The organism is Streptomyces sp. AC558_RSS880 (assembly GCF_019049255.1).
Classification (GTDB): Bacteria; Actinomycetota; Actinomycetes; order Streptomycetales; family Streptomycetaceae; genus Streptomyces.
In genome coordinates this window covers 55,962-111,603 of record NZ_JAGMUJ010000031.1, presented here as the reverse complement: position 1 = coordinate 111,603, position 55,642 = coordinate 55,962, and the positions used below count along the sequence as shown (strand labels likewise).

Sequence of the window (55,642 nt, the reverse complement as noted above, 5' to 3'; positions counted from 1 at the left end):
CGCTCGGCGTGAACATCACCACCATGGCGATCACCACGACGATCGTCGCCTACGCGCTCTTCCGCGGCCTGGTGAAGGTGCTGCCGCGCACCCGCCGCTCGGCGACCGCCGCGTCCTTCGTCGCCGCGCTGGTCTCCGTCCCGGCCTCCGCGATCGTCTTCACGCTGCTCTACGCCATCGGCGGCACCACCGAGGTCTCCCTCGGCAAGGTCGTCACCGCCATGGTGGGCGTGCACGTCCTCATCGGCATCGGCGAGGCCGTGATCACCGCCCTGACCGTCGGCGCGGTCATCGCCGTCCGCCCGGACCTGGTGCACGGGGCGCGCGGGCTGCGGCAGCAGCTCAAGCTGCGGGTGAACGGCGAGCTGGTCGACGCCCCGGACACCCCGGCGGCGGAGCCGGAGCCCGTCGCCGCCCGCTCCCCGCGCAAGGTCTGGATCACCGGCCTGGTCACCTCGCTGGTCCTCGCCGGGTTCGTCAGCTTCTACGCCTCCGCGAACCCCGACGGCCTGGAGAAGGTCGCCACCGACCACGGAATGGACGAGAAGGCCGAGGAGCACGCCATCGCCGACTCCCCGCTCGCCGACTACGGCGTCGAGGACGTCGACGACGCCCGCCTCTCCGGCGGTCTGGCCGGCGTGATCGGCGTGGGCGTGACGGTCGTCGCCGGCACCGGCGTGTTCTGGGCGGTCCGCAGGCGCCGTACGGACGAGCCGGCCGACGCCGCGTCCCCCACCGGCACGAGCGTCTGACATGGGAGCGGGCCACGCGCACAAGCTCTACCGGCACGGCCACTCCCCCGTGCACGCCCTGCCGCCGCACACCAAGCTCGCCGCGGTCTTCGCCTTCGTCCTGGTCGTGGTGTCCACCCCGCGCGAGGCGATGTGGGCGTTCGCGGTGTACGCCGGGCTGCTCGCCCTCGTCGCGTACACCGCCCGCGTCCCGGCCGGCTTCCTGCTCAAGCGGCTGCTGATCGAGGTCCCGTTCGTCGCCTTCGCCGTCCTGCTGCCGTTCGTGGCGGAGGGCGAGCGGACCGACGTCCTCGGGCTGTCGCTGAGCGTCAACGGACTGTGGGGCGCCTGGAACGTGCTGGCCAAGGGAACCCTGGGCGTGGCCGCCTCGGTCCTCCTCGCCTCCACCACCGAGCTGCGCGAACTGCTGCTCGGCCTCCAGCGGCTGAGGCTCCCGCCGCTGCTGGTGCAGATCGCCTCCTTCATGGTCCGCTACGGCGACGTCATCACCGACGAGATGCGGCGCATGCGGATCGCCCGCGAGTCCCGCGGCTTCGAGGCACGCGGGGTGAAGCACTGGGGCGTCCTCGCCAAGTCGGCGGGCGCGCTGTTCATCCGCTCCTACGAACGCGGCGAGCGGGTGCACCTGGCCATGGTGAGCCGGGGGTACGCCGGTTCCATGCCGGTGATCGACGAGGTGACCGCGGACCGGGCGCAGTGGTCGTACGCCCTCGCCCTCCCCTCGGCCGCCCTCGTCGTCTGTCTGCTGGGATGGACCTTGTGAGTACTGCTTCCCTCGAGGTCTCCGGCCTCGCCTTCGCCTACCCCGACGGCCACCAGGCCCTGTTCGGCGTCGACTTCTCGATCGCGCGCGGCGAGCGGGTCGCGCTGCTCGGCCCGAACGGCGCCGGCAAGACCACCCTCGTCCTCCACCTCAACGGCATCCTGACCGGCGGCACCGGCACGGTGACGGTGGCCGGGCTGCCCGTGGGCAAGCGGCACATGGCGGAGATCCGGCGCCGGGTCGGCATCGTCTTCCAGGACCCGGACGACCAGCTCTTCATGCCGACGGTGCGCGAGGACGTGGCGTTCGGTCCGGCGGCGGCCGGGCTCAGGGGGCCCGAGCTGGAGGAGCGGGTGGACCGGGCGCTGGACCGGGTCGGCATGGCGGAGTTCAAGGACCGCCCGCCGCACCACCTCTCCTTCGGCCAGCGGCGCCGGGTGGCCGTGGCGACCGTCCTCGCGATGGAGCCGGAGATCCTGGTCCTGGACGAGCCGTCCTCCAACCTGGACCCCGCCTCCCGCCGCGAACTCGCCGACATCCTGCGCTCCCTGGACGTCACCGTCCTGATGGTCACGCACGACCTGCCCTACGCCCTCGAACTGTGCCCGCGCTCGCTGGTCCTCAGCGACGGCGTGATCGCGGCGGACGGTGCCACCGCGGAACTGCTCGCCGACGACGCCCTGATGCGCGCGCACCGTCTGGAGCTGCCGTACGGTTTCGATCCGCGCTCGGTACCGGCCGCGCCGGGCCGTTCGTAACGATCGCGCTCGGTCGCCGCCGCCCAGGAATCGCAGGCGGAGCGGCGCTGTTGCACGCACTGTCACAGGCGAGTGTCACAGGCGAGTGGAAGGACCGACAGGAACGTGGACGTCGACGTGCACGGCACAGTGGCCGAGGGCTTCGAGCCGGTCGGGGAGGCGTTCGCGCGGAACTTCGAGGCGCTCGGGGACCGGGGCGCGGCCGTCGCCGTGTACCGGGACGGGCGCAAGGTCGTCGACCTGTGGGCCGGGGTGAAGGACGTCGACGGCACCGAGCCCTGGCGGCGGGACACCGCGCAGGTCGTGCGCTCGGCGACCAAGGGTGTCGCCGCCGCCGTGCTCCTGCTGCTGCACCAGCGCGGCGAGCTGGACCTGGACGCGCCGGTCGGCCGGTACTGGCCGGAGTTCAAGGCGCACGGCAAGGAGCGGCTGCTGGTCCGGCACGTGCTCAACCACCGCGCCGGGCTCCCGGTCCTCGACCGTCCGCTCACCCCGGACGAGGCGGCCGACCCCGTGCGGGCCGCCGGGGCGGTCGCCGCGCAGGCTCCCGTGTGGGAGCCGGGCACCGACCACGGCTACCACGCGCTGACCTACGGCTGGCTGGTCGACGAGCTGGTGCGCCGGGTGACCGGCCGGGGTTCCGGCGAGTGGATCGCGTCGGAGATCGCCGGGCCGCTGGGCCTGGATCTGTGGGTGGGGCTGCCGGACGCGCAGGCCCACCGCGTCGGCACGGTCGGCAGGATCGAGGCGCCCGCGCCGTCCGGGACGCTCCACGCCCGCCCCAAGCGCTCGGTCACCGACGCCTACGCCGACCCGTCCTCCCTCACCCGCCGCGCCTTCGCGGCGATCACGCCCTTCCCGGACCAGAACGACCCGGTGTTCCGCGCGGCGGCCCTGCCCGCCGCCAACGGGATCGCGACGGCGGACGGGCTGGCACGCTTCTACGCCTCACTCATCGGCCCGGTCGACGGCATACGCCTCCTCGCACCGGCCACCGTCGAACTCGCCCGCGCCGAGGAGTCGGCGGGCCCCGACCGGGTGCTGGTCGTCAACACCCGCTTCGGGCTCGGCTACATGCTGCACGGCGGCGCCTCCCCCTTCCTGGCCCCGGGCTCCTTCGGTCACCCCGGCCGCGGCGGCTCCCTCGGCTTCGCCGACCCGGAGGCGGGCGTCGCCTTCGGCTATGTCACCAACGGCTTCCGCAAGACGGTGACGGCGGACCCCAGGGCCCAGGCGCTGATACGGGCGGTACGGCAGTCCCTGACGCCCTGACTGCCCGTCTAGACGTGGATCGGGTGCGAGATGCGGCCCGACGCGTCGTCGATCTCGCCGTGCGCCTTGGTCAGCATCTGCATGGCGAGTTCGTTCAGCGCGCGTGCGCCGGCGATCTCCTCCCCGACGCGTGGCTGATTCGCGTCGGTGTGGTGCCGGCTCGCGTGGCCGTGGGCCCGTACCTCGGTCCCGTCGGGCAGCCGGACCATCGCGGCGGCGCGCGTCTGCCGGTCGTCCTCCTCGAACTCCAGGTCCACGTGCCATCCCACTGCGGTGTGCATCATGACGATCACCTCCGGAATCTCTCATTCCAGGGTGCGCCTCACACCGCGCCCGTGCACCCTCCCGTGCCTGACGGAAACGCGGCGGCCGGCTCAGGCCACGGTGTACTCCGCGTCCCCGAAGTCCGCCGTCCCGATCGAGGACGTCATGAGGGAGACGCTGGAGCGCAGTGAGGAGTAAGTACCGCGCCGTCTTCCGGCCGGAGGCTCAGGCAGAGCTCCGGGAGATCCCCCGGGACATGGCGCTCCGGATCCTGGTCACACCGACGGAACCGGAAACCGACCCGCTCGGCTTCCACACCACGGCGCTCGTCTCCCAGCCGGACCGGCGCCGGCTCCGTGTCGGCGATCACCGCGTCATCTACACGATCGACAACGGGGGTTGATGGTCTGGGTCGTTCCCCTCGGACACCGCTCCACGGTCCACGACACCTGACACGGGGTCCCGAAACCCCCGCGGCCCCGGCCGCAGAAGGAAAGCCGGTGAGGGCGCCCCGTCCCCACGGAGCCCTCACCGGCTGGTTCTGTCTGCTCGTTCAGGCCGTCAGGCCCGTACGAGCTCCCGGTCCTCCTCCTTCGGACCGCCCTCCGTGCGCAGGCCCTCGCCCTCGACGTCCACGTTGGGCAGGACGCGGTCCAGCCACTTCGGCAGCCACCAGGCCTTCTCGCCGAGCAGGGCCAGTACCGCCGGGACGATCGCCATGCGGACGACGAACGCGTCGAAGAGGACGGCGACCGCGAGGCCGAAGCCGATCATCTTGACCATCGAGTCGCTGGAGCCGATGAAGCCGGAGAAGACCGCCATCATGATGACCGCCGCCGCGGTCACCACCCGCGCGCTGTACTTGAATCCGGTCACCACGGCCTGGGCGGGCTTCTCGCCGTGGACGTAGGCCTCCCGCATCCGGGTCACGAGGAACACCTCGTAGTCCATGGCCAGTCCGAAGACCACGCCGACCATGAAGATCGGCATCATCGACATGATCGGACCGGTCTCCTCGACGCCCATCAGGCCGGACAGCCAGCCCCACTGGAAGACCGCGACGACCGCGCCGAGGGCCGCCATGACGGACAGCAGGAAGCCGAGGGCCGCCTTCAGCGGGACCAGGATCGAGCGGAACACCACGATCAGCAGCAGGAAGGCCAGGCCGACCACCAGGACCAGGTACGGCACCAGCGCGTCGTTGAGCTTCTGCGAGACGTCGATGTTCATCGCCGTGGCGCCGGTGACCAGGACGTCGGCGCCGGTGTCGGCCTGGATGTCCGCGCCCGTGTCACGGATGTCGTGCACCAGGTCCTCGGTGGTCACCGAGGAGGGCTTGGCGTCGGGGACGACGGTGATCGTCGCCGTGTCGCCGGCCTTGTTGGGCTGTGCCGGGCTGACGTTCACGACGTTGTCGAGGCCCTTGATGTCGTCGCCGGCCTGCTGGAAGACGGCCTGCGGGTCGTCGCTGCCCTTCGCGTCGACCACGACCACCAGCGGGCCGTTGAAGCCGGGGCCGAAGCCCTCGGAGAGCAGGTCGTAGGCGCGGCGCTGGGTCGTGGACGTCGGCTGCGAGCCGTCGTCGGGCAGGCCCAGTTCCAGTGAGGCCGCCGGGACGGCCGCGGCGCCCAGACCGATGATGCCGAGCAGCAGGACGGCCACCGGGCGGCGGACGACGAAGCTCGCCCAGCGGGTGCCCATGTTGGGGCGCTGCGGCTTCTTCGCGGCGCGGCCACCGCCGAGCAGCTTGCTCTTCTCGCCGGCCGGACGGATCCGGCGGCCCGCGTAGCCGAGCAGGGCGGGGATCAGGGTGAGGGCGATCAGGACCGCGAGGGCGACCGTGCCGGCGGCGGCGATGCCCATCTTGGTCAGCATCGGGATGTTGACGACCGACAGGCCCACCAGGGCGATCACGACGGTCAGTCCGGCGAAGACCACCGCGGAGCCCGCCGTGCCGACGGCCCGGCCGACCGCTTCCTCGCGTTCGCGGCCCTCGGCCAGTTCGGCCCGGTAGCGGGAGACGACGAACAACGCGTAGTCGATGCCCACCGCGAGGCCGATCATGCTGGCCAGGATGGAGGTGGTGGAGCCGAGGTCCAGCGTGCTGGCCAGCGCGGTGATGCTGGAGACCCCGATGCCCACGCCGATGACGGCGGTGAGCAGCGGCAGTCCGGCCGCGAGCAGCGAGCCGAAGGTGATGACGAGGACGACCGCGGCGACGCCGATACCGATGATCTCGGCGGTTCCGGTGTGCGGGACGGCCTGGAGGGCGTCACCGCCGATCTCCACGGTCAGCCCGGCGTCGCGGGCGTCCTCGGCGGCGCCCTCCAGGGCGTCGCGGGAGGCGTCCTCCAGCTCCATGCCGGAGACCTTGTAGGTCACCGAGGCGTAGGCGATGGTGCCGTCCTCGCTGACGCCGCCGCCCTGGTACGGGTCGGTGACGCCGGCGACCTCGGAGCCGCCGCCGAGGGTGTCGACGGTGTCCTGGACGGTCTTCTTGTGGTCGGCGTCGGTCATCTTCTCGCCGGCCGGTGCCTTGAAGACGACGCGTGCGGTCGCCCCGTCGGCGCTGGAGCCGGGGAAGCGTTCCTCCAGCAGGTCGAAGGCCTTCTGGGCCTCGGTGCCGGGGATGGAGAAGGACGAGTTGCCGGCCGCCGGGGCACTGGCGGCGCCGGCGCCCGCGAGCGCCAGCAGCGCCACCCAGAACAGGGCTACGAGATGCCGTCGCCTGAAGGCGAACCGGCCGAGTCGATAGAGGAAAGTGGCCACGAGGGCGTACTCCCGGTCAGGTCGTGGTTGCTTCGGGGCAGGTGGAATCAGCCCGACGACGTGAGCGGTGACGTCAGGTGGTGGCTGACCGTGGGGACGGTCAGGGAGTGGGCACGCCGAGGGCGGGGAGCACCACGGCGTCGATGTAAGAGGTGAGGAACTCCCGCGTGGGCGGCAGGTCGTCGATCAGCGTCCGCGTGGCGAACGCGCCGACGAGCATGTGCACCATGTAGTCCAGCGCCGGGTTGCCGGGGCTGATCTCGCCCCGGTCGACCGCGCGCCGGATCATCCGCCGGAACTCCTCCATCTCCGGTTCGACCAGGAGTTCCTTGAACGCCTGGCGGAGATCGTCGTTCATGTGGACGGCCATGGCGAGCGCGCGCATCAGGGCGGCGTTCCGTTCCATGGCGCAGTCGTCCTCACGGCCGACGATGGTGTGCAGGTCGCCGCGCAGGGTCCCGGTGTCGATGTCGGCGATGCCGCCGGGCTTCTGGCTGCGCATCGCTCTCACCACCAGCTCGGCCTTGCCGCCCCACTGGCGGTAGAGGGTGGCCTTGCTGGACCGGGTGCGGGTGGCCACGGCGTCCATGGTGAGGGCGTCGTAGCCGACCTCGCGGAGCAGGTCGAGCACGGCCCCGTACAGCTCGGCCTCGCGCTCGGGGGTGATCCGGCTTCGACGCGTCGTCGCTACTTCGCTCATACCGTTCACCTTCCCGCTCCGGTGTCCGCCGCGTCAAAGGAACGACACGGTTTCGTACAGGACGAAGGTACCCCACCTCGCTAACGAAACGAAACGGTTTCGTTCGTGGTCTGCGTCACGGTTGTCGGTTACTCATAAGTTGCCGGGGTCCTGGCCCCGGCAAAGCATGGGAAGGGTGAGCTATCTGCGTCTGCCCCACCTCAAGGACGACCTGCTGTGCTTCGTGGCCGAGGACGACCTCTGGCTCGCCCCGCTCGACGGCCCCGGCCGCGCCTGGCGGCTCACCGTCGACCGCACCAAGCTCGGCCACCCCCGCTTCTCCCCCGACGGTCGCCACATCGCGTACACGAGCTGGCGCAGCCTCGACCCCGAGGTGCACCTCGTCCCGGTGGACGGCGGACCGGGCCGGCGCCTCACCTACTGGGGCAGCTCCGACACCCGGGTCTGCGGCTGGGCGCCCCCCGACGAGGGCGGCCACGCCGAGATCCTCGCCGTCGCCTCGCACGGCGAGCCCTTCTCGTACTTCACCTGGGCCTACAAGCTCGCCTGTGACGGCAGCCCCGGCCGCAAACTGCCCTGGGGCCCGGTCTCCGACATCCAGGTCGCCGACATCGCCGGGGAACGCAGGTCGCTGCTGCTCACCGGCACCCCGCCGCACGAACCGGCCTCCTGGAAGCGCTACCGGGGCGGCGCCACGGGCAGGCTCTGGCTGCACGGACACCGGCTCCTCGACGGCCTCGACGGCCATCTGCACTCCCCCATGTTCGTCGCCGGCCGGATCGCCTTCCTCTCCGACCACGAGGGCGTCGGCAACCTGTACTCGTGCGCGTACGACGGCTCCGACCTGCGCCGCCACACCGACCACGACTCCTTCTACGCCCGGCACGCCGCCAGCGACGGCACCCGGGTCGTCTACCAGTGCGCCGGCGACCTGTGGCTCGTGGAGGACCTGTCCCCCGGCGCCGCCCCGCGCCGCCTCGACGTGACGCTGAGCGGGCCGCGCTCCGGGCGGCGTCCCTACCAGGTGCCCGCCGCCCGCCACCTCGACGGCATCTCGGTCGACGAGACCGGCCGCGCGAGCGCCGTCGTCGTACGCGGCAGCCTGTACTGGCTCACCCACCGCGACGGTCCCGCGCGCACCCTCACCGACACCCCGGGCGTACGGGTCCGGCTGCCGGAGATGCTCGGCGCGGGCGACCAGGTGGCGTACGTGACGGACGCCGAGGGCGAGGACGCGATCGAGATCGCCTCCCTGCCCCGGGCGACCGGCCAGCGCGCCCCCCGGCGGCTGGCCGCCGGGAAGCTGGGCCGGGTGCTGGAGACGGCGGCCGACCCGGAGGGGCAGCGGCTGGCCGTCGCCGCGCACGACGGACGGCTGCTGCTGGTCGACACCGGCGAAGAGGGCCAGGGAGAGGTCACCGAGCTGATCCACTCCGGCAACGGGCCGGTGCGCGACCTGGCCTTCTCCCCCGACGGGGCCTGGCTGGCCTGGTCCCATCCGGTGATCGGGCGGTCGCTGCGGCAGATCAAGCTCGCCCGGATCAAGGACCGGCTGGTCCTCGACGTCACCAACGGCCGTTTCGAGGACGAGAACCCGGTCTTCACCCGTGACGGCCGCTACCTCGCCTTCCTGTCCTGGCGCGGCTTCGACCCGGTGTACGACGTGCACACCGGCGACCTCTCCTTCCCGCTGGGCTGCCGCCCGTACCTGGTGCCGCTGTCCTCGGCGACCCCCTCCCCGTTCGCGCTGAACCCCGAGGGCCGCCCTGCCGCCGGAGGGCTGGACCCGGTCGAGCGCGAGGAGGCCGAGGAGGGCAGCGAGGGCGGCACGGTGACCGTCGAGGCGGAGGGCCTGGAGAGCAGGGTCACCCCCTTCCCGGTGGCCGCCTCCAAGTACTCGGGGCTGTACCCGGTCGCGGGCTGCGGTCTGGTGTGGCTGCGCTGGCCGATCTCCGGCGCGCTCGGCGAGACCTTCGCCAACCCGAACGACGTCAGCGGCCGCCCGACCCTGGAGCACTTCGGCATCGGCAAGGCGAAGAAGTCCGAACTCGTCGCGGACCTGGACTTCTTCGCGGTCAGCGGTGACGGCACCCGGCTGGTCGTGGTCGACGAGGGCGAGCTGCGCGCGGTGCCCGCCACCGAGCCCGGCGACAGCGACTCCACGGTGTGGATCGACTCCCGCCGCATCCTGCACGAGGCCGACCCGGCCGCCGAGTGGCGCCAGGCGTACGCGGAGGCCGGGCGGCTGATCCGCGCCTACTTCTGGGAACCGGACATGTGCGGCATCGACTGGGACGCGGTCCTGGAGCAGTACCGCCCGCTGGTCGAACGGGTCGCCTCCCCCGACGAGTTCGCGGACCTGCTGCGCGAGGTGCTCGGCGAACTCGGCACCTCCCACGCCTATGTCACCGCCGCCCGCCGCAACGAGGGCCCCCCGCACTACCAGCGCCGCCAGGGCCTGCTCGGCGCCAACCTCGCCCCCCGCGAGAAAGGCTGGACCGTCAAGCGGATCCTGCCCGGCGACTCCTCCGACTCCCGCGCCCGCTCCCCGCTGGCCGGCGCCGGCATCCGCGAGGGCGCGGTCCTCACCCACGTCGACGGCCGCCCGGTGGACCCGGTCACGGGCCCTTATCCGCTGCTCGCCGGCGCGGGCGGTACGACGGTGGAGCTGACGTTCCTCCCCGCCGGGAGCGACGGCCCGCCCCGCCGGATCGCCGTCGTGCCCCTCATCGACGAGACACCGCTGCGCTACCAGGACTGGGTCGCCAAACGCCGCGCGGTGGTACGGGAGTTGAGCGGCGGCCGGTGCGGCTATCTGCACATCCCCGACATGGGCGGCTCCGGCTGGGCCCAGTTCAACCGCGACGTGCGCATGGAGATGTCACGCCCCGCGCTGATCGTGGACGTGCGCGGCAACGCCGGCGGCCACATCAGCGAACTCGTCGTCGAGAAGCTGACCCGCACCATCATCGGCTGGGACCTCACCCGCGACGCCCAGCCCGTCTCGTACGCCTCCAACGCCCCCCGCGGACCGATCGTGGCCCTCGCGGACGAGGCGACCAGCTCCGACGGCGACATGATCACCGCCGCGTTCAAACTGCTCGGGCTGGGCCCCGTGGTGGGCCAGCGCACCTGGGGCGGGGTGGTCGGCATGACCGGCCGGCACCGGCTCGGCGACGGCACGGTGATCACGGTGCCGATGAACGCGGCCTGGTTCGACGCGTACGGCTGGTCCGTGGAGAACAAGGGCGTCACCCCCGACCTGGAGGCGCTGCGCACCCCGCTGGACTGGGCCGAGGGCCGCTACGCGGTGCTCGACGACGCGGTACGGCTCGCCCTGGACCTGCTGGAGTCCAACCCCCCGGCGACGCCTCCGACTTACCGCGACGTGCCCGACCGCTCCCGGCCGAAGCTGCCGCCCCGGACGTGAGAAGGGGTGCCCCTTCGCCATAGGGCACCCCTTCCACTGCAGCGCACGACGCGTTCAGACGCGTTCAGACGTCCTCAGCGCTCGACGTCAGACGTCGTAGTCCTGGTCGAAGCGCTCCTCGGACTCCCGTCGACGCCGCTGCTCGTCCGTGTCCTCGTCCCGCCGGCGGCCGCGGTTCTGCAGCTGCTCCTTGCCCTGCTGGGCACGCTGCCTGGCCTGCTGCTGGAACTGCTCGGACTTCTCCTGGAACTGGTCCTTCATACCCATGTGGGTTCACTCCCGTTGTGGGGTGGGGGAACTTGCCCGACCAGATTCACACGGCCCGTCACCCCCCGCATGTCGATCAGTCACGGACCGTGTTCCGGTGCTGTTCATCGGCGTTGCCGCCCGCCCCGACCAACCCCGTGCGGACACCCGCGAGCCGGTCTCCGAACCGCCGCATCTCCCGTTGCCCCACGGTCCCGATGACCGCGGGCAGATACCCGCGCACGCCCTGCATCCCGCGCAGCCACCACTGCCCGTACACATGGCTCGCCCGCCGCTCGATGCCGGCCACCAGCCGGTCCACCGCGGGCCCCAGCGGATAGGTCTTGTCGGCCGGCCACGGCAGCCGCTGCCGCAACTCCCGCATCACGTCGTCCTGATCGGCCCCGCGCACCATGTCGGTGTCGGTCCACGACAGATACCCGACGCCCACCTTCACGCCCCGGTACCCGACTTCCGCCCGCAGCGCGTGCGCGTACGCCTCCACACCGGACTTGGAGGCGCAGTACGCCGTCATCATCGGCGCCGGGGTGATCGCCGCGAGGGAGGCGATCTGGAGCAGGTAGCCCCGGCTCTCGACGAGCAGCGGCAGGAACGCCCGCGCGGTGACCGCCGATCCGATCAGGTTCACCTCTATCACCCGCCGCCAGGACTCCGGATCGGAGTCGGCGAACGGACCGCCCGTCGCCACACCGGCGTTGGCGACCACGATGTCGACCCGGCCGAACCGCTCCCGGACCTCCCCGGCGACCCGGGCCATCGCCTCGTGGTCGGTGACGTCCGCGCACCAGTGGTCGCTGTCGCCGTGCAGCCGCGCGGAAACGTCCTTCAGCGCGTCCGGCTCCAGCCCGACCAGCGCCACCCGCACCCCGCGCGCGGAGAGCTTGCGCGCCAGCAACTCCCCCACCCCGCGCGCCGCTCCGGTGACGACGGCGACCTTTCCTTCGAGACTGACCCTGCTCATGCGCTCTCCTCGACGGCGGGTACGGCGGGTATGTGGGCGGCGGCCAGGGCCCGGATCTTCCCGGTGACCAGATCGGGCGCCTCGACCGGTGTCATGTGGCCGATCCCGGGGAGCTCGGTGACGCCGAGGCAGTCAGGCAGCGCGGCGGCGATCGACCGGGCGTGCACGGGCGGGGTGAGCCGGTCCGCGCCGCCGGCGACGATCTCGACCGGTACGCGCAACTCCGCGAGGGAGTGGTCGAGATCGAGCCCGTCGAGCACGTGCGACCAGGCGTGGCGCGCCGCGCGCGGGCAGGCGTGCACGATGCGGGCGCACGCCTCCACCATGTCCGGGGCGGAAGCGGGGCCCATCGTCGCGTACTTGAGGATCCGGCGGGCGAGCGGCGTGACCGGTCCGAGCGGGGCCCGGGAGCCGAGGATGCGCCCGGTCAGCCGGGCCCGCACCCGCCCCGGCCGCAGCGGCAGCACCGTCGACTCGGTGACCAGCCGCGAACTGCCCGTGCTGCACAGCAGGACGGCGGCCACGTGCTCGCGGAACGCGGGCCTGGTGGCGGCGGCCATCACCGTCATCCCGCCCATGGAGTGCCCGGCGACCACGGCCCGTTCCCCCGGCGCGAGGGTGGCGGCGAGGACGGCCTCGAGATCGTCGGCGAGCGCGTCGGTGCTGCACACCGGGCTCGCGGGGGTGCGTCCGTGGCCGCGCTGGTCGTAGGCGATGACCCGGTGGTCGGCGGCCAGTTGGCGTATCTGCGCCGCCCAGAAGGCGGTCGAGCAGGTCCAGCCGTGGGCGAGGACGACCGCGGGCGCCCGTTCGGGGCCGTGCACCTCGACGTGCAGCCGGGCGCCGTCGGCGGAGCGGGCGGTCAGCTCACGGGCGGCGGCGGGCGGGGCGTACGGCCCGGAGACGACGTGGGCGATGCGGCTCACGCGGTCACCTCGGCGTTCTCCCGGGTGCCCTCCGCCGCGGTCGGGACGCTGCGGAGCACGGCGTACTCGGCGAGGTCGACCCGCCGGGTCTCCCGCCGGAACTCACTCGTCGTACCGGGCCAGATGGTGGTGTTGCGCCCGCTCTCGTCGAGGTACCAGCTGGTGCAGCCGCCGGTGTTCCACACCGTGCGCTTCATCCGCTCCTGCACCCGGTGGTTCCAGGCCCGTACGGCACTCGGGCGGGCGTCGAGGGCGACCCGGCCACCGAGGACGTCCAGCTGGCGCAGGTAGTCGGCCAGGTAGTTCAGCTGGGACTCGATCATGAGGATCATGGAGGAGTTCCCGAGGCCGGTGTTGGGCCCGATGATCGTCATCCAGTTGGGGAACCCGGCGGCGGCCGCCCCGCGCAGCGCCTGCATGCCGCCCGCCCAGCTCTCGGCGAGGGTCTTGCCCTCCGCGCCGACGACCCGCTCGGCGATGGGCATGTCGGTGACGTGGAACCCGGTCCCGAAGACGATCGCGTCGACCTCGGCCTCGGTCCCGTCGGCGCCGACGACGGTCGACCCGCGCACCTCGCTCAGCCCGCTCGCGACGACGTCGACGTTGGGCTGCGCGAGCGCCGGATAGTACGTGCTCGACAGCAGGATCCGCTTGCAGCCGATGCGGTAGTCGGGGGTGAGCCTGGCACGCAGGGCCGGGTCCTTGATGGCGCGGCCCATGTTGCGCTTGGCCAGCTGCTCGACGAAGCCGAGCTCGCCGGGGTGCTTGGTGAACGCCTGGACCTGCAGCTCCCTGATGCCCCAGAGCAGTCCGCGGCGCAGCTTGGTGGTGACGGGCAGCGCCCGGTGCAGGGCGCGCTCGGCGCCGCTGATGGGCCGGTCGACGCGGGGCAGGACCCAGGCGGGGGTGCGCTGGAAGAGGGTGAGCCGCGAGACGAGCGGCTGGACGGCCGGCACGATCTGGATCGCCGAGGCGCCGGTGCCGACCACGGCGACCCGCTTGCCGCGCAGGTCGTAGTCGTGGTCCCACCGGGCGGAGTGGAACACCTTGCCGGGGAAGGTGTCGAGTCCGGGGATGTCCGGGAGCTTGGGCTCGGACAACGGCCCGGTGGCGGAGACGACCACGTCCGCGCTGAGGTGACCGCTGCTCGTCTCGATCTCCCACCGCATCCGCTCGCCGTCCCACACCATCCGCTTCACCTCCGAGTCGAAGCGGATGTGGGGCCGCAGGCCGAAGACGTCGGTGACGTGCTCCAGGTAGGCGCGGATGTGCCGCTGCCCGGAGAAGGAGCGGGGCCAGTCGGGATTGGGCGCGAAGGAGAACGAGTACAGGTGCGACGGCACGTCGCACGCGCACCCGGGATAGCTGTTGTCGCGCCAGGTGCCGCCGACACTGCTCGCCCGCTCCAGGACGACGAAGTCGGTGATCCCCTCGCGCCGCAGCCGCACGGCGGCCCCGAGCCCGCCGAATCCGGACCCGACCACCGCCACTCGTACATGTTCGTGCTCGTGCTCGTGCTCGGCCATCCCGAAGCCTCCACGCATCGCTCAGAACTCCGCCAGTGAACACTGGCGCAATGGGGAGCGTAGAGCAGCTCCCTACTGATGGGTAGGGGGCGCGCGAGGAAAGTTACCGCCGGTACGTCCTAGGCTTCAGACGTGGCAGAAGACAGCGAAGTACCCGGTGAGCGGCGCGAGTACCGCATGGACGAGCTGGCCCGGCTGGCCGGCATCACGGTGCGCACGCTGCGCTTCTACCGCGAGCGCAAGCTGATCCCGCCACCGCGTCGCGAGGGCCGCATCGCCTGGTACGACGACCACCACCTGGCCCGGCTGCGCACGATCACGGCGCTCCTGGAACGCGGCCACACCCTGAACGGCATAGCGGAACTCGCCGAGGCCTTCGACCACGGCCGCGACGTCGGCGAACTCCTCGGCATGGACACCCCCACCGAGGAGACCCCGGTCCGCCTCACCCCCGAGGAACTCGCCGACCACTTCTCCGGGGAGGTCACCCCGGAGAACCTGGCCGCCGCACTGGACCTCGGCTACCTCGGCGTCGACGGCGAGGAGATCGTCCACATCAGCCGGCGCCTGCTGGACGTGTCGTCGGCCCTGGTCCGCGAGGGCATCCCGCTCGGGGAGGTGCTCCGCACCGGCGCGGAGGCCCGCGTCCACGCCGACGCGCTGGCCGACCTCTTCGCCGGCCTGATCCTCCGCCACGCCCCGGAGGAGGCCCTCCACCGCCTGCGCCCGCTGGCCCGCAGCGTGGTGGACGCGGAACTGTCCCTGGCGCTGGACCGCAGGCTGCGCAAACGGGACTGACCGCCGCCGGCGGTCGGGGAGTCGTGCCCGCACCGCTCGTCGACGCGTCCTGCCGGCGACGCGTCCTGTCGGCGACGCGTCCCGCCGGCGGCGCAGGCGGGCCCGGCTCCGCGACCGGTCAGTCGTCGGCGAGCTCCGCCTGCCAGAGAGGGCTGGCGTAGTAGTGGTTGTCGTACCGCTCGGAACTGGCCTTGATGTCCTCGACGGTGGCCTCCCCCCGGTACACGCGCTCCAGCAGACGGTAGTAGTCGAAGCGGTCCATACCGGGGGTGAAGGCGACCAGGACGTCGGCCTCCTCACCCCGGGCCGGGGCGAAGGCGTGCGGCAGGCGCGGCGGCACCGTCACGAAGTCGCCCTGCTCCAGGGTGACGATCCGGTCACCGAGCAGCACCCGCAGGCTGCCGCCGAGCACGAAGAACATCTCGGTCGCCCTGGTGTGGAAGTGGGCGGGGGCGCCCGGGGAACCCTTGTGCAGGGTGGCCCGGTTGGCCGTCAGCGCCCCCTGGGTCCGATCGGAGTCGGCGAGCAGGGTGATGAGGCTGGTGGCCCCGTCCTGCAACGTCTCGGCGGAATCGGCACGGACGAGAACGGGGTGGGTGGACGCGTTCACGGGGTTCTCCTCGGGCGTGGTCGGGTCGGGTCGGTACGACTGCGAGGAGCGGACCCGCACGGGTTGCCCCGGGCCGTCTTCGGCCCCCGGTCTCGCGCCGGGCCCCGTTCCTCGTGACCACCACGCTATGTACGCGAAAGACCCCGCGTAGGGTGCATTCCCATGGCTGATTCATGGGTCAATCCGGCCGAGCGCATCGGCAGTGACCTCCACCTGGACCTGGACACGGCCAAAGGCGGCAGCCGTCGCGCCGTACTCGGTCGCGCGCTGCGCGAGGCGATAGCGGAGGGCCGGCTGGCACCGGGCACCCGGCTCCCTCCTTACCGGTCGCTCGCCGCCGACCTCGGGCTGGCCCGCAACACCGTCGCCGAGACCTACGCCGAACTCGTCGCCGAGGGCTGGCTGATCGCCCGCCAGGGGTCGGGGACCCGGGTGGCGCCCAGGGCGAGACCGGCCGCTTCCCCGCGCGTCCCCAAGCCGGTGCCGGCCCGCCCGGAGCCGCCCGCCCACAACCTGCGGCAAGGCCTGCCGGATGCCGCCTCCTTCCCCCGTACGGCCTGGCTGGCCGCCGCACGGCGGGCACTGAACGCGGCGCCCAGCGAGGCGTTCGGGCCCGGTGATCCCCGCGGACGGCCCGAGCTGCGGCGTGCCCTCGCCGCGTACCTCTCCCGCGTGCGGGGCGTGCGCACCAGCCCCGAGACGATCGTCGTGTGCTCCGGTGTCGCGCACGCCCTGAGGCTGCTCTTCGGCGGGAAGGTACTGCGCGGCCCCCTGGCCGTGGAGTCCTACGGGCTGCCGTTCCACCGGTCGGTCCTGGAGGCCGCGCAGGTGCGGACCGTGCCCCTGACACTGGACGAGCAGGGGGCGCGCACCACGGAGCTGTTCGCGCTGAAGGGCGTACGGGCGGCGCTGCTCACCCCCGCCCACCAGTTCCCCACCGGAGGACCGCTCCACCCCGAGCGGCGGGCCGCAGCGGTGGACTGGGCGCGCGGGAGCGGGGGCGTGCTGCTGGAGGACGACTACGACGGGGAGTTCCGCTACGACCGGGAACCGGTGGGTGCCGTCCAGGGACTCGATCCGCAGCGCGTCGTGTACCTCGGCTCGCTCAGCAAGAGCCTCTCCCCCGCGCTGCGGCTGGGGTGGATGGTGCTGCCGGACCACCTGGTGGAGCCCGTGCTGCGCGCCAAGGGCGAGCGCGAGGCGTGGGCCGGTGTCATGGACCAGCTGACATTCGCCGACCTCATCGAGTCGGGCCACTACGACCGGCACATCCGCCGGACCCGGCAACGCTACCGGGACCGCAGGGACCGTCTGGTCGCCCTTCTCGCCCGCCGGGCGCCGCACGTCGTGCCCACCGGCATCGCCGCCGGACTGCACGCGGTGCTGAGCCTTCCGCCCGGCAGCGAACGGTCGGTGACCAAGGCCGCGGCCTGGCAGCGCGTCGCCGTGGACGGGCTCGCCGACTTCCGGCACCCGGCCGCCACCATGCCCGCGCACGACGGCCTGGTCGTCGGCTACGCCGCACCCCCCGACCACGGTTTCGGGGCGGCGCTCGACGCCCTCTGCCGCATCCTGCCCCCACCGCCCGACGAGGACTGACGGCCGCGGGGGCGGGCAGGACGGGCGGACCCGCGACAAGGGGCCAGGCCGAGGGCGATCATGCGGCGGGCCCCGCCGAAGACCACCGCGTACGCGCTCACCACCCGCTCCAGGCCCTGAGCGGTGAAGCCGGGGGCTGAGCCGATCCGCGGGCCGGCCTCCGCGGCCCGCCGGCGGCACCCGGTCGCGTACCGGTGCTCACCGACGGGCTCCCCGCTGGTCGGTGCCCGGCGCCTTGGCCGTGCTCAGGGCGATGCGGTTCCAGGTGTTGATGGTGAGGATCAGGGCGAGCAGGCGGGCCAGTTCGTCATCGGCGAACTGGGCGGCCGCACGGCGGTAGACCGCGTCGGGCACCCCGCCGTCGGAGACGAGGGTGACCGCTTCGGCGAGTTCGAGCGCGGCCTGCTCGGGCTCCGTGAAGAAGTTCCTCGCCTCCCGCCACACGGAGATCATGTGCAGCCGCTCCTCGCTCTCCCCCGCCTTGCGGGCGTCGGAGGTGTGCATGTGCAGGCAGTACGCGCAGCCGTTGAGCTGTGAGGAGCGGATCTGGACCAGTTCGACGAGCGCCGGGTCCAGGCCCTCGCGGGCCGCCGCGTCGAAGGAGATGAGCGCCTTGAACGCCTTGGGCGCCGCCTTGGCGAAGTCGACGCGGGTGCTGTCGGTGGTGGTGCTCTCGTTCGTCATGAACACGACGCTACGGTCGTGAAGGACCCCCGACAGAGTTCATTCCGGTGCCCGATCCATGGGTCAATCCGGCCGTGCTCCCGCCGCACGCACCGGCGCCCCCGGCACGCCGGCATCAGCCCGCCCCGGCGGGAACCCCCTCGTAGACCACCGTCACCGGCGCGTGGTCCGACCACCGCTCGGCGTGTGTGGCGGCGCGCTCGACGCGAGCGGTGACCGCCCGTCCCGCGAGCCCCGGGGTCGCCATGTGGTAGTCGATCCTCCATCCGGTGTCGTTGTCGAAGGCCCGCCCCCGGTACGACCACCAGGTGTACGGCCCGTCCACGTCCGGGTGCAACGCCCGCACGACGTCGACGTACCCGCCGTCCGCCGGATCGAGCACCCGGGACAGCCACTCCCGCTCCTCCGGCAGGAACCCGGAACTCTTGGTGTTCCCGCGCCAGTTCTTCAGGTCGGCCTTCTCGTGGGCGATGTTCCAGTCCCCGCACACGACGACCTCCCGCCCCTCGGCGGCGGCCCGCTCCCGCAGCCCCTTGAGATGGACGAGGAACTGGTCCATGAACCGGACCTTCTCCTCCTGCCGCTCGGTCCCGACCTCCCCGGACGGCAGATAGAGCGAGGCGACGGTCACCCCGGGCAGATCGACCTCCGCATACCGCCCGCTGTCATCGAACTCGTCCGACCCGAACCCCACCTGAACGCGCTCGGGCTCACGTCGGGAGTACAGGGACACCCCCGCACGCCCCTTGGCGGCGGCGGGCGCGTGCACGACATGCCACCCCTCGGGCTCCCGCACCTGCTCCGGCAGCTGCTTCGCCTCCGCCCGCACCTCCTGCAGGCACAGCACATCGGCGGAGGTCCCGGCCAGCCACTCCACGAAGCCCTTCTTGGCGGCGGCCCGCAGTCCATTGACGTTGACGGAGGTCACAGTGAGCATCAGGGCACGATACGGCACTCCAGGTGCGGGCGTGTTTTACGGTATTCGGCATGGATATCCGCCGGGTCCCCTACGACCACCCCGACGCCGTGAAGCTGGACGCCGAAGTCCAGGCCGAGTACCACGTCCGCTACGGCGACGGCGGCGACGCCACCCCCATGGACCCGGCGGACTTCAGGCCCCCGAACGGCACCTACCTGATCGCGTACGACGAGTCCGGCGTCCCCGTGGCCTCCGGCGGCTGGCGCGCCCAGGACGCCAACGGCGAGGGCAACCGGGACGGCGACGCCGAGCTGAAGCGCATGTACGTGATCGAGCAGATGCGCGGCCGGGGCCTGGCCCGCCGCGTCCTGGCCGCCCTGGAGGAGGACGCCCGCGCGGCCGGCCGCGTCCGCATGGTCCTGGAGACCGGCACGAAGCAGCCGGAGGCCATCGCCCTGTACACCTCCAGCGGCTACGAACCCTGCGAGAAGTTCGGCTACTACCGCTTCCACGAGGAGAGCCGCTGCTACGCGAAGACGCTGTAGCGGCCGGCCCGGTCAGCCCAGGTCGAGCCGGAAGTACGCCGCGTCACGAGACGTGCCGTAGGGCCAGCCGACCTCCACGGTGACCGGGACCCCCCGTCTGCTCGGCTCGACACGGACCGGGACGCCGCGTGTCTCGTCCGCGCCGAGAGGCCGGGCGAGGGCGGAGTCGCACTCCCTCCGGTTCAGCCATGTCAGGTCGTGGCCGACGAGGTCGTCCACGGGCTCGCCCTCCCGGACCTCGAGCGTCTCGCACGTACCGCCGAACGACACCTCCTCGTCGGTGTCGTTCTCATAGGTGACCGTCAAGCCGTACGTGCCGTCGGGCTCCCGTCGCGGAGGGCTGACCGTGACCTTCAGACCGTCCTCGTACCGGGCGGTCGCACCGGGGCCGAGCGGATCCCACTTGTCGCCGGAGGCCCCGGCCTGCTCCAACTGGCCGGACCCGTCCAGTCCCTTCTCGAACTCGTCCAGCGCCCAGGCGCCCCAGGCGAGCAGGCCGAGAAAGAGCAACAGCGCGATGGCACAGCCGATGAAGCACCCCGATTCCTTCGCGGCCGGGGTACCAGCAGGAACCACATCCGTATCCATGCGGGCCACGGTAGAAACCGGCCCTCCGCCCGATCATGAGCGCGCGTACTCATAAATCATTCCGGTAACGCCGACGGCCACCCGAGTACCGGACGAAGCGAGATCCGCTGCCCGAGCGTCCCGGGCCGGGCGTCGCATCCCGCCCACCCAGTGGCCGAATCCCGTCTGAGTACACCTACTCAAACGCCCTGGTGGCCGATACGGATGAGGCGGAAGGCGATGCCCCGCTACCGTCCGTGCTGATCACGACGACACAGCGATCGCACGCTCACATCAGCTCGGCGGCGTACGGCAGGGGGAGGTCCACGCATGGCGTGGGACGAATGGGAGCAGCTGAAGGCCTCAGCGGCCGAGCGGCACACCACACAGATGCAGATCAACCAGCTGCCCGCCGACCGGGGTGGTGGCGGTGCTGCCGATCTCATCTCGAACCGGTCGGCCTGGACGAAGGCCGGTACGGACATCGGCTCGCTGCGTGAGGACATCATTAAGGCGACGGCGAAGCTGAAGGACGGCCAGACGGGCCTCGGCAGCGACTCTGGCTGTCTGGTCGCGGCGGCTCAGAAGGACGTCCACGCCTCCTGGGAGACCTACATCAAGAACGTCAGCGAGCGCTGCGGAAAGCTCTCCGGCCTCCTGGTGAAAGCAGGCAAGGACCAATCCGAGACGGACAAGTCGGTCGAGGCCCAGGTCACCGCACTTGAAGTGACGTACGCGGACACACCGGCCGTCGGCGGCCAGGCCAAGGGGCGGTGACGAGACGTCATGGATCTCGCGACGCTCAAAGCACTCAAGCCTGCCGAGTACTCCGAAGCGGCCGACGGCTACCGCAGCACCGCGAAGATGGCGAGTGAGGTCAAAGACCGCGTCGAGAACCAGATCGCCGTGGCCATGAAGAACAGCCTGAAGGGCAAGGCCGCGACAGCGGCGAACAAGCAGGTGAGGCTGCTCGGCCAGAACTTCCACTACATCCAGGCCCAGTGCGGTCTCATCAGTACCGCCCTCGAAGCGTTCTCGTACGAGCTGGAAGCGGCCAAAAAGAAACTCGACCTCGCCCTTGAGAACGCCAAGGCGGCGAACCTCACCGTGAACACCGACGGCTCGGTCACCTACCCGGCGGGCGGGGAGAAGTCCGAGGACGGCAAGACCCCCGCGGGAGGCAAGGTGAGCGGCCTGACGGACGGCACGGCCTCCGCGGTCGGCCGCCAGGCGGCCAACTTCGACCCCAACCCCAACCACCGCCTCGCGCAGGACTGCGCCGACCTGATCGCCGGCGCCCTCAAGGCCGCGACGGAAGCCGACGAGAAGTGGGCACCGAAACTGCGGGCTCTGAAGGCGGACGACGACCTCACCGTCTCCGACGCGGACTGGGCCGACACGTCCTCCGACACGAAGGGCGTGAGCGAGGCCGGCAAGAAGTACCTCGACTCGCTTCCGCAGCCACCCAAGGACGGAACCCCCCAGGAGAACGCTGAGTGGTGGAAAAAGCTCAGCGCGGAGGAGCAGGCTGCATGGATGTCTACCGATCCCAAGGCTGTAGGTGAGCTCAACGGGCTGCCATCCGCAGTCCGGGACGAAGCCAACCGCATCGTGTTCAGCGAAACACGCGCAAAACTTCAAATGGAGCTGGACTCGATACCTAAGGCTCCCACCAATGAGTGGACATGGATCACCTCGGGCCCGTACCCGTCCAAGGTGCACACTGACGAGTGGATGGAGTGGCACAGAGAGTACGGGGACCGCTACGCCCAACTGAACCAGTCCCTCAAAGGCATGGGGTACGTTCAGGACCGTTTCGACCGGACAGGCGTAGATGGCCTGCCCGAGGCATATCTGCTTGGATTCGACACTACAGGGCTGGGCGACGGAAAGGTCATCCTCGCCAACGGCGATCCGGACAAGGCGGACCATGTGGCTGTCTACGTTCCCGGCACCCACGCCGGCCTCGAAAAGATCGGGGAAGGCGACGACCATGGGGACCTCGGCCGCGGGGAGAAACTATGGAATGAGAGCACCAAGCTCTCACCCAACCAGAACATCTCCACGATCACCTGGCTCGACTACAACGCTCCTGACAGCATTGTCCCGCAGGCAAGTAGCGGCAAGTATGCGGAGGAGGGTGGTCCGCGCCTTTACGACTTCCTCCAGGGAAATAGGGAGGCCCACGCGAACGCCTCCGGAAGCGCCCCTCCTCACACCACGGTTATCGGGCACAGTTACGGAAGCACGGTCGTTGGCGTCTCGGCGCAGTCCGGAAGCTGGAAGGACCTCGAGGCCGTTGACGACTACGTCTTCGCCGGAAGCCCTGGCGTCCAAGCTGACCATGCGGCCGATCTGGGTGCAGGTGCGGACCACGTGTGGGCGATGGGCGGTCCTGGGGATGACCAGTTCGTTCGTCAAGGTGGTCGACTGGTGGGACTCGGCGACAATTTGACCATTCCCACCGATGAATCGTTCGGCGGGAATATCATGAGAAGCGACTCGGACGGACACAGCGGTTTCTGGGATGAAGGTTCTCTGAGCCTCCGCAATCAGGCTGCCGTGATCACTGGAAAATACCATAGGGTTGAACTTGAATAAGCAAATTTTGAAATTTGCGTATGCTGTCGCAGCCTGCGCAATGCTGGCCGCCTGCTCACAGGGAAGTGACTCAGACGTGAAAGTACGCGACGGGGAAGAAGTGAAGGCAGAGGTTGAGCAGACATCCAGTCGAATTCTGGAAATAATGGCACTCAAGGGGAAGATGACGGACACCCGCGCCATGACGGTGCGGTGCACTGATTACGACTCGGACGAGGAAGTTTACCGCGCACGCCATCCGTGGAGTGTCTATCAGGTCCCGGTGCCGTCCTTGGAAGAAGCCATGGACCGCCTCCGCGAAGGCCTTCCCAAGGACGGCTGGAAGATCGTTAAGGATGGCGTGGACGGTAGTCGCGCAAAGACCCCACAAATCGTCGCCGAGTCCAAGGGGAAGGAATACTCGGTGGATTTGCGACTGCTCGACGAGAGGAAGTACGGCGACGACCCATCACTTATCGAGGTAACGGTCGTGTCAGCCTGCTATCGACCCAAATAAACCCCCCTCGCCACAAAAGACTGGTGGCGATAATCGAGCAAATGTCAGCTGGCGAGATAATTTACGGCAGCCACAATGAGGGGATCCAAGATCGCAGCCATCTGGACTGGATCGGCCGGACCTTCATGCTGTCGGGAAGGTCCGCATCCGTGTCGATGCCCCGGAAGTACGGGTCCTTCGCCGTGACGAGTTCAGCGCGCACGGCGTCGACCGTCTTCCGCACATGCTCAGGCAGGGTGTCGCGAACCGCTTGGGCCTTGAGTGTCCAGTCCATCCGCCACGGCGGTCCCATGAACCCGTCGCCGGTCACTGACCAGGCTCCAGTCGCTGCACCTCATGCCGGATGTGGGAGGCCTCTTCCAGGAGCGCTTTGGCCTCGGCGATGTCGGTGGACTCTGTCGCGCGGTGGTGGAGATCGGCCATGTGGGCGTCGAGTTCCGGATCTCGTGCAACCGCGTACTCGCCCCACCAGCGGGCCATGAACGCGGGCACCGTGCTGATGTCGTACGCGTCCGCGACGGCCCACTTCCAGTGCTCGTCGAAGTCCGGAAGGAACTGGGGAGCGTGCTGAACGATGGCGGCTCGCAGCGCCTTGGGGTTCCGCTCGGTCATGACCGGGTGTACTCCTTCGGCGCACCGCGCCTGCGACGATAGCCCGCCTCGATGACCCGGGTGAGGCGTTCGATACCGGCCCACCGCACAACCCGGGGACTCATGAGCACACCCCCGGGGCACAGTCGCCGGTCCCACTGCTGACGGCGCTTTCAGTGTCATGCGCGTCCGACGAGGGCAGGCGCCGGCCCCGGGACTCCGCGATGCGCAGTGCGTCAGCCAGACACTCGGCGAGCCGGACGGCGGTGTAGCGCACCTCGACGTTCGGGGACAGGGGGTCGTCCAGCACCCGTCGGGCACAGCCGAGCATCTCCAGGCCGACGGCCAACTGCCGCGCCTCCGTCTCGTCGGCCAGCCGCGAGACGTGGCCGCCCTCGACACCGTTGGCGAGGAAACAAGGTTTGCCGTCCGGCGATGACCAGGGAAGCAGCCTCAGCGAGGGGGCGACTCCATCACGCGGCCGCCCTCTCCGCGCCGAGGACGTGCTGATCGAAGTCGCTCCCGAAGCCGACGGTCGGCACAAGCGTGCCCCGGCGACGCCACTGCCGTGCCCGTTCTGCCTCCTGGGCGACGAGGTACGGGCGAACGAGCCGGGACTCCGCTCCGTCGAGCGGGGGGTGCAGGCAATACGGGGAGCGGTGGAGCGGGAGACGGGCGAAGTCGGTGGGGCGGACGGTGGCGTACGTGGGGCGGAAGTCGCCCACGCGGTGGGTTCCGGTACCGGGGCCGATGAGAAGGCCCAGCCACCGGACGATACGGCGGATAAGGTCATGCATGTTGACGCTCCGATTCAGCGTTGACCACACCCCGGGGCCCTGCCAGGCCGCCGGGGTTTCACCTCAACACCTTTGCATCAGGATGCGTTAGGTAGCAATAGGAAGCATATGGTTGCACCCGTACGTGGTGGGGTGCTTTTCCTCGCTTTAGCGTGCAGGCATGGCCGATGAGCGTGAGTGGAGACCCGACCCGACGAGTCACGTCTACGTGTATCTGCAGGTCGTACACCACATCGCGGAACAGATCCGGGCGGGGCGGCTACGAGCGGGTGCGCGCCTTCCCGCCGAGCGTGACCTTGCGGAGCAGTACGGCGTGGCCGTCAACACCGTCCGCCGAGCCGTCCGTGACCTGCGTGACCGAGGGCTGGTCATCACCGTCCCCATCAAGGGCACGTTCGTACGTCCCGAAGCGTCCTCCGAGGCACCCGGAAGCGAGGACGGGACCGTCGACTGAGAGCCGACGCGTCGCCGGACACCCCCAGGCCCGTCTCCTGCCGAGGCTCGACCTCCACATCTCTGTCTCACCCAACCGCTCTGCACCCGGCGGCACATCGCGGAGGTCCACGGTGATCCTGAGCCGCTGGCCGCGTCGGTCCGTTCTGCCTCCGCCCACTTAAGCCGTCCTTAAACGCTCGTTAAGTGATCAGCCGCAGACCTTATGGCGTCAAACAACCGCAGGTCAGAGCCAGTTGGAATACAAACCGGGCAGTTGGTTGCACCGTCAACCGTCCGTAGCATCGGGGCTCCCCCACGCAACTTCCCCACAGACAAGGTGTGTTCAGTCATGGCCGCTCACCGCGCACGCCGGTGGTCGCTCGGCGGGCTCGTCCTGCTGGTCTCCACCGCGGTCGTCGCCGCTTTCGCCTTCCTCACCACAGGACCGTCCGCCGACCGGGCCGACGCCGCCACCACCGCGCTGACCTGGTCCGACGAGTTCAACGGCCCGGCCGGCAGCGCCCCGGACCCCGGCAAGTGGACGCTGGAGACCGGCGGCAGCGGCAACGGAAACCACGAGCTGCAGTACTACCGCGACAGCAGGGACAACGCCGCCCTCGACGGCAACGGCAACCTCGTCATCACCGCCCGCAAGAACACCGACACCGGGCTCCAGTGCTGGTACGGCCCCTGCCAGTACACCTCCGCCCGTCTCAACACCGCCAAGACCTTCACCCAGGCCTACGGCCGCTTCGAGGCACGTATCAAGGTGCCTCGCGGCCAGGGCATGTGGCCCGCGTTCTGGATGCTCGGCGACGACCTGGGCACGGCCGGATGGCCGAACAGCGGCGAGATCGACATCATGGAGAACGTCGGTTACGAACCCGGCGTCGTCCACGGCACCGTCCACGGCCCCGGCTACTCCGGTGGCGGCGGCATCGGCGCCGCGTACACGCTCCCGGGCGGCGCGTCCTTCGCCGACGGCTTCCACGTCTTCGCGGTCGACTGGAGCCCCGAGAAGATCACCTGGTCCGTCGACGGGCGGACCTACCAGACCCGCACCCCGGCCGACCTGGGCGGCAAGAAGTGGGTCTACGACCACCCGTTCTTCCTCATCCTCAACCTCGCCGTCGGCGGCGACTGGCCCGGCAGCCCGAACGCCGGCACCGCCTTCCCGCAGACGATGACCATCGACTACGTACGCGTCTCCGCCTCCGGCGGCTCCTCCGGGGACGGCGGCACCGCCCGGACCGGCGCCATCAAGGGCATCGGCGACATGTGCGTCGACGTCGCCGGCGCCTCGGCCGCGGACCGGACCCCGATCCAGCTGCACGACTGCACCGGCGTCGACGCGCAGAAGTGGACCCTGGGCGGCGACGGCACCGTACGCGCCCTCGGCAAGTGCCTCGACGTCCGCGGCGGCTCCACCGCGGACGGGGCGCCCGTGCAGCTCTACACCTGCAACGGCACCAAGGCCCAGCAGTGGACCTACACCTCCGCCCGCGACCTGACCAACATCGGTGCGGACAAGTGCCTGGACGCCAAGGGCGGCTCCTCCGCCGACGGCACACCCCTGCAGATCTGGACGTGCACCGGCACCGCCCACCAGAAGTGGACGGTCGCCTGACCCCACGGCCCACCGAGACCACGCCCCCGGCCCGATCCCGGACCGGGGGCGTTCCGTCGAAGTGCTCGGTATGAGCAGAGCGTTGGCACCACATGCCGAAGCCCCGGTCGGTGATACCGACCGGGGCTTCGAGCTGCGTGGACCTGAGGGGATTTGAACCCCTGGCCCCCTCGATGCGAACGAGGTGCGCTACCGGACTGCGCCACAGGCCCTTGCAACGAGTGAAACTTTAGCATCCCGATCGGGGTGCTCGGAAATCCGTTGGCCCGGCGCTACTCGTTGGCGGCCTTCGGGCGCTCCCCGTCCTCGTACTGGTCGAAGAGGGGGGTGCGGCCGCGTTCGCGGGAGCGGCGGGCCGAGGCCGCCCGGCGGGCGTCGCTGCGGTCGTCGGCGGGGGCCGGGTCCGGGTCCGCTTCCTCGGCCGAGCCCTGTGTCTCGTCCGCCGGCACGGCGCTGGAGCGGGCCGAGCTCCAGGTGTCCGGGGCGCCGAGGTCCACGTCGCCCGTGGCGCGGGGGGCGACCGGGGCGGTCACGTACGTCGGGAGCGGTACCGGGACCGGGTCCCAGCTGTCGCCGCCCTGGCCGGGCCGCCGCTGCCGCTCGCGCTGCTGGTCGACCCACTCGGCGTGGTCGGTCTGCTCGACGAGCGCGCGCCGGTCCGCGGCGAGCGCGGTCAGCCCCGGGTCGACGTCGACTCCCGCTTCCGGCCCCTCCGGTTCGTCGGGGTCGGCGTCCTCGACGGACGGGCGACGGCGCGGCTGGCGCTCCCGCTCGCGCAGCCGCTGTGCCGCGACCTCGGCCTGGCGGCGGTCCATCTGGTAGGCGAAGCGGCGGCGCTCCTGGGAGCGCAGATACGCGATGTACGCGCTCAGCAGCACGGCCGGTACACCGGGCGCCCACAGGAACGCGAGCCCGCCGACCGCCGCGACGATCGCGCCGAGCGTGAAGGCGGCGAAGAGCATCGTGGTGGTGCGCCGGCGGCGGGCGAGCGCCTTCGAGCGCTGGGCGCGCGCGGCGGCGGCCTGCGCCGCCCGGGCCCGCTGGGCGTCCGGTCCGCGGCGGGCGGCCGGGACGCGCCCCCGCGCGGCGGCCGGTTCGGGCGCCCGCCGTTCCGCGCGTTCGCGCGGGGGCCGGCCGGGTGCCGGTTCCGGCTGCTCCGCGGGGGGTGACGGTACGGGTGCCTGGGTCTGCGGACGGGTCTGGGACACGGCGAAGGCCCGGACGTCCACCGAGTCGGTGATCGCATCCGGGTCGTGGACGCCCTGCTCCCCCTCCTCGGAGGAGCGCGCCCGCAGGTCCTTGGCGTACCGGCGCTCCATGCCCGCCCGTCCGGACAGCAATCGGATGGCGGTGCTGAAGCGTTCCGTCGGACGGGCCTCGTTCAGCTCGTCCTGCCTACGGAGCCACATCGGCACCAAGTAGGCGGCCCAGGCCCCGACAATGACTGCGTAGATGAGGCCGCTGCTGCTCACATCTCACACGGTAGAGGGGTTTGCACGGGGCCATCCGCCAATTGGGCCGGTGTGTCGCACGATCTGGCTGATATTTCGAACTTTTCTTGTGACCGATGCGATCGGGGGCGACCTGAACCGGGAATTCCGCGCCGGAAGGTGGTCACCTCTCGCTCAAATTCGAACGTTTATTCAATTTCCGGGACCGTGCGGGATTCCCGGATTACGCCGCTCGTGGCCGGACCGCCCCCCGGAGCGTGCCCGGCGCCACCGGGCGAGCAACCCGTCGGGCACTTCTTCCGCCGTGAGCGCGAAGACGAGATGGTCGCGCCAGGCCCCGTCGATGTGGAGATATCGGGGCCGCAGCCCCTCCTCGCGGAATCCGAGTTTCTCCACGACCCTGCGGCTCGGCCCGTTCTCGGGGCGAATGCAGACCTCGATGCGGTGCAGTCCGACGGTGCGGAAACAGTGGTCCACGACCATCGCCACGGCCGTCGGCACCACTCCGCGGCCGGCCACCGCCTCGTCCACCCAGTAGCCGATGTGACCCGAGCACATCGAGCCCCAGGTGATCCCGGCGACCGTCAACTGACCGACGAGACGGCCCTGGTACTCGATGACGAACGGCAGCATCCGGCCCGCGTTCGCCTCCGACCGGAGGTGGCGGACCATCTGACGGTACGTCGGCCGGTGGGTGACCGGGCCGCTGGGCGTGGGCGGCGGGATCGTCGCCTCCCAGGGCCGCAGCCAGTCGCGGTTGCGCCGGTTGACCTCGCGCCAGGCCTTCTGGTCGCGCAGCTTTATCGGCCGGAGGACGATGTCGCCGTCCACCAGCTCGACCGGCCAGTGTGGGCTGTTCAGCTCGCACCCCCGCCGGTGGCGTCCGGTCTCGGGTGGTCCCCGCCGCGCAGCTGGTCCACGGCGTGCTTCAGCAGCGGCTCCAGGACGGCGAGACCGTCCTTCACCCCGCCGCTGGATCCCGGCAGGTTGACGATCAGCGTCCGGCCGCCCGCGACTCCCGCGAGGCCCCGGGAGAGGGCGGCGGTGGGCACCTTGTCGCGGCCGTACGCCCGGATGGCCTCCGCGATGCCGGGGACCTCGTGGTCGATGACCCGGCGGGTCGCCTCGGGGGTGCGGTCGGTGGGTGAGATGCCGGTGCCGCCGGTGGTGACGATGACGTCGTAGGCGGCGTCGACGCCCGCGCGGAGAACCGCCTCCACGGGGTCGCCGTCGGGGACCACCTGGGGGCCGTCGACCGCGAAACCGAAGCGCCGCAGCCCCTCCGCGACCAGCGGGCCGCCCTTGTCCTCGTAGACGCCGGCGGCGGCCCGGTTGGAGGCCGTGACCACGAGCGCGCTGTACGGGGCGAGCAGCGCTCCGCCGACGGTCGCGTCGAGTGTCATGCCCGGCTCCAGTCGCCCGACTTGCCGCCCGTCTTCTCCTCGACCCGCACGTCCGTGATGACCGCCTCCTTGTCGACCGCCTTGACCATGTCGATCACGGTGAGCGCGGCGACCGACACCGCGGTGAGCGCCTCCATCTCGACGCCCGTGCGGTCCGTCGTCTTCACGGTCGCCGCGATCTCCACGGCGTCGTCCGCGACCGACAGGTCCAGTTTCACACCGGACACCGACAGCGGGTGGCACAGCGGGATCAGATCGGGGGTGCGTTTGGCGCCCATGATGCCCGCGATGCGCGCGGTGGCCAGCGCGTCGCCCTTGGGGACGCCCTCGCCGCGCAGCAGCTCGATCACGCGCGGTGAGACGAGAACGCGGCCGGTGGCCCGCGCGGTGCGTGCGGTGACGTCCTTGCCGGACACGTCGACCATGCGGGCGGCGCCCGCCGCGTCGAGGTGGGTCAGACGGGACTGCTCGGAGGGTTCGGAGGGTCCGGGGGTCTCCCCCCGGGAAGGCACGGTCATGATCGTGTGGCGCTCCCGGTCCTGGCCCGTCGCGGTGCGGCGCACGGGCCTGCTGTGCGCGACACGGTACCGCCAACCGGTCGCGCTCAGCCGAGCAGGACCACCTCGACCTCGGTGCCGGGCGCGACGGACTCGGCGTCCTCGGGAACGACGATCAGCGCGTCGGCCTGCGCGAGGGCCGCCACGAGGTGGGAGCCGGCGCCGCCGACGGGCGTCACCGTGCCGTCGGCGTACCGGCCGCGCAGGAACTGGCGGCGGCCCCCCGGCGAGGTCAGCGCCCGGTCCGCGGTGAGCTTCGCGCGCACCCTCGGCCGGTGGACGTCCGTCAGGCCCATCAGGGTGCGGATGGCGGGACGGACGAACAGCTCGAAGGAGACGTAACTGGAGACCGGGTTGCCGGGCAGGGCCAGCAGCGGGGTGTGGTCGGGGCCGATGGAGCCGAAGCCCTGGGGTTTGCCCGGCTGCATGGCGAGCTTGCGGAACTCGACGCCGCTGCCGGGCTCGTCCTCGTCCGCCGTGTACGACAGCGCCTCCTTGACGACGTCGTACGCCCCGACGCTCACGCCACCGGTGGTGACCACCAGGTCGGCGCGGACCAGCTGGTCCTCGATGGTGTCCCGCAGGGTCGCGGCGTCGTCGGCGACGGCGCCCACACGGTAGGCGATCGCGCCGGCGTCCCGCGCGGCGGCGGTGAGGGCGAAGCTGTTGGAGTCGTAGATCTGGCCCGGGCGCAGTTCCTCGTCGGGCTGGACGAGTTCGCTGCCGGTGGAGAGCACCACCACGCGCGGGCGCGGGCGCACCCGGACCGTGCCGCGGCCGATGGCGGCCAGCAGGGAGATCTGCGGCGGGCCGAGGACGGTGCCGGCCGCCAGGGCGCGGTCACCGGCCCTGACGTCGCTGCCCTCGGCGCGCACGTGCGCGCGTGCCCCGGCCGGGCGGTACACGTTCACCTGCCCGGTGGCGCCCTCGGGGGCGAGGCTGCGGGCGCGCATCCCGGTGGCCGGGCCCTCGCCGAGCCCGCCGTCGGTCCACTCGACGGGGACGACCGTCTCGGCGCCGGGCGGGAGCGGGGCGCCGGTCATGATGCGGGCGGCCTGGCCGGGGCCGACGTGGAGGAGGCCAGCCGCGCCGGCGGCGACGTCCCCGACGACGTCGAGGGCCGCCGGGTACCGCTCGCTCGCGCCCGCGACGTCCGCGACCCGCACCGCGTACCCGTCCATGGAGCTGTTGTCGAACGGGGGCAGGGAGACCGTCACCGTGACGTCCTCGACCAGGACGCAGCCCTGGGCGTCGAGGAGGTTCAGCTCGATGGGTTCGAGGGGCCGGACGGTCGCGAGGATGTCGTCCAGGTGCTCGTCCACCGACCAGAGGTGGTCCGGTCCTGCGGTGCGGGGCGCGGCGGTGCTCAACGTTGCTGCATCTCCTCGGTGACGTATCGCTGGAGCCAGGTCCGGAAGTCCGGGCCCAGGTCCTCACGTTCGCACGCGAGTCGGACAATGGCACGCAGGTAGTCGCCGCGGTCGCCGGTGTCATAGCGGCGGCCCTTGAAGACGACGCCGTGCACCGGGCCGCCGGTCTTCTCGTCCGTCGCGAGCTGCTGGAGGGCGTCGGTGAGCTGGATCTCGCCGCCGCGGCCGGGCTCGGTCTTGCGCAGTATGCCGAAGACGGCGGGGTCGAGGACATAGCGGCCGATGACGGCGTAGTTCGAAGGCGCGTCCTCAGGGGCGGGCTTCTCGACCAGGCCGGTGACCTTGACGACGTCGGCGTCCGCGGTGGTCTCGACGGCGGCGGAGCCGTAGAGGTGGATCTGCTCGGGGGCCACCTCCATGAGCGCGACGACGCTGCCGCCGTGCTGCTGCTGGACGTCGATCATGCGCTGGAGCAGGGGGTCGCGCGGGTCGATCAGGTCGTCACCGAGGAGGACGGCGAAGGGCTCGTCGCCGACGTGCGGGGCGGCGCACAGTACGGCGTGGCCGAGACCCTTGGGGTCGCCCTGGCGGACGTAGTGCATGGTGGCGAGGTCGCTGGACTCCTGCACCTTGGCGAGGCGGTCGGCGTCGCCCTTCTTCTGGAGCGCCGACTCGAGTTCGTAATTGCGGTCGAAATGGTCCTCCAGGGGGCGCTTGTTGCGGCCCGTCACCATGAGGACGTCGTCGAGACCGGCGGAGACGGCCTCTTCGACCACGTACTGGATCGCCGGCTTGTCGACGACCGGCAGCATCTCCTTGGGAGTGGCCTTGGTGGCCGGCAGGAACCGGGTACCGAGGCCGGCTGCGGGGATGACAGCCTTGCTGATCCGAGGGTGTGACTGAGACATGTGCGCCACCATATCGGGCCTCTTTGCAATGAATCTGAGGCTCCGGTTAATTACCGCTCATATGAGCATATTGGAACGGCACGGGAACAGACTTGAGACACAAAGAGGGCCCGAACGAGCCTGACAAGCGGGTATGGCGTCGGGAGCTCCTTGCGGTGAGGAACGGGTTGACGGCGGATGACGTGCGGGAATCCGCGGCCGCACTGGCCCGGCAGGCACTCGGACTGCCCGAACTGGCGCACGCGCGCACGGTCGCGGCGTACGTCTCCGTGGGGAGCGAACCCGGCACACTCGCGCTGCTCGACGCGCTGCGCACGCGGGGTGCACGCGTACTCCTGCCCGCGCTGCTGCCCGACAACGACCTGGACTGGGGGACGTACGAGGGCGAGGGCTCACTCGTCCGCGTGCGACACGGCGCGAAAATGGCGCTCTTCGAGCCCGCGGGCCCGTGCCTCGGGCCGGACGCCGTCACGGAGGCGGACGTCGTCCTGCTGCCGGGCCTGGCCGTCGACACGCGCGGAATGCGCCTGGGACGCGGCGGCGGCTCCTACGACCGGGTCCTCGCCCGGCTGGACCGCGCGGGCGCGCGTCCGGCGCTGGTGGTGCTGCTGTACGACGCGGAGGTCGTCGACCGCGTCCCCGTCGAGCCGCACGACCGGCCGGTGCACGCGGTGGTGACGCCGTCCGGGGTGCGTCGGTTCGGCTGACGGTTCGGCTGAGCCCTCAACCCCGCAGACGCGGAAGCGGCCCCACGCGCGCACGCGTGAGGCCGCTTCCGACGGCGGGGGCCGGGGTCAGGGCTTCAGCAGCAGGGTGTCGCTGGTGCTGTCCTCGACCGCCTTCTTCGAGTACGACCAGTCCAGCAGCTCGCCCTCGGCCCACTTGTCCGTCTGGTCGACGTAGTGGGAGCTGTAGGCGTGCCCGGAGGCGCCGGTGAGGTTGATCCAGCGGGACTTGTCGAGGTCGCCGAGGTTGACCACCATCCGCATGGACGGCACCCATACGACGTCGTAGCCGCCGGCGGCGTTCCAGCCGGTCGCGTTGACGGTGGCCTCGCCGCCGCCGAGCTTCCACGGGCCGCGGTTGAGCATGTACTGCAGGAAGCCCGGGCCCTCGGTGCCGAGGGTCTGGTTGTTCAGGAACAGGCGGTGCAGCCGGCCCCAGCTCCAGGTGTCGATGTCCTTGCCGAGCTTGGCGGTCAGCTCCCAGCGGGCGTCGATCAGGGCGCGCTTGAACAGCTCGTCACGGTTGTCCGCGGCGGGGCGGGTGCCCGACTTGGGGGTCTTCCACCAGTCGCTGTCCTCCTTGTCCTTCAGCTTGCGGACCACCTCGAACCAGCGGTCGCCGCCGTCGGGCTGTGCCTGGTCGGCGTCGCGCTGACCGCACTCGCGGACCTTGCCCGCCTCGTCGGCGGGCCCGGTGGTGTTGACCGGGTCGACCCACAGGCACTGGCCCTTGACCCGCAGCTCCTTGGGCAGCTTGTGGCCGAAGGCGAGCTTGAGGATGTTGCGCCACACGGAGTTGAAGTAGGCGGCGGCGGCCGAGTCGGCGTCCTGGGTGTAGTCCCAGCCCTCCAGCAGCTTCTGCGCCTCGCGGACGTCCTCGTCCTCGGTGTCGATCTTGAGCAGGTCCGGCACCAGCAGCTTGGCGATGGAGCTGGAGTTGTCGAGCTGCATCTGCCGCATGTCGTCGGTGGAGATCTTGCCGTCGTCCTTGATCTTCGACTCGATCAGCTCGGTGATCCGCCGGCTGCGGGCGCCGTACCCCCAGTCGGTGGTCAGCGTGTACGGGTAGTCCTCGCCGACGACGGCCTGGTTGGCGGTGACGATGTAGCCGCGGTCCGGGTTGTACTCGTAGGGCAGCGCGTCCTGCTCGATCCAGCCGGTCCACTCGTAGTCGGGGTCCCAGCCGGGAGCGGGGATGGAGCCGTCGTGCTTCTCCGCGCGGGTGGGGATCTTTCCGGGGAGCGTGTAGCCGATGCTGCCCTCGGTGTCCGCGTAGATCAGGTTCTGCGAGGGCACCTCGAACAGGGTGGCCGCCTCACGGAAGTCGTCCCAGTCCTTCGCGCGGTTCATCGCGAAGATGGAGTCCATGGTGCGACCGGCGTCCAGGGCGGTCCAGCGCAGCGCGACGCCGTAGCCGTCGCCCCGGTCGGGGGCGGCGCTGTCGACGGTGGCCTTCCTGCCGGTCTTCACCAGGTCGTCGGAACGGTCGGAGAGCAGGGGGCCGTTGTTGGTCTCACGGACGACGATCTTCTGCGCCTTGCCGCCGGCGACCTTGATGGTCTCCTCACGGCTCTTGAACGGCACCACCTTGCCGTCGTACTGGTAGCCGTCGCCGGTGATCTTCTCCAGGTAGAGGTCGGTGACGTCGACGCCGGAGTTGGTCAGGCCCCAGGCGATGTCCTGGTTGTGGCCGATTATCACGCCCGGCATGCCCGCGAAGGTGTAGCCGGTGACGTCGTACTGGCACTCGGCGGAGACGTCGCGGCAGTGCAGGCCCATCTGGTACCAGACGGACGGCAGCGAGGCCGACAGGTGCGGGTCGTTGGCGAGCAGCGGTTTGCCGGTGATGGTGTGCTCACCGCCGACCACCCAGGAGTTGGAGCCGATGCCGTCGCCGTTGACGCCGACGGCGGTGGGAAGGTCCTGCAGGACCTCCTGGAGACCGGTCAGCTGGCTCTCCAGGGAGGAACCGCCGGTGCCGGTACCGGTGCCGGTGCCAGTCCCGGTGCCAATGCCAGTGCCGGTGCCGGTGCCGGTGCCAGTCCCGGTGCCTGTGCCGGTCTCCGTACCGGTGCCGGTCCCCGTCCCCGTGCCGTCCGTGCTCTCGCCCTGCTCGTACGCCCCGGTGAGCTGGTCGTACTGGCCCTCCTGGACCACCGGCTTGTTCCGGCTGTACGGGTACGCCGGGTACAGGTCGGCGATCTGCTTCGGGCCGAGGCGGCTGGTCATCAGCGCGCGGTCGATCTCGTCCTGCATGTTGCCGCGCAGGTCCCAGGCCATCGCCTTCAGCCAGGCCACGGAGTCGACCGGGGTCCACTCCCCCGGCTTGTAGTCGTTCTCGAAGCCGAGGGCCGCGTACTCCAGGGAGATCTCCTTGCCCTCCTTGCCCTCCAGATAGGCGTTGACCCCCTTGGCGTACGCCTGGAGGTACTTCTTCGTGGCGGGGGAGAGCTTCTTGTCGTACTCCTCCTTGGCGACCCGGTCCCAGCCCAGGGTGCGCAGGAACTCGTCGTTGTCGATCTGGCTCTCGCCGAACATCTCCGACAGACGCCCGGCGGTCATGTGCCGGCGCACGTCCATCTCGTAGAACCGGTCCTGCGCCTGGACGTAGCCCTGCGCCATGAACAGGTCCTCGTCGGAGGAGGCGTAGATCTGCGGGATGCCGTAGCCGTCCCGTTTGACGTCGACGGTTCCCGTCAGGCCCTGGAGGGTGATCGAGCCCTTGGTCTGCGGGAAGGAGGCGCGCACGGTGCTGACGGACCAGTACCCCCCGTAGGCGACACCGCCGATCAGGGCCAGCACCAGGACGAGCACGATCAGTCGGGCTCTGCGCCCCTTCTTCCTGCCGGACTTGCCGGGTTGCTGACCCGTGGAGGCGGTGGTGTCGGTGGGCATCGCTGTCCTTGCTGTCCTAACGCGAGCGGCAGGTCGGGCTGTGCTTTTAACTGAGCGCTGGAGCAACGATAGGCGCAGGGCTCCGCGGCACTTGACGCGGAGTGGGGAACCAGCCCGGACGGACGTTCGATCTTGCCCTCCCGAGCGTCAAGAACGCGTCAAGAGTTAGGTAAGGTAACGAAGTAGTTTGCCGCGGAAGCGGTGGATCGCATGCGATGTACGTGAGCTCACGCGCGGGTGCGCCTGAGTCAGGGAAGGGAACGGCCGCTGACTGTCCACCACCTCAACCAGCTCCTGCTCGTCTGCTCGATCGTCCTGCTCGTCGCCGTCGCAGCGGTCCGGATCTCCTCGCGCAGCGGGCTCCCCAGCCTGCTCGTCTACCTGGGCATCGGCATCGCCATGGGCCAGGACGGCATCGGCGACATCCACTTCGACAACGCCGAGCTGACCCAGGTCATCGGATACGCGGCCCTGGTCGTGATCCTGGCCGAGGGCGGTCTGGGCACGAAGTGGACGGAGGTGAGACCGATCCTGCCCGCCGCCTCCGCGCTCGCGCTGACCGGCGTCGCGGTGAGCGTCGGCGTCACGGCGTCGGCCGCGCACTTCCTGGTCGGGCTGGAGTGGCGGCAGGCGCTGATCATCGGCGCGGTGGTGTCCTCGACCGACGCGGCGGCCGTCTTCTCGGTGCTGCGGAAAATACCGCTCCCCGCGCGGGTGACGGGCACACTGGAGGCGGAGTCCGGCTTCAACGACGCGCCCGTCGTCATCCTGGTCGTCGCCTTCTCCTCGGCCGGACCGGTCGAGCACTGGTACGTCCTGGTCGGCGAGATAGTGCTGGAACTGGCCATCGGCGCCGCCATCGGGTTCGCGGTGGGCTGGCTGGGCGCCTGGGGACTGCGGCACGTGGCGCTGCCCGCCTCCGGCCTCTACCCGATCGCCGTCATGGCCATCGCGGTCGCCGCCTACGCGTTCGGCGCGATCGCCCACGGCAGCGGCTTCCTCGCCGTCTACCTCGCCTCGATGGTGCTGGGCAACGCCAAGCTGCCGCACTGGCCCGCCACGCGCGGCTTCGCCGAAGGGCTCGGCTGGCTCGCCCAGATCGGCATGTTCGTCCTGCTCGGCCTGCTCGTCACCCCGCACGAGCTGGGTGACGACATCGTGCCCGCGCTGGTCATCGGACTGGCGCTCACCATGGTGGCCCGCCCGCTGAGCGTCGTCGTCTGCCTGCTGCCGTTCCGGGTGCCCTGGCAGGAGCAGACGCTGATGTCATGGGCGGGACTGCGCGGCGCCGTGCCCATCATCCTGGCGACGATCCCGATGGTGCAGGGCGTCGCCGGGAGCGAGCGGATCTTCAACATCGTCTTCGTCCTGGTCGTCGTCTACACCCTCGTCCAGGGGCCGACCCTGCCCTGGCTGGCCCGCAAGCTGCACCTGGGCGGGGACTCCGCCGCCGACCTCGGCATCGAGTCGGCGCCCCTGGAGCGGCTGCGCGGACACCTGCTGTCGGTCGCCATCCCGGCCGGGTCGAGGATGCACGGCGTGGAGGTCGCCGAGCTGCGGCTGCCGGCCGGGGCCGCCGTCACCCTCGTCGTGCGCGAGGGGAACTCGTTCGTGCCGCTGCCGTCGACGGTGCTGCGCCGCGGGGACGAACTGCTCGTCGTCGCCACGGACCCGGTACGGGACGCCGCCGAACGGCGCCTGCGCGCGGTCGGCCAGGGCGGCAAGCTGGCCGGCTGGCTGGGCACCGACGGGCCGCGGACGGGACGCTGACGGACCGCGGACGGGACGTCGACGGATCCCGGGCGGGACGTCGACGGATCCCGGGCGGGACGCCGGAGGCGTGCCCGGCTTCACAGCGGACCGCAGGTGATCCCTGTACGATGCAGGCGACCCCCAGATCGAACCAACTCTGCCTGACGCAGAGCTGGCGCGACCGTATGGCGGCCGGAACGCCCTGAGCTGTGGCGCCGGTATCTACCGCAGTCAGCGCAAGAGGACAGCTCTCGGCGCCCCCGCACGACCCGCGCGGGCCGCTACCAGGTGGCGGAAAGGCACGGGCCGTGGCATCCACGGTCACCACGTCGAAGGACTCGGCGGCCACCTCCCGACCGGGATACGGCCGGCTGCTGCGCACGCGCGGCGCGTGGACGTTCCTGCTCCCCGGCTTCGCGGCCCGCCAGCCGTTCGCGATGCTCACCCTCTCCATCGTGCTGCTGGTGCAGCACACCACCGGCTCGTACGGCGCGGCCGGCGCCGTCGCGGCCGTCACCGGCGTCTCCATGGCGCTGTTCGCCCCCTACAGCGGCCGTCTCGCCGACCGCCACGGCCAGCGCGCCGTTCTCGTGCCCGGCGTCCTGGTGCACACGGCGGCCGGACTGGCCCTCACCGCGCTGGCACTGAACCACGCGCCCCTGTGGGCGCTGTTCGCCGCCGCCGTGCCCACGGGTGCCTCGGTGCCGCAGATCGGGCCCATGGTGCGGGCCCGCTGGGGCGTGCGGCTCAAGGGATCCCCGCTGATGACCACCGCGGCGGCCTTCGAGTCCGTCACCGACGAGTTCACCTTCGTCGTCGGACCACTGCTGGCCACGGCGCTGTGCACGGCCGTCGACCCGGCCGCGGGCCTGCTCACCGAGGCCGCGCTGACCCTGGTCGGCGGTCTGCTGTTCGCCGCCCAGAAGGGCACGCAGCCCGAGACGGGCCGCGACGGGCACGCGCGCGTGGAGCACGTTTCCGCGCTGCGCGTCCCCGGTGTGCGCGTGCTGATCGTGACCTTCCTGGGCATCGGTTCCGTCTTCGGCGGCATGCAGGTCTCGCTGGCCGCGTTCACCGAGTCGATCGGCGAGCCCGGACTGAACGGCGTCCTCTACGGCGTCTTCGCCGCGGGCAACATGCTCTCCGGCATCGCCTGCGGCGCGATCGTCTGGAAGACCGCCCCGCAGCGGCGCCTGGTGATCGGCTACGCGGCGCTCGCGCTGACCGCCTCCGCCCTGTGGACCGCCCACTCGGCACTGCTGCTGGCCGGGCTCGGCCTCCTGGTCGGCATGTGCATCGCACCGGCCCTGATCACCGGCTACACACTGGTGGAGAACCTGGTCCCGGCGGGTGCCCGCACCGAGGCCTTCACCTGGCTGACCGGCGCCGTCGCGCTCGGCCAGGCGGCGGCCGTCACGGTCGCGGGGCAGCTGGAGGACCGCCTGTGGGGCGGCGCCGGCTTCCTGGTGCCGATGGCCGGTACGGTGCTGGCCCTCGTGACGCTGCTGGCGCTGCGGTCACGGCTGGCCGCGGCCCCGCGCGAGCGCACCGTCGCACGTGGCGTCGGTCACCGCGATCCCGTCGCAGTGGACTGAACGCAGGGAATAGGTCACTATAGACCGTCGTTAGCACTCATCGAGTGAGAGTGCCAGGAGGAAGACAAGTGCCGACCTACCAGTACCAGTGCACCGAGTGCGGCGAGGGCCTCGAGGCGGTGCAGAAGTTCACCGACGACGCGCTGACCGAGTGCCCCAACTGCCAGGGCCGCCTGAAGAAGGTGTTCTCGGCGGTGGGCATCGTCTTCAAGGGCTCCGGCTTCTACCGCAACGACAGCCGCGGCTCCTCGTCGAGCAGCTCGCCGGCGTCGTCGAAGTCGTCGAGCACGTCGTCCTCGACGTCCTCCTCCTCGGACTCGGGCTCCAGCTCGTCCGGCTCGTCCAGCTCGTCCGGTTCGAGCAGCTCCACCAGCACCACCGCCGCGTAGGGCCACTTCCTTACGGAACCCCGTCGTCCACCGACGACGGGGTCTTCGGCGTCTCCGGGTGCGGTTAGGGTGCGGGACATGGCGAACATGGCGAAGGCCGGGATCGGTGTGATCGGCGGCTCCGGTTTCTACTCCTTCCTCGACGACGTGACCGAGGTCCAGGTGGACACCCCGTACGGGGCGCCCAGCGACTCCCTCTTCCTCGGCGAGGTGGCCGGCCGGCGGGTCGCCTTCCTCCCCCGGCACGGACGGGGCCACCATCTGCCGCCGCACCGCATCAACTACCGGGCCAACCTGTGGGCGCTGAGGTCGGTCGGCGTGCGCCAAGTCCTCGGGCCGTGCGCGGTCGGCGGCCTGCGGCCCGAGCACGGGCCGGGCACGCTGCTGGTGCCGGACCAGCTCGTGGACCGTACGAAGTCCCGGGCGGGCACCTACTTCGACGGGCTGCCGCTGCCCGACGGCACGGTGCCGAACGTGGTCCATGTGTCACTGGCCGACCCCTACTGCCCCACCGGACGGGCCGCCGCGCTGAAGGCGGCCCGGGGCCGGGACTGGGAGCCGGTGGACGGCGGCACGCTGGTCGTGGTGGAGGGGCCGCGCTTCTCCACCCGCGCCGAGTCGCTGTGGCACCGGGCGCAGGGCTGGTCGGTGGTGGGCATGACCGGCCACCCCGAGGCGGCGCTCGCCCGCGAGATGGAGCTCTGCTACACCTCCCTGACCCTGGTCACCGACCTGGACGCCGGCGCCGAGACCGGTGAGGGCGTCTCCCACGACGAGGTGCTGCGGGTGTTCGCCGCCAATGTGGACCGGCTGCGGGGCGTGCTCTTCGACGCGGTGGCGGCGCTGCCGGCGACGGAGGAGCGGGACTGTCCGTGCACGTCGGCGCTGGGCGGGATGGACCCGGGGTTCGCGCTGCCGTAACCGCTCGGGGGGGGCGGAGCGTCCCGTTCGGGTGGGGGAGTTCTCCACAGGGCCGTGGTGCGTCCACAGGGCCCGGCGGGGCGCGGCGCGAGGCCTCATCGTGGGAGTCGCAAGCCGGTCCCTCGTCGCAGGTGGTGGTACCCGTGTCCCGTCTTCCCTCCTCGCTCCGCTCCCCCTCCCGCGCTGTCCCGCGCCCGCCGGGCGTCTCGTTCCCCCACCCACCCGGCGCCTCGTTCCCCCACCCGCCCGGCGCCTCGTTCCCCCACCCGCCCGGCCTTGAGGTCCCTCCCCCGTGCGAGGTGCCGCACTTCGCCCCGGTGCGGGTGCGCGGTGCCCTGCCCCTCCCCGGCCGGCTCGTACGGCACCGGAGGCGAGCCGTGGCGCTCGGCCTCGCGGTCACGGCGGCGGCGCTGGTGGCGGCGGGGCCGCGGGACGCGGACCGGTCCCGTGACCGTCCCGACGGGTCCCCGGCGGTCCGTGCCACCCCGGTGTCCCCCGGGGACCGTGCCGTGCGGGCGCGGGGCGCGGGCGCGGCGGTCACGGCGGCGGTGCGGATCGCCGACGCGGCCACGGTACGGCTGCTGCGGCCGGGCGACCGGGTGGACGTGATCGCCGCCGAGGAGACGGTGTCCGGAGGCGAGGCCCGGGTGGTCGCGCGCGGGGCACGGGTGACCGAGGTGCCGGAACCGGCGGACGGCGCGGGCGACGGCGGGGCGCTGGTCGTGCTGTCGGTGCCGCGTTCCACCGCGGCCGGCCTGGCCGGCGCGAGCGCCACGGCACGGCTGGCGGTGACGGTGTGGTGACCGGTGCTTCTCCGGTCCTCGTCCGCGTGCCGGGCCCTTTCGCCGGGCGGCCCGACTGGACAGGCCGGCACAGGGGTGACGTAGGTTGCGGAGCGTTTTCTTCCGCACCATACGCACGAGAAATGAGGCCCCGAAGTGAGCGACCAGGAGAAGACGAGCGTCCTGCAGGGCTTCAAGGCCTTCCTGATGCGGGGCAACGTCGTCGATCTGGCCGTGGCGGTGGTGATCGGCGCGGCCTTCACCAACATCGTCAACGCGGTCGTGAAGGGCGTCATCAATCCGCTGGTGGGCGCCTTCGGCACCAAGAACCTGGACAGCTACAGCTCGTGCCTGAAGGGCCCCTGCGAGGGCGCCGGCGACGCGGCGACCGGCGTGCGGATCCTGTGGGGCTCGGTCCTCGGGGCGACGCTGCAGTTCGTGATCACCGCGGCGGTCGTCTACTTCCTGATGGTGCTGCCCATGGCGAAGTACCTGGCCCGGGTGGAGGCCCGCCGGAAGGCGAAGGAAGGCGCGCACGAGGTCGTCGAGATCACCGAGCTGGAGGTGCTCAAGGAGATCCGCGACACCCTCGTCGCGCAGCGCGGCACGGGCCGGGACGAGCGATAGGCGCTCCGCCGGGTCAGAGGTGGTGGGGCGGCTTCTCGTCGAGGAAGCGCTTGAGGTCGGCCGCGCTGTCGCCGGACGGACGCTCGCCCCAGCCGCGGTCCGTGTCGTCCGAGGACTGCTGGTCCAGCGGGTCGTCGAAGACCAGCGCCGGCGTGGGCCCACTCGGGCGGGGATCGGGGTCGGTGCTCATGTGCCCAGGGTACGGCCGCCCCTGACCGGGCAGTACTGGCCCCATGACAGCTGACGCTCTGACGGATGTGGCCGGCGTGCGCGTGGGACACGCGACGCGTACCGGCGACGGATGGCTCACGGGCACCACGGTCGTGCTCGCGCCCGAGGGCGGGGCCGTGGCCGCGGTGGACGTGCGCGGCGGCGGCCCCGGCACGAAGGAGACCGACGCGCTCGATCCGCGCAACCTGGTGCGGACGGTCGAGGCGGTCGTGCTGACCGGGGGCAGCGCGTACGGGCTCGACGCGGCGTCCGGGGTGATGGCCTGGCTGGAGGAGCGGGGGCGCGGGGTGCGCGTCGGGCCGGATCCCGCGCATGTGGTGCCGGTGGTGCCGGCCGCCTGTGTCTTCGACCTGGGGCGGGGCGGCGACTTCCGGGCCCGGCCGGACGCGGCCACCGGCCGTGCCGCGGTCGAGGCCGCGGCGGCGACCGGTCCCGGAGCGCCGGTGCCACAGGGGTGCGTGGGCGCCGGTACGGGCGCGGTGGTCGGGCAGGTGAAGGGCGGGATCGGCACCGCGAGCGCGGTGCTGGACTCGGGCATCACGGTGGCCGCGCTGGTGGTGGCCAACGCGGCGGGATCGGTGGTGGATCCGGAGACGGGGGTGCTGTACGGGGAGTTGTTCCAGGGCCGGGTGCGTTATCCGGAGCCGGAGGTGCACGGGGCCGCGCTGCGGCGGCTCGCGGAGGTGGCCGGGCGGAACGCGGCTCCACCGCTGAACACCACGCTCGCGGTGGTCGCCACCGACGCCGGCCTGTCCAAGGCGCAGGCGCAGAAACTGGCCGGCACCGCGCACGACGGCATCGCGCGGGCCGTGCGGCCGGTGCATCTGCTCAGCGACGGCGACACCGTCTTCACCCTGGCCACGGGCGCCCGCCCGCTCGACGCGGCGGACCCCCTGGCCCTGAACGAGGTCCTCGCGGCGGGCGCGGACCTGGTGACCCGCGCGATCGTACGGGCCGTCCGCGCCGCCGGCCCGGTGGACGGTCCGGGCGGTTCGTGGCCGTCGTACGGGGAGTTGTACGGCGGGCACTGAAAGGAGGGGTCGGCCATCTGCTGCCGAAGTACCGTTTGCTCAGAAGCAGTTGACGTACGTCCGGGCGGTGCCGGGAATTTCTCGCGCGCTCCGTTCGTTTTTCGCCATACATTTCCTCGGTTCCCGGACACGATTCCGCCCGAGGGGCTACGGTATGCACCCACAAGGTGACATGCAGCAACGCCGGGAGAAACCTTGAGCGTTCCGTACGAGACGGCAGCGTACGAACCACCCGACTCACCCGAGTCTCCGGAGGAACACCTCGCGCGCCTCCTCGGCCGCGCCCTGAACTCCTTCGAGCTGCCGGACGAGGCGATCCGGCGGCTGGACTGCGCGCTGGCGCACGACGGTTCGCTGCACTCCGCGCACCACAGCGCGGGGCTGCACCGGGAGACGTACCGCCACACCTGGCTGCTCGCCGACGGTTCGGCGCTGACGCTCTGGGAGCTCGTGCACAACACGGCGCCGGGGGACGAGCCGCAGCACGAGGTGTACGTGGACGAGGAGGAACTGCGGACGGCCACGGCCCGGCTGCCGTTGCCGCCGGACACGCCGGACTTCGAACTGCCGGTGACGGTGCAGCTGTTGCCGCCTCCCGCACTGCGGAACGTGTACGTCCCGGACGGTTCCGCGGATCACGCGCGGCGCTTACTGCGCCGGGCGGAGAACACGGACCGGCCGGGCGCGGAGACGGCCGCGCTGCTGGCCACGGCGTGCGCGCACCGGATCACGCAGGCCTTCGGCCGCCCGTCCCGCGCGGGACGGGCGGGACGGGCGGGGCTGTCCTTCTCGCTCTACGAGCACGCGTTCCTGCTGGGTGACGGTGCGGAGCTGTCCGTGTGGGAGGTCGAGCACACGGTCACGCCGGACGGGCGGCACATGTGCGAGGTGTACGTCAGCGAGGACGCGGCACGGGAGGCGATGGAGCGCCGGGCGGCGCAGGTCTCCTGAGGCGGCGGGCGGGGCCGCGGCTCAGTTCCCTTCGCTGAGGCGCCGCACCAGCACGGCGAACGCGTCGCGTTCCGCCGGCGTGAGCCGTACGGATTCCACAGGGGGGCCGGTCCGCTGCTGGCGCGGGATCACCGGGGTGCCGTGGGGCGTGTGCCGCGGGGCGGCCTCCGGGCGCTCCCGGGTGCGCTCGCGCATCCACCCGCGGCGGCGCCGCAGGGCGTCGGCCAGGCCCGCCGCGCAGGCCATGGCCACCAGGGTGAGGACGGTGGCGCCCGTCGTCCGCGAGAGTGTCGTGTACTCAGGCATGCGGCCCAGTACACACCACGATCCGGGGCTTCGACCCCGGATCGTGATGATGGTGATCTATATCGCAGTAGGAGTGAAACGCCCACACCTACCCAAACGGACGCATCGCCGTAACTCTACGCGGCCACCGGCTGCTTGGTCTCCGCCGACGCCACCGCTGCGTCCCCGCCCGCGCCCGTGGTGACCGGGGCCGGCTTGCGCAGGCCCTTGAGGGCGATCACCAGCGCCGCCGTGACACAGACGCCCGCGGCGATGGCGACCAGGTAGAGGAACGGGTTGCCGATCAGCGGGACGACGAAGACGCCGCCGTGCGGGGCGCGCAGGGTGGCGCCGAAGGTCATCGACAGGGCGCCGGTGACCGCGCCGCCCGCCATCGAGGCGGGGATCACCCGCAGCGGGTCGGCGGCGGCGAACGGGATCGCGCCCTCGGAGATGAAGGAGGCGCCCAGGACCCAGGCGGCCTTGCCGTTCTCGCGTTCGGTGCGGTCGAAGAGCTTGCCGCGGACCGTGGTGGCCAGGGCCATCGCCAGCGGCGGCACCATGCCGGCGGCCATCACCGCGGCCATGATCTTCATCGCGGAGTCGCTGGGGCTCGCGACGGCGATCCCGGCGGTGGCGAAGGTGTAGGCGACCTTGTTGACCGGACCGCCCAGATCGAACGTCATCATCAGGCCGAGGAGGGCGCCGAGCAGGACGGCGTTGGTGCCGGTCAGGCCGTTCAGCCAGTCGGTCATGCCCTTCTGGGCCTCGGCGATGGGCTTGCCGATGACGACGAACATCAGGAAGCCGACGACCGCCGCGGAGATCAGCGGGATCACCACCACCGGCATGATGCCGCGCAGGGCCGCCGGGATGCGCACCCTCTGGATCGCGAGCACCACGCCGCCGGCGATCAGACCGGCCGCGAGACCGCCGAGGAATCCGGCGTTGACGGTGAGCGAGATCGCGCCGCCGACGAAGCCCGGCACCAGGCCGGGCCGGTCGGCCATGCCGTAGGCGATGTAGCCGGCCAGCACGGGGACGAGGAAGCCGAAGGCGACGCCGCCGATCTGGAAGAGCAGCGCGCCCCAACTGTCGGCCTGGGTCCACACGAAGTGGTCCATCACCGACGGCGCCTCGTTGATCTCGTAGCCGCCGATCGCGAAGCCGAGGGCGATGAGCAGACCGCCCGCCGCGACGAACGGCACCATGTAGCTGACGCCGGACATCAGCCAGGTGCGCAGCTTGGTGCCGTAGCCCTCGCCGCCGTCGCCGGCGCGCTCGACGGGCGTTCCGCCGTCGGCCGCGGCGGCCGCCGCGGTGACCTCGCCGCGCTCGGCCTTGCCCCTCACCTCGGCGATCAGGTCGGCGGGGCGGTTGATGGCCGCCTTGACGCCGGTGTCGACGGTCGGCTTGCCCGCGAAGCGGTCCTTCTCCCGTACGGGCACGTCGTGGGCGAAGATCACGCCGTCGGCCGCCGCGATCACGGCCGGGTCGAGCCGGGTGAAGCCGGCGGAGCCCTGGGTCTCGACGACGATCTCGACGCCGGCTTCCCGGCCGGCGTTCTCCAGCGACTCGGCGGCCATGTAGGTGTGGGCGATGCCGGTGGGGCAGGAGGTGACGGCGACGACCCGGAACGGGCGGTCCCCCTCGGGAACGGTGGTGCCCGTGGCGGCGCCGGCGGAGGCCGCCGCCGGTGCCGCCACGGAGTCTTCGGCGGCCGCGGAGCCGGCCTCTTCGCCCTGGATGAGCGCGGCCGCCGCTCCCGCGTCGCCCACCGACCGCAGGGCATCGGTGAACCCGGTGTTCATCAGCTGCCGGGCCAGCGACGACAGGATCGTCAGATGGGCGTCGTCGGCGCCGGCCGGGGCGGCGATCAGGAAGACCAGGTCGGCGGGCCCGTCCGCCGCGCCGAAGTCGATCCCGGCGGCGCTGCGTCCGAAGGCGAGCGTGGGCTCGGTGACGTGCTCACTGCGGCAGTGCGGGATGCCGATGCCGCCGTCGAGGCCGGTCGGCATCTGCGCCTCGCGGGCGGCGACGTCGGCGAGGAAGCCGTCCAGGTCGGTCACCCGGCCCAGGGCCACCATGCGCTCGGCGAGGGCGCGCGCCGCCGCCTCCTTGGTGTCGGCGGACAGGTCGAGATCGACCAGTTCCGCAGTGATCATGTCGCTCATCGCGGGCTCCTTCGCACGCGTATCGCCCGTGCAGCGGGGTGGGCGGAAGGGGGGACGGGGGTGAGGAGGGGAGGGGTCATGACACCGGCTCCCGCAGTGCGCGGTCGGCGGGTACCTCGGCCGTGACGGTCACCGCGGCCGGGTCCAGGTCGGCCGGGGTCGGCATCACGCTGCCGGGAAGCCGGACGGCCGCCGCGCCGTGGGCGACGGCGGAGGCGAGCGCCTCGGGGCCGCGCCCGCCGGCGACGAGGAACCCGGCCAGCGAGGAGTCGCCGGCGCCCACGTTGCTGCGGACGGCGTCCACCGCCGCGGTGCCGAACCATGCGCCGTCGTCGTCCACGAGCAACTGCCCGTCGGCGCCGAGGCTCGCGAGGACGGCCCGGGCGCCCATCCCCCGCAGCTCCTCCGCCGCCTTCAGCGCGTCGCCCACGGTGACCAGGGGCCGCCCCACGGCCTCGGCGAGCTCCCCGGCGTTCGGCTTCACCACGTCGGGCCGCTCGCGCAGGGCCGCGAGCAGCGCGGGCCCTGAGGTGTCCAGTGCGACGCGTACGCCGGCGGCGTGCACCCGGGCGACCAGTTCGGCGTACCAGGAGGGGGCGAGTCCGCGCGGCAGGCTGCCGCAGCAGGCGATCCAGTCGGCGCCCGGGGACTGCCGGCGCACGGTGTCGAGGAGCAGTTCCCGCTCGGCCGGCGTCAGTTCCGGGCCCGGCGCGTTGATCTTCGTGAGCACGCCGTCCGCCTCGGCGAGCGCGATGTTGGAGCGGGTGGCGCCGGCGACCGGGACCGGAGCGACCTCGATGCCCTGCGCGTCAAGCAGGTCGGCGACCAGGGCGCCCGGTGCGCCGCCCAGGGGCAGCACCGCGACCGTGCGCCGGCCGGCCGCGGTGACGGCGCGGGAGACGTTGACGCCCTTGCCGCCAGGGTCGACGCGTTCGCCGGTGGCCCGGACGACCTCGCCGCGGTCCAGCGAGGGGACCTCGTAGGTGCGGTCCAGGGACGGGTTGGGGGTGACGGTGAGGATCATGCGCGCACTACTTCCGTGCCGCCGCGCTCGATCGCGGCGGCGTCGTCCGGGCTGAGCCCGCTGTCGGTGATCAGCAGGTCCACGTCGCCCAGGTCGCCGAAGCGGGCGAAGTGCTCCTGGCCGTGCTTGGAGGAGTCGGCGAGCAGCACCACGCGGCGGGCGGCGGCCATGGCCGCGCGCTTCACGGCGGCCTCGGCGAGGTCGGGCGTGGTCAGCCCGTGTTCGGCGGAGAACCCGTTGGCGGCCACGAACAGGACGTCCGCGCGGATCTCGGCGTACGCGCGCAGCGCCCAGGCGTCCACGGCGGCGTGCGTACGGTGCCGTACGCGCCCTCCGACGAGATGGAGCTGGATGCCGGGGTGGTCGGCGAGGCGGGCCGCGATGGGCAGGCTGTGGGTGACGACGGTGAGGGAGAGCTCCACCGGCAGGAGGCCGGCGAGCAGCGCGGCCGTCGAGCCGGCGTCGACGATCACGGCGCCGTCGGCCGGGAGTTCGGCGAGGGCGGCCCTGGCGATGCGGTCCTTCTCGTCGGCCGCGGTCGTCTCCCGCTCGGCGAGGTCCGGCTCGAAGTCGAGGCGTCCGGCCGGGATGGCCCCGCCGTGCACCCTGCGGACCAGGCCGGCGCGGTCGAGGGCCTTGAGGTCCCGGCGGATGGTCTCGGCGGTCACCTGGAACTCCTCGGCCAGCGAGACCACGTCCACCCGGCCGCCGTCGCGGGCGAGCCGCAGGATCTCCCGCTGGCGTTCCGGTGCGTACATGGTGGCCTGCCTCCGAGTCCGTTCATGCCCGAACGTGTGGTTTCGCCCGCAGAGTACGCCCGGATGTCCGGAAAGTAAACAGACATGGGCACGTACGGGCACGAACGGGCTTCCGTTCATGTCCGTACGTACACACGGAGAGGGCCCGGCGCCTCATGAGGCGCCGGGCCCTCTCCGTGGAGCCGCTCAGGCCACGAGTTCCCGCTCCTTCTCCACCGCCACGGGAGCCTCCCCCGCACCCTCCACATGCTGGGCGGGACGCTTGGGCAGGGCGAACATCAGCAGGAAGATCACGCCCAGCACCGCGGCCACCCAGCCCAGCGCGTGCCGGAAGCCGTCGGCGAAGGCCGGGCCCACCTCGGCCGGGGCGAGCCGCTCGTCGATCACCCCGAAGAACACCACCGACACCAGGCCGAGCCCCAGCGCGTTCCCCATCTGCTGCACGGTGTTGATCAGCCCCGACGCCGACCCGGCGTGCTCACGCGGTACCTCGGAGAGCACGGCGTCCGTCAGCGGGGCCACGATCAGCCCCATGCCGACGCCCATGACCGCCAGCGGGAGCGCCATCTGCCAGGAGGCGATGGACTGGCCGTACCGCTCGGCCTCCCACATGTAGACCAGCACCCCGGCCGCCATCACCAGCGCGCCCGCCTGGAGCACCTTGCGCCCGTAGCGCGGGACCAGCAGCTGCACCGACATCCCGGCCGCCGCGGAGACCGCGACGGAGAACGGCACCCCGGTCAGTCCGGCCCGCAGCGCGCTCCAGCCCAGGCCGACCTGCATGTACAGCGTCCAGACCAGGAAGAAGATGCCGAGGCCGATGCCGAACACCGTCTGCACCGCGATGCCCGCCGCGAAGCTCTTCACCTTGAACAGCGACAGCTCGATCAGCGGGGAGCCGTCCCGCGCGCCCTTGACCCGCTCGTACGCCACCAGCGCCGCGAAGACCACCAGCGCGCCGGCCATCGACACGTACCCCCACAGCGGCCAGCCCAGCTCACGGCCCCGGGTCAGCGGGTAGAGCAGCATCAGCAGGGCCAGCGTGACCAGCGCGACGCCCACCAGGTCCAGCTTCAGGGCGCGCGGCGCCTTCGACTCGGTGATGAAGCGGCCGCCGAGGACCAGGCCCGCGATGCCGACCGGCAGGTTGATCAGGAAGATCGGCCGCCATTCCAGGCCGAACAGGTTCCACTCGGTCAGCAGCGCGCCGAGCAGCGGTCCGGACACCGCGCCCAGGCCGACGATCGCGCCGAACAGCCCGAACACCTTGCCGCGTTCGTGCGCCGGGAAGGTCGCGTGCACGATCGACAGCACCTGCGGCACCATCAGCGCCGCCATGGCGCCCTGCAGGATGCGGGAGGCGACCAGCATCTCCGGGTTCACGGCGAGGCCGCACAGCGCGGAGGCGACGGTGAAGCCGCCGATGCCGATGAGGAAGATCCGCTTGCGGCCGTGGATGTCGCCGAGCCGGCCGCCGGTGACGAGCCCGGCGGCGAAGGCCAGCGCGTAACCCGCGGTGATCCACTGGATCTGGCTGAAGGTGGCGCCCTCGTCGCGCTGGATCGACGGGATCGCGATGTTGACGATCGTGACGTCGACGAGGTCCATGAAGGCGGCGGTCATCACGATCGCCAGCGCGAACCAGCGGCGGCGGTCGCCCTGGTCGCCCGCGACGGGCTGCGGTGCGTGCGGGGTGTCGGTGGAGTTCATGTCCCGGAAGCTATTTCCCAAGTAGGTCGGATCAGGTCCTAATTCCGCGGCATCCTCGTTCTCATGACGACGGACACCCCGGCCCGGCTCCTGACCCTCCTCTCCCTCCTCCAGACGCCCCGCGAATGGCCCGGCGGCGAGCTGGCCGACCGGCTCGGGGTCTCCCGGCGCACGATCCGGCGGGACATCGACCGGCTGCGCGAGCTCGGTTATCCCGTGCAGGCGACCCTGGGCGCGGACGGCGGCTACCGGCTCGTCGCCGGCAAGGCGATGCCGCCTCTGGTGCTCGACGACGAGGAGGCGGTGGCCATCGCGGTCGGGCTGCGGGCCGGCGCCGGGCACGCGCTGGAGGGCGTGGACGAGGCCTCCGTGCGGGCGCTGGCCAAGCTGGAGCAGGTGCTGCCCGCCAGGCTGCGCCACCGCGTCAGCACGCTCCAGGCCGCGACCACCCCGCTGACCAGCGGCGACGGGGCGACGATCGCGCCGGAGACGCTCACCGTCATGGCCTCCACGGTGGCCGGGCACGAGCGGCTGCGGTTCGCCTACCGGGCCGCCGACGGCACCGGGTCCCGGCGGGTGACCGAGCCGTACCGGCTGGTGTCGACCGGGCGGCGCTGGTACCTGGTGGCGTACGACCTCGACCGCGCGGACTGGCGGACGTTCCGCGTCGACCGGGTGAGCGACCCCTTCGCGACCGGGGCGCGGTTCACCCCGCGCGAGCTGCCGACCGGGAGCGCGGCGGAGTTCCTGCGCCGGTCGATGTACCGCGCGCAGGAGTCCTACGAACTGGTCGTCACCTTCGCCGCACCGGCCGAGACGGTCGCCGCCCGCCTCCCGGGCTGGCTGGGCGCGCCCGAACCGCTGGACGAGGGAAGCTGCCGGCTGCGGGCGACGGTGAGCGGCGCCAAGGAATGGCTGGCGGTACGGCTGGCGACGCTCGGGCACGAGTTCACGGTGCAGGAGCCCGCGGAACTGGTGGAGACGGTACGGGAGTTGGGGGCGCGGATGAGCCGGGCGGCGGGCGGTCCGGCGTGACGCGGCGCCGGAGCCCTCCGGAAACGGCCGCGGGCCGGCGTCAAGCCGCCCACGCGAAGTCCCGTAGCGCCGCGAGGTTGGCGACCGCCAGTTCGGCCGGGCCCTGAGGGCCCTCGGAGGGGCCGTCACCGGCCGCCCAGCTCTCCATCGCCGTGCGCACGGCCGCGCTCGCGACGGCGGCGGTGAAGCACAGCCGGGTGCGGGCGGCAACGTTGTCGGCCTCGTACGGGACGTGAGCGGCCGTCAGCCGCTCCGCCAGCGCCTCCGCCAGACTCCGCTCCGACTCCCGGCACGCCTCCGCCCACACCCGGCGCAGGGCGGGGGTCGCCTCGGCCAGCCGGATCAGGGTGCGCACCCAGTCCCAGGAGGCCGCCGACACCCCGAGGCCGGGGGTGAGCGTGTGGCGCACGGCGTCCTCCAGGACCCGCGGCAGGGGCACCCCCGCGGGGGCGGCGCGCACCGCCGCCACCCAGCGCTGGGCGCCGACGGCGTAGAGCGGGCCGATGGCCTCTTCCTTGCTGGCGAAGTACCGGTAGAAGGTGCGCGGGGCGATGCCGGCCGCCTGGGCGATGTCCTCGGCACGGGTGGCCCGCAGGCCCTGCCGGACGAAGAGACCGGCCGCCGCGCGGGCGATCTCCATACGGGTCTCGGCCTTGCGCCGTTCGGTCAGCGAAACCGCGGGAGGCGGCGGGGGCGACGTCGGGGTGGTGCTGCTCACGCCCGGCAGGCTATGCCCATGTGACACAATCTGCCATCTGGCGGGCCACCCCGGGGTTCAGGTCCGGGGTGACCCGCCGGCCGGCGGCGCGCATGAGGAAGCCGGGCCCGGCGCCCGGGGGGAGGGCGCCGAACCCGGCTTGGGGAAGTCCCGGCGCCGGGGGGGGTTGTGCGTCGGGACGTGGCTCGGTGGGTCCAGGATCTCAGGAGCCCGAAGTTCGAACTCCCGGCCTGGAATTCTTGTTCCCAGGGCCCGGTGGGTTGAAGCGGCGGGGAACGGCCATGTTTTGCGCGGTCTTTCGCCACCCGGCGTACGCGGCCGGGGTCCGTGCGGACCCCGTCGCTCCCCCGGACTCCGCACGGCGGCGTCGGCACCACCGCGCCGAACCCGGCGGCCGCACCGCCGCGTCCGTCTCCGGCGGCCCGGCCGTCACGCTACCGCGCCGCCCGGATCCTCACGCCGCCGCACCGAAAACCGGGGGCGGACCGCCACGCTGCCGTCGCGGCAGCCGCGCCGCCGCGCTCCGGCCGGGTATCACGCCGCCGCGTCGAAACCGGTGTCGCGGGCCAGCTTCTTCAGCTCCAGCAGTGCGTGCTTCTCGATCTGGCGGATGCGCTCGCGGGTCAGGCCGTGCTCCTTGCCGACCTCGGTCAGCGTGCGCTCGCGGCCGTCCTCGATGCCGTACCGCATCTTGATGATGGAGGCCGTGCGCTGGTCGAGGCGGCCGATCAGGTCGTCCAGCTCCTCACTGCGCAGCAGCGTCAGCACCGACTGCTCCGGCGACACCGCCGAGGTGTCCTCCAGGAGGTCGCCGAACTGGGTCTCGCCCTCGTCGTCCACCGACATGTTCAGCGAGACCGGGTCACGGGCCCAGTCGAGCACGTCGACGACGCGCTCCGGCGTGGAGCCGAGCTCGGCGGCGATCTCCGCGGGCTCCGGCTCACGGCCGTGCTCGCGGTTGAACTCGCGCTGCACGCGCCGTATCCGGCCCAGCTCCTCCACCAGGTGGACGGGCAGGCGGATGGTGCGCGACTGGTCGGCTATCGAGCGGGTGATGGCCTGGCGGATCCACCAGGTCGCGTACGTGGAGAACTTGAAGCCCTTGCGGTAGTCGAACTTCTCGACCGCGCGGACCAGACCGGCGTTGCCTTCCTGGATCAGGTCGAGCAGCGGCAGACCGCTCCTCGGGTAGCGGCGGGCCACGGCGACGACCAGGCGGAGGTTGGAACGGATGAAGACGTCCTTCGCCCGCTCGCTCGCGTCGACCAGGGCCCGGAGCTCCTCGGGGGTGGCCCCGGCCTTGTTCTCCTCGAGGCCGTCGAGGATCTGCTGCGCGAACACACCCGCTTCGATGATCTGGGACAGCTCGACCTCCTTGGCGGCGTCGAGCAGCGGCGTGCGCGCGATCTCGTCCAGGTACATGCCGACCAGGTCGCGATCGGCGATCTCGCCGCCATGGGCGCGGACACTGCGTGCCGAGTCGGCCGTCTCGCCGGTGGCGGACTGACGACGGGCGACGGCGCGGGTTGCCATGCGTGCTCCCTTGCGATGATGAGGTCAGCGGGTGGTCCTGTGGACGCCTGACACGTCTCTCAGGTCCCTCCGGACTCTGGTCGAGTGCCCTGCATCCGATGGAAACAACGACTGGAATCCGGACAGAATTCCCAACCCGTCCACCGATTTTTCTGATCATGCAGTACCCTGTCGGCCCACACGGGGAGGCGCGATGCCGTCGGAGCACGAAGAGGTCCAGGTCAGGCCGGGCACGGAGGGTGATCTGACGGCCCTCACCGACCTGTACAACCACTACGTACGTGAGACGGCGATCACATTCGACACGGCCCCCTTCACCCCGGAGGAGCGCCGCCCCTGGTTGCTCTCCCACCCGGTAGACGGCCCGCACCGCCTGATGGTTGCCACGGGTGCCGGTTCACAGGGGATCCTGGGGTACGCCACCTCCAGCCCCTTCCGCCCCAAGCCCGCCTACACGACCTCGGTGGAGACGACGGTCTACGTCGCCCCGGACTCCGGCCGGCGCGGCATCGGCACCCTCCTCTACAAGGCCCTCTTCGAGGCCCTCGCGGGCGAGGACCTGCACCGCGCCTACGCCGGCGTCGCCCAGCCGAACGTCGCCTCGACGCGGCTGCACGAGCGTTTCGGCTTCCGGCACGTCGGCACGTACCGGGAGGTGGGCCGGAAGTTCGGCCGCTGGTGGGACGTGGCCTGGTACGAGAAGCCCCTGTAGCCGCCGGAGAGGTCAGCCGAACTGCACCGACCGCTTGGCCAGCCCCAGCCAGAACCCGTCGATCACGGACTTCTGTTCCCCGAGCTCCCCTGCGGCGTCCGCGGCGCCCATGGTCACGAAGAGCGGGGCGAAGTGCTCGGTGCGCGGGTGGGCGAGCAGGCCGGCCGGGGACTTGCGGGTGAAGTCGAGCAGCGCGTCCACGTCACCCGCCTCCAAGGCCTCCCGGCCCCAGGCGTCGAACTCCGCCGACCAGGCGGGGATGCCGCCCTGCCGCAGTGCGGCGAGGTTGTGGGTGAAGAACCCGGAGCCGACGATCAGCACGCCCTCGTCGCGCAGCGGCGCGAGCCTCCGCCCGATCCCCATCAGCCGCACCGGGTCCAGGGTGGGCATGGAGACCTGGAGCACCGGGATGTCGGCCTCGGGGTACATCTCGACCAGCGGGACGTAGGCGCCGTGGTCCAGGCCCCGGTCGGGGACGTCCTGGACGGGCGTGCCGGGGGCGCGCAGCAGCCCCCGCACCGAGTCGGCGAGCGCGGGGGCTCCGGGGGCGCCGTAGGTGACCCGGTAGTAGTGCTCGGGGAAGCCCCAGAAGTCGTAGACCAGGGGGACGGTCTCGGTGGCGCCGAGGGCGAGCGGGGCCTCCTCCCAGTGGGCGGAGACGACCAGGATCGCCTTCGGGCGGGGCAGTCCGGCCGACCAGGCGGCCAGCTCTCCGGGCCAGACGGGGTCGTCGGCCAGGGGCGGGGCGCCGTGGCTGAGGTAGAGCGCGGGCATGCGTTCCTGGGCGGCGGCGGTCATGACGGCGGCTCCCTTCGGCGGACTTCCAGCCTTGCTTGAACTCTCAACTTCCCATGTCGACTGTACGCCGATTTTGTTTAACCTTCAAGGAGAGCGGCCGTACAGTGGAGTACATGAACACGGCACCCGCAGCATCATCGGCATCCGCCGACGAACCCCGCTGGCTCACCGACGAGGAGCAGCGCGTCTGGCGCTCGTACATCGAGGCCGCCACCCTCCTGGAAGACCACCTCGACCGTCAGCTCCAGCGTGACGCGGGAATGCCGCACGTCTACTACGGCCTGCTGGTCAAGCTCGCCGAGTCCCCGCGCCGCCGGCTGCGGATGACGGAACTGGCGATGTCCGCGAAGATCACCCGCTCCCGCCTCTCGCACGCCGTCGCGCGCCTGGAGAAGAGCGGCTGGGTACGCCGTGAGGACTGCCCCTCCGACAAGCGGGGCCAGTTCGCCGTACTGACGGACGAGGGCCTGGAGGTGCTGCGCCGGCACGCGCCCGGCCATGTGAACGCCGTACGCCAGGCGGTCTTCGACCGGCTCACCCCCGAGCAGCAGAAGTCCCTCGGCGAGATCATGCGGATCGTCGCCGAGGGACTTCAGCCGAGCGGAGCGGGCGCGGACCTGCCCTGGCTCCGCTGACGGGCGGGAGCCGGG

General features: G+C 71.7%; 56 protein-coding genes, 1 tRNA gene and 1 pseudogene (1 of these 58 running past the window's edge). 26 read left to right on the top strand and 32 right to left on the bottom strand.

What is annotated here, in order from left to right; translation table 11 throughout:
* The 4 genes from KUM38_RS14425 to KUM38_RS14410 form a co-directional block, all read left to right on the top strand.
* Nucleotides 1-752, top strand: partial view of an energy-coupling factor ABC transporter permease gene (locus KUM38_RS14425; RefSeq protein ID WP_217129753.1) — the 3' portion only. Its footprint begins 313 nt before the window's first position; only the last 752 of its 1,065 coding nucleotides appear in the window; its start codon lies beyond the left edge, outside the window; its stop codon occupies nt 750-752.
* Between the two features lies 1 nt (nt 753).
* Nucleotides 754-1,515 carry a cobalt ECF transporter T component CbiQ gene (gene cbiQ / locus KUM38_RS14420; RefSeq protein ID WP_217129752.1) on the top strand — a complete coding sequence of 254 codons (762 nt, stop codon included), beginning with the start codon at nt 754-756 and terminating at the stop codon, nt 1,513-1,515.
* Nucleotides 1,503-2,273, top strand: coding sequence for an energy-coupling factor ABC transporter ATP-binding protein (locus KUM38_RS14415; protein ID WP_217129751.1), 771 nt, complete (start codon nt 1,503-1,505; stop codon nt 2,271-2,273). The genes cbiQ and KUM38_RS14415 overlap by 13 nt, the downstream gene beginning before the upstream one ends.
* Before the next feature lie 105 nt (nt 2,274-2,378).
* Entirely contained in the window at nt 2,379-3,545 is a 1,167-nt protein-coding gene (locus KUM38_RS14410) for a serine hydrolase domain-containing protein (protein WP_217129750.1), read from the top strand.
* A gap of 8 nt (nt 3,546-3,553) precedes the next feature.
* Here the strand turns inward: KUM38_RS14410 and KUM38_RS14405 are convergent, their stop codons facing one another.
* Nucleotides 3,554-3,829, bottom strand: a complete 276-nt coding sequence (locus tag KUM38_RS14405; RefSeq protein ID WP_217129749.1) for a DUF1876 domain-containing protein — start codon at nt 3,827-3,829, stop codon at nt 3,554-3,556.
* 167 nt (nt 3,830-3,996) lie between these two features.
* Between KUM38_RS14405 and KUM38_RS14400 the strand changes: the two are divergent.
* Nucleotides 3,997-4,262 (top strand): annotated as a pseudogene (locus KUM38_RS14400) (type II toxin-antitoxin system RelE/ParE family toxin).
* Between the two features lie 108 nt (nt 4,263-4,370).
* On the opposite strand, the gene KUM38_RS14395 reads toward KUM38_RS14400, so the two are convergent.
* Together KUM38_RS14395 and KUM38_RS14390 are read right to left on the bottom strand one after the other, a co-directional pair.
* On the bottom strand, nt 4,371-6,578 hold the full coding sequence (locus tag KUM38_RS14395) for an MMPL family transporter (RefSeq protein WP_217129748.1): 2,208 nt from the start codon (nt 6,576-6,578) through the stop codon (nt 4,371-4,373).
* Between the two features lie 100 nt (nt 6,579-6,678).
* Nucleotides 6,679-7,278, bottom strand: coding sequence for a TetR/AcrR family transcriptional regulator (locus KUM38_RS14390; RefSeq protein ID WP_217129747.1), 600 nt, complete (start codon nt 7,276-7,278; stop codon nt 6,679-6,681).
* 175 nt (nt 7,279-7,453) lie between these two features.
* Between KUM38_RS14390 and KUM38_RS14385 the strand changes: the two genes are divergently transcribed.
* Nucleotides 7,454-10,708 carry a S41 family peptidase gene (locus KUM38_RS14385; RefSeq protein ID WP_217129746.1) on the top strand — a complete coding sequence of 1,085 codons (3,255 nt, stop codon included), beginning with the start codon at nt 7,454-7,456 and terminating at the stop codon, nt 10,706-10,708.
* Nucleotides 10,709-10,795: 87 nt separating this feature from the next.
* On the opposite strand, the gene KUM38_RS14380 is transcribed toward KUM38_RS14385, so the two are convergent.
* The 4 genes from KUM38_RS14380 to KUM38_RS14365 all read right to left on the bottom strand — a co-directional run bounded on the left by KUM38_RS14380 (nt 10,796) and on the right by KUM38_RS14365 (nt 14,388).
* Nucleotides 10,796-10,975, bottom strand: a complete 180-nt coding sequence (locus tag KUM38_RS14380; protein WP_217129745.1) for a hypothetical protein — start codon at nt 10,973-10,975, stop codon at nt 10,796-10,798.
* A 76-nt stretch (nt 10,976-11,051) separates the two neighbouring features.
* Nucleotides 11,052-11,936, bottom strand: coding sequence for an SDR family oxidoreductase (locus KUM38_RS14375; RefSeq protein ID WP_217129744.1), 885 nt, complete (start codon nt 11,934-11,936; stop codon nt 11,052-11,054).
* A complete protein-coding gene (locus KUM38_RS14370) occupies nt 11,933-12,862 on the bottom strand; it encodes an alpha/beta fold hydrolase (protein WP_217129743.1) in 930 nt (309 codons plus the stop codon). Before KUM38_RS14370 ends, KUM38_RS14375 begins: the two co-directional genes overlap by 4 nt.
* Entirely contained in the window at nt 12,859-14,388 is a 1,530-nt protein-coding gene (locus KUM38_RS14365; protein WP_217129742.1) for an NAD(P)/FAD-dependent oxidoreductase, read from the bottom strand. The genes KUM38_RS14370 and KUM38_RS14365 overlap by 4 nt, the downstream gene beginning before the upstream one ends.
* 177 nt (nt 14,389-14,565) lie before the next feature.
* On the opposite strand from KUM38_RS14365, the gene KUM38_RS14360 reads away from it, so the two are divergent.
* The gene (locus tag KUM38_RS14360) at nt 14,566-15,186 is read left to right on the top strand and encodes a MerR family transcriptional regulator (RefSeq protein WP_217129886.1); all 621 of its coding nucleotides are present in this window, start codon (nt 14,566-14,568) and stop codon (nt 15,184-15,186) included.
* A gap of 118 nt (nt 15,187-15,304) precedes the next feature.
* Here KUM38_RS14360 and KUM38_RS14355 read toward each other — a convergent pair whose 3' ends face one another.
* A complete protein-coding gene (locus tag KUM38_RS14355; RefSeq protein WP_217129741.1) occupies nt 15,305-15,796 on the bottom strand; it encodes a cupin domain-containing protein in 492 nt (163 codons plus the stop codon).
* Between the two features lie 162 nt (nt 15,797-15,958).
* On the opposite strand from KUM38_RS14355, the gene KUM38_RS14350 reads away from it, so the two are divergent.
* Entirely contained in the window at nt 15,959-17,395 is a 1,437-nt protein-coding gene (locus KUM38_RS14350) for a PLP-dependent aminotransferase family protein (RefSeq protein WP_217129740.1), read from the top strand.
* Nucleotides 17,396-17,593: 198 nt separating this feature from the next.
* On the opposite strand, the gene KUM38_RS14345 is transcribed toward KUM38_RS14350, so the two are convergent.
* On the bottom strand, nt 17,594-18,079 hold the full coding sequence (locus tag KUM38_RS14345; RefSeq protein WP_217129739.1) for a carboxymuconolactone decarboxylase family protein: 486 nt from the start codon (nt 18,077-18,079) through the stop codon (nt 17,594-17,596).
* Between the two features lie 115 nt (nt 18,080-18,194).
* Complete coding sequence (locus KUM38_RS14340; RefSeq protein ID WP_217129738.1) at nt 18,195-19,016, bottom strand: exodeoxyribonuclease III; 822 nt, start codon at nt 19,014-19,016, stop codon at nt 18,195-18,197.
* A 50-nt stretch (nt 19,017-19,066) separates the two neighbouring features.
* On the opposite strand from KUM38_RS14340, the gene KUM38_RS14335 reads away from it, so the two are divergent.
* Nucleotides 19,067-19,543 (top strand): GNAT family N-acetyltransferase, encoded by a 477-nt coding sequence (locus KUM38_RS14335; RefSeq protein WP_217129737.1) that lies wholly within the window; start codon nt 19,067-19,069, stop codon nt 19,541-19,543.
* A gap of 12 nt (nt 19,544-19,555) precedes the next feature.
* Here the strand turns inward: KUM38_RS14335 and KUM38_RS14330 are convergent, their stop codons facing one another.
* Complete coding sequence (locus tag KUM38_RS14330; protein ID WP_254397156.1) at nt 19,556-20,131, bottom strand: hypothetical protein; 576 nt, start codon at nt 20,129-20,131, stop codon at nt 19,556-19,558.
* A 309-nt stretch (nt 20,132-20,440) separates the two neighbouring features.
* On the opposite strand from KUM38_RS14330, the gene KUM38_RS14325 reads away from it, so the two are divergent.
* From KUM38_RS14325 to KUM38_RS14315, 3 genes are all read left to right on the top strand, one after another.
* Complete coding sequence (locus KUM38_RS14325; RefSeq protein ID WP_217129736.1) at nt 20,441-20,887, top strand: hypothetical protein; 447 nt, start codon at nt 20,441-20,443, stop codon at nt 20,885-20,887.
* A gap of 9 nt (nt 20,888-20,896) precedes the next feature.
* On the top strand, nt 20,897-22,711 hold the full coding sequence (locus KUM38_RS14320; protein ID WP_217129735.1) for an alpha/beta hydrolase: 1,815 nt from the start codon (nt 20,897-20,899) through the stop codon (nt 22,709-22,711).
* Nucleotides 22,712-22,787: 76 nt separating this feature from the next.
* Nucleotides 22,788-23,207, top strand: coding sequence for a hypothetical protein (locus KUM38_RS14315; protein ID WP_217129734.1), 420 nt, complete (start codon nt 22,788-22,790; stop codon nt 23,205-23,207).
* A 61-nt stretch (nt 23,208-23,268) separates the two neighbouring features.
* Here the strand turns inward: KUM38_RS14315 and KUM38_RS14310 are convergent, their stop codons facing one another.
* From KUM38_RS14310 to KUM38_RS14295, 4 genes are all read right to left on the bottom strand, one after another.
* The gene (locus tag KUM38_RS14310) at nt 23,269-23,517 is read right to left on the bottom strand and encodes a hypothetical protein (RefSeq protein WP_308408968.1); all 249 of its coding nucleotides are present in this window, start codon (nt 23,515-23,517) and stop codon (nt 23,269-23,271) included.
* Complete coding sequence (locus tag KUM38_RS14305) at nt 23,514-23,819, bottom strand: hypothetical protein (RefSeq protein WP_217129733.1); 306 nt, start codon at nt 23,817-23,819, stop codon at nt 23,514-23,516. The genes KUM38_RS14310 and KUM38_RS14305 overlap by 4 nt, the downstream gene beginning before the upstream one ends.
* A 100-nt stretch (nt 23,820-23,919) precedes the next feature.
* Nucleotides 23,920-24,147 carry a hypothetical protein gene (locus tag KUM38_RS41830; protein ID WP_254397155.1) on the bottom strand — a complete coding sequence of 76 codons (228 nt, stop codon included), beginning with the start codon at nt 24,145-24,147 and terminating at the stop codon, nt 23,920-23,922.
* A gap of 124 nt (nt 24,148-24,271) precedes the next feature.
* A complete protein-coding gene (locus KUM38_RS14295; RefSeq protein WP_217129732.1) occupies nt 24,272-24,595 on the bottom strand; it encodes a hypothetical protein in 324 nt (107 codons plus the stop codon).
* 160 nt (nt 24,596-24,755) lie between these two features.
* On the opposite strand from KUM38_RS14295, the gene KUM38_RS14290 reads away from it, so the two are divergent.
* Nucleotides 24,756-25,049 (top strand): GntR family transcriptional regulator, encoded by a 294-nt coding sequence (locus KUM38_RS14290; protein ID WP_030870227.1) that lies wholly within the window; start codon nt 24,756-24,758, stop codon nt 25,047-25,049.
* 330 nt (nt 25,050-25,379) lie between these two features.
* Nucleotides 25,380-26,657: a glycoside hydrolase family 16 protein gene (locus KUM38_RS14285; RefSeq protein ID WP_217129731.1), complete on the top strand. Its 1,278-nt coding sequence runs from the start codon at nt 25,380-25,382 to the stop codon at nt 26,655-26,657.
* A gap of 138 nt (nt 26,658-26,795) precedes the next feature.
* Here KUM38_RS14285 and KUM38_RS14280 read toward each other — a convergent pair.
* The 7 genes from KUM38_RS14280 to galU all read right to left on the bottom strand — a co-directional run bounded on the left by KUM38_RS14280 (nt 26,796) and on the right by galU (nt 32,346).
* Nucleotides 26,796-26,869: transfer RNA gene (locus KUM38_RS14280), tRNA-Ala, on the bottom strand.
* 60 nt (nt 26,870-26,929) lie between these two features.
* A complete protein-coding gene (gene glpR, locus KUM38_RS14275) occupies nt 26,930-28,129 on the bottom strand; it encodes a gephyrin-like molybdotransferase receptor GlpR (protein WP_217129730.1) in 1,200 nt (399 codons plus the stop codon).
* 171 nt (nt 28,130-28,300) lie between these two features.
* Nucleotides 28,301-28,939: a GNAT family protein gene (locus tag KUM38_RS14270; protein WP_308408967.1), complete on the bottom strand. Its 639-nt coding sequence runs from the start codon at nt 28,937-28,939 to the stop codon at nt 28,301-28,303.
* 26 nt (nt 28,940-28,965) lie between these two features.
* Entirely contained in the window at nt 28,966-29,511 is a 546-nt protein-coding gene (locus tag KUM38_RS14265; protein ID WP_217129729.1) for a molybdenum cofactor biosynthesis protein B, read from the bottom strand.
* Nucleotides 29,508-30,029, bottom strand: coding sequence for a cyclic pyranopterin monophosphate synthase MoaC (gene moaC, locus KUM38_RS14260; protein ID WP_217129728.1), 522 nt, complete (start codon nt 30,027-30,029; stop codon nt 29,508-29,510). Before moaC ends, KUM38_RS14265 begins: the two co-directional genes overlap by 4 nt.
* Nucleotides 30,030-30,115: 86 nt before the next feature.
* On the bottom strand, nt 30,116-31,438 hold the full coding sequence (glp, locus tag KUM38_RS14255; RefSeq protein ID WP_217129727.1) for a gephyrin-like molybdotransferase Glp: 1,323 nt from the start codon (nt 31,436-31,438) through the stop codon (nt 30,116-30,118).
* Nucleotides 31,435-32,346 carry a UTP--glucose-1-phosphate uridylyltransferase GalU gene (galU, locus tag KUM38_RS14250; protein ID WP_217129726.1) on the bottom strand — a complete coding sequence of 304 codons (912 nt, stop codon included), beginning with the start codon at nt 32,344-32,346 and terminating at the stop codon, nt 31,435-31,437. Before galU ends, glp begins: the two co-directional genes overlap by 4 nt.
* A gap of 92 nt (nt 32,347-32,438) precedes the next feature.
* Here galU and KUM38_RS14245 point away from each other — a divergent pair, with 92 nt between their 5' ends.
* Nucleotides 32,439-33,053: a 5-formyltetrahydrofolate cyclo-ligase gene (locus tag KUM38_RS14245; protein ID WP_217129725.1), complete on the top strand. Its 615-nt coding sequence runs from the start codon at nt 32,439-32,441 to the stop codon at nt 33,051-33,053.
* Between the two features lie 87 nt (nt 33,054-33,140).
* Here the strand turns inward: KUM38_RS14245 and KUM38_RS14240 are convergent, their stop codons facing one another.
* Nucleotides 33,141-35,966, bottom strand: coding sequence for a penicillin acylase family protein (locus tag KUM38_RS14240; protein WP_217129724.1), 2,826 nt, complete (start codon nt 35,964-35,966; stop codon nt 33,141-33,143).
* A 237-nt stretch (nt 35,967-36,203) separates the two neighbouring features.
* On the opposite strand from KUM38_RS14240, the gene KUM38_RS14235 reads away from it, so the two are divergent.
* From KUM38_RS14235 to mscL, 6 genes are all read left to right on the top strand, one after another.
* Nucleotides 36,204-37,736, top strand: a complete 1,533-nt coding sequence (locus KUM38_RS14235; protein ID WP_217129723.1) for a potassium/proton antiporter — start codon at nt 36,204-36,206, stop codon at nt 37,734-37,736.
* A gap of 290 nt (nt 37,737-38,026) precedes the next feature.
* Nucleotides 38,027-39,313, top strand: a complete 1,287-nt coding sequence (locus KUM38_RS14230) for an MFS transporter (protein WP_217129722.1) — start codon at nt 38,027-38,029, stop codon at nt 39,311-39,313.
* A 68-nt stretch (nt 39,314-39,381) separates the two neighbouring features.
* On the top strand, nt 39,382-39,702 hold the full coding sequence (locus KUM38_RS43275; protein WP_217129721.1) for an FmdB family zinc ribbon protein: 321 nt from the start codon (nt 39,382-39,384) through the stop codon (nt 39,700-39,702).
* A gap of 78 nt (nt 39,703-39,780) precedes the next feature.
* Nucleotides 39,781-40,623: an S-methyl-5'-thioadenosine phosphorylase gene (locus tag KUM38_RS14220; protein WP_217129720.1), complete on the top strand. Its 843-nt coding sequence runs from the start codon at nt 39,781-39,783 to the stop codon at nt 40,621-40,623.
* Nucleotides 40,624-40,766: 143 nt separating this feature from the next.
* Nucleotides 40,767-41,426, top strand: a complete 660-nt coding sequence (locus KUM38_RS14215; RefSeq protein ID WP_374227054.1) for a hypothetical protein — start codon at nt 40,767-40,769, stop codon at nt 41,424-41,426.
* Between the two features lie 135 nt (nt 41,427-41,561).
* Nucleotides 41,562-42,032 (top strand): large conductance mechanosensitive channel protein MscL, encoded by a 471-nt coding sequence (mscL, locus tag KUM38_RS14210; RefSeq protein WP_217129719.1) that lies wholly within the window; start codon nt 41,562-41,564, stop codon nt 42,030-42,032.
* Nucleotides 42,033-42,045: 13 nt separating this feature from the next.
* On the opposite strand, the gene KUM38_RS14205 is transcribed toward mscL, so the two are convergent.
* Nucleotides 42,046-42,222, bottom strand: a complete 177-nt coding sequence (locus KUM38_RS14205) for a hypothetical protein (protein WP_217129718.1) — start codon at nt 42,220-42,222, stop codon at nt 42,046-42,048.
* A gap of 43 nt (nt 42,223-42,265) precedes the next feature.
* Here KUM38_RS14205 and KUM38_RS14200 point away from each other — a divergent pair, with 43 nt between their 5' ends.
* Both KUM38_RS14200 and KUM38_RS14195 read left to right on the top strand, forming a co-directional pair.
* Complete coding sequence (locus tag KUM38_RS14200; protein WP_217129717.1) at nt 42,266-43,294, top strand: P1 family peptidase; 1,029 nt, start codon at nt 42,266-42,268, stop codon at nt 43,292-43,294.
* Between the two features lie 195 nt (nt 43,295-43,489).
* Entirely contained in the window at nt 43,490-44,245 is a 756-nt protein-coding gene (locus KUM38_RS14195; protein ID WP_217129716.1) for a DUF6227 family protein, read from the top strand.
* 21 nt (nt 44,246-44,266) lie between these two features.
* Here the strand turns inward: KUM38_RS14195 and KUM38_RS14190 are convergent, their stop codons facing one another.
* The 5 genes from KUM38_RS14190 to KUM38_RS14170 all read right to left on the bottom strand — a co-directional run bounded on the left by KUM38_RS14190 (nt 44,267) and on the right by KUM38_RS14170 (nt 50,196).
* Nucleotides 44,267-44,551 (bottom strand): hypothetical protein, encoded by a 285-nt coding sequence (locus KUM38_RS14190; protein WP_217129715.1) that lies wholly within the window; start codon nt 44,549-44,551, stop codon nt 44,267-44,269.
* A gap of 116 nt (nt 44,552-44,667) precedes the next feature.
* On the bottom strand, nt 44,668-46,704 hold the full coding sequence (locus tag KUM38_RS14185) for a fructose-specific PTS transporter subunit EIIC (protein ID WP_217129714.1): 2,037 nt from the start codon (nt 46,702-46,704) through the stop codon (nt 44,668-44,670).
* A 76-nt stretch (nt 46,705-46,780) separates the two neighbouring features.
* On the bottom strand, nt 46,781-47,728 hold the full coding sequence (gene pfkB, locus KUM38_RS14180; protein ID WP_217129713.1) for a 1-phosphofructokinase: 948 nt from the start codon (nt 47,726-47,728) through the stop codon (nt 46,781-46,783).
* The gene (locus KUM38_RS14175; RefSeq protein WP_217129712.1) at nt 47,725-48,486 is read right to left on the bottom strand and encodes a DeoR/GlpR family DNA-binding transcription regulator; all 762 of its coding nucleotides are present in this window, start codon (nt 48,484-48,486) and stop codon (nt 47,725-47,727) included. Before KUM38_RS14175 ends, pfkB begins: the two co-directional genes overlap by 4 nt.
* A 186-nt stretch (nt 48,487-48,672) precedes the next feature.
* Nucleotides 48,673-50,196 (bottom strand): MFS transporter, encoded by a 1,524-nt coding sequence (locus KUM38_RS14170; RefSeq protein WP_217129711.1) that lies wholly within the window; start codon nt 50,194-50,196, stop codon nt 48,673-48,675.
* Nucleotides 50,197-50,259: 63 nt separating this feature from the next.
* Between KUM38_RS14170 and KUM38_RS14165 the strand changes: the two genes are divergently transcribed.
* Nucleotides 50,260-51,231, top strand: a complete 972-nt coding sequence (locus KUM38_RS14165; protein WP_217129710.1) for a YafY family protein — start codon at nt 50,260-50,262, stop codon at nt 51,229-51,231.
* Nucleotides 51,232-51,271: 40 nt separating this feature from the next.
* Here KUM38_RS14165 and KUM38_RS14160 read toward each other — a convergent pair whose 3' ends face one another.
* Together KUM38_RS14160 and KUM38_RS14155 are read right to left on the bottom strand one after the other, a co-directional pair.
* The gene (locus KUM38_RS14160) at nt 51,272-51,949 is read right to left on the bottom strand and encodes a TetR family transcriptional regulator (protein WP_217129709.1); all 678 of its coding nucleotides are present in this window, start codon (nt 51,947-51,949) and stop codon (nt 51,272-51,274) included.
* 534 nt (nt 51,950-52,483) lie between these two features.
* Nucleotides 52,484-53,482, bottom strand: a complete 999-nt coding sequence (locus KUM38_RS14155) for an RNA polymerase sigma factor RpoD/SigA (RefSeq protein ID WP_217129708.1) — start codon at nt 53,480-53,482, stop codon at nt 52,484-52,486.
* Nucleotides 53,483-53,675: 193 nt separating this feature from the next.
* Between KUM38_RS14155 and KUM38_RS14150 the strand changes: the two genes are divergently transcribed.
* Nucleotides 53,676-54,194 carry a GNAT family N-acetyltransferase gene (locus tag KUM38_RS14150; protein WP_217129707.1) on the top strand — a complete coding sequence of 173 codons (519 nt, stop codon included), beginning with the start codon at nt 53,676-53,678 and terminating at the stop codon, nt 54,192-54,194.
* Between the two features lie 12 nt (nt 54,195-54,206).
* On the opposite strand, the gene KUM38_RS14145 is transcribed toward KUM38_RS14150, so the two are convergent.
* Nucleotides 54,207-54,992 (bottom strand): dioxygenase, encoded by a 786-nt coding sequence (locus KUM38_RS14145; protein WP_254397154.1) that lies wholly within the window; start codon nt 54,990-54,992, stop codon nt 54,207-54,209.
* 113 nt (nt 54,993-55,105) lie between these two features.
* Between KUM38_RS14145 and KUM38_RS14140 the strand changes: the two genes are divergently transcribed.
* Complete coding sequence (locus KUM38_RS14140; RefSeq protein WP_217129706.1) at nt 55,106-55,627, top strand: MarR family winged helix-turn-helix transcriptional regulator; 522 nt, start codon at nt 55,106-55,108, stop codon at nt 55,625-55,627.
* Nucleotides 55,628-55,642: the final 15 nt, after the last annotated feature.

Coding starts and splice junctions, on each gene's coding strand:
- cbiQ (WP_217129752.1), top strand. CDS start 754: ATGGGAGCGGGCCACGCGCACAAGCTCTACCGGCACGGCCACTCCCCC.
- KUM38_RS14415 (WP_217129751.1), top strand. CDS start 1,503: ATGGACCTTGTGAGTACTGCTTCCCTCGAGGTCTCCGGCCTCGCCTTC.
- KUM38_RS14405 (WP_217129749.1), bottom strand. CDS start 3,829: ATGATGCACACCGCAGTGGGATGGCACGTGGACCTGGAGTTCGAGGAG.
- KUM38_RS14390 (WP_217129747.1), bottom strand. CDS start 7,278: ATGAGCGAAGTAGCGACGACGCGTCGAAGCCGGATCACCCCCGAGCGC.
- KUM38_RS14380 (WP_217129745.1), bottom strand. CDS start 10,975: ATGGGTATGAAGGACCAGTTCCAGGAGAAGTCCGAGCAGTTCCAGCAG.
- KUM38_RS14375 (WP_217129744.1), bottom strand. CDS start 11,936: ATGAGCAGGGTCAGTCTCGAAGGAAAGGTCGCCGTCGTCACCGGAGCG.
- KUM38_RS14365 (WP_217129742.1), bottom strand. CDS start 14,388: ATGGCCGAGCACGAGCACGAGCACGAACATGTACGAGTGGCGGTGGTC.
- KUM38_RS14360 (WP_217129886.1), top strand. CDS start 14,566: ATGGACGAGCTGGCCCGGCTGGCCGGCATCACGGTGCGCACGCTGCGC.
- KUM38_RS14350 (WP_217129740.1), top strand. CDS start 15,959: ATGGCTGATTCATGGGTCAATCCGGCCGAGCGCATCGGCAGTGACCTC.
- KUM38_RS14345 (WP_217129739.1), bottom strand. CDS start 18,079: ATGACGAACGAGAGCACCACCACCGACAGCACCCGCGTCGACTTCGCC.
- KUM38_RS14340 (WP_217129738.1), bottom strand. CDS start 19,016: ATGCTCACTGTGACCTCCGTCAACGTCAATGGACTGCGGGCCGCCGCC.
- KUM38_RS14335 (WP_217129737.1), top strand. CDS start 19,067: ATGGATATCCGCCGGGTCCCCTACGACCACCCCGACGCCGTGAAGCTG.
- KUM38_RS14330 (WP_254397156.1), bottom strand. CDS start 20,131: ATGGATACGGATGTGGTTCCTGCTGGTACCCCGGCCGCGAAGGAATCG.
- KUM38_RS14325 (WP_217129736.1), top strand. CDS start 20,441: ATGGCGTGGGACGAATGGGAGCAGCTGAAGGCCTCAGCGGCCGAGCGG.
- KUM38_RS14320 (WP_217129735.1), top strand. CDS start 20,897: ATGGATCTCGCGACGCTCAAAGCACTCAAGCCTGCCGAGTACTCCGAA.
- KUM38_RS14305 (WP_217129733.1), bottom strand. CDS start 23,819: ATGACCGAGCGGAACCCCAAGGCGCTGCGAGCCGCCATCGTTCAGCAC.
- KUM38_RS14295 (WP_217129732.1), bottom strand. CDS start 24,595: ATGCATGACCTTATCCGCCGTATCGTCCGGTGGCTGGGCCTTCTCATC.
- KUM38_RS14290 (WP_030870227.1), top strand. CDS start 24,756: ATGGCCGATGAGCGTGAGTGGAGACCCGACCCGACGAGTCACGTCTAC.
- KUM38_RS14285 (WP_217129731.1), top strand. CDS start 25,380: ATGGCCGCTCACCGCGCACGCCGGTGGTCGCTCGGCGGGCTCGTCCTG.
- KUM38_RS14265 (WP_217129729.1), bottom strand. CDS start 29,511: ATGACACTCGACGCGACCGTCGGCGGAGCGCTGCTCGCCCCGTACAGC.
- moaC (WP_217129728.1), bottom strand. CDS start 30,029: ATGACCGTGCCTTCCCGGGGGGAGACCCCCGGACCCTCCGAACCCTCC.
- galU (WP_217129726.1), bottom strand. CDS start 32,346: ATGTCTCAGTCACACCCTCGGATCAGCAAGGCTGTCATCCCCGCAGCC.
- KUM38_RS14240 (WP_217129724.1), bottom strand. CDS start 35,966: ATGCCCACCGACACCACCGCCTCCACGGGTCAGCAACCCGGCAAGTCC.
- KUM38_RS14220 (WP_217129720.1), top strand. CDS start 39,781: ATGGCGAACATGGCGAAGGCCGGGATCGGTGTGATCGGCGGCTCCGGT.
- KUM38_RS14205 (WP_217129718.1), bottom strand. CDS start 42,222: ATGAGCACCGACCCCGATCCCCGCCCGAGTGGGCCCACGCCGGCGCTG.
- KUM38_RS14200 (WP_217129717.1), top strand. CDS start 42,266: ATGACAGCTGACGCTCTGACGGATGTGGCCGGCGTGCGCGTGGGACAC.
- KUM38_RS14190 (WP_217129715.1), bottom strand. CDS start 44,551: ATGCCTGAGTACACGACACTCTCGCGGACGACGGGCGCCACCGTCCTC.
- KUM38_RS14185 (WP_217129714.1), bottom strand. CDS start 46,704: ATGAGCGACATGATCACTGCGGAACTGGTCGATCTCGACCTGTCCGCC.
- pfkB (WP_217129713.1), bottom strand. CDS start 47,728: ATGATCCTCACCGTCACCCCCAACCCGTCCCTGGACCGCACCTACGAG.
- KUM38_RS14175 (WP_217129712.1), bottom strand. CDS start 48,486: ATGTACGCACCGGAACGCCAGCGGGAGATCCTGCGGCTCGCCCGCGAC.
- KUM38_RS14170 (WP_217129711.1), bottom strand. CDS start 50,196: ATGAACTCCACCGACACCCCGCACGCACCGCAGCCCGTCGCGGGCGAC.
- KUM38_RS14165 (WP_217129710.1), top strand. CDS start 50,260: ATGACGACGGACACCCCGGCCCGGCTCCTGACCCTCCTCTCCCTCCTC.
- KUM38_RS14155 (WP_217129708.1), bottom strand. CDS start 53,482: ATGGCAACCCGCGCCGTCGCCCGTCGTCAGTCCGCCACCGGCGAGACG.
- KUM38_RS14150 (WP_217129707.1), top strand. CDS start 53,676: ATGCCGTCGGAGCACGAAGAGGTCCAGGTCAGGCCGGGCACGGAGGGT.
- KUM38_RS14145 (WP_254397154.1), bottom strand. CDS start 54,992: ATGACCGCCGCCGCCCAGGAACGCATGCCCGCGCTCTACCTCAGCCAC.
- KUM38_RS14140 (WP_217129706.1), top strand. CDS start 55,106: ATGAACACGGCACCCGCAGCATCATCGGCATCCGCCGACGAACCCCGC.